At 62.7% G+C, this 48744-nt stretch carries 41 protein-coding genes, 4 tRNA genes and 3 pseudogenes (1 of these 48 cut by a window edge); 18 read left to right on the top strand and 30 right to left on the bottom strand.

The features are described 5' to 3' along the window. Nucleotides 1-280, top strand: partial view of a patatin-like phospholipase family protein gene (locus ACNFBR_RS25310; protein ID WP_416737267.1) — the end only. Its footprint begins 761 nt before the window's first position; only the last 280 of its 1041 coding nucleotides appear in the window; the start codon falls outside the window, past its left edge; its stop codon occupies nucleotides 278-280. A gap of 171 nt (nucleotides 281-451) precedes the next feature. Here ACNFBR_RS25310 and ACNFBR_RS25315 read toward each other — a convergent pair whose 3' ends face one another. The 11 genes from ACNFBR_RS25315 to ACNFBR_RS25365 all read right to left on the bottom strand — a co-directional run bounded on the left by ACNFBR_RS25315 (nucleotide 452) and on the right by ACNFBR_RS25365 (nucleotide 10386). After that, a complete protein-coding gene (locus ACNFBR_RS25315) occupies nucleotides 452-2323 on the bottom strand; it encodes a SurA N-terminal domain-containing protein (RefSeq protein WP_416737268.1) in 1872 nt (623 codons plus the stop codon). Between the two features lie 181 nt (nucleotides 2324-2504). Continuing rightward, nucleotides 2505-2777 (bottom strand): nucleoid-associated protein HU-beta, encoded by a 273-nt coding sequence (gene hupB, locus ACNFBR_RS25320; RefSeq protein WP_003250246.1) that lies wholly within the window; start codon nucleotides 2775-2777, stop codon nucleotides 2505-2507. A 152-nt stretch (nucleotides 2778-2929) separates the two neighbouring features. Then, nucleotides 2930-5326, bottom strand: coding sequence for an endopeptidase La (gene lon / locus ACNFBR_RS25325; RefSeq protein WP_416737269.1), 2397 nt, complete (start codon nucleotides 5324-5326; stop codon nucleotides 2930-2932). A gap of 164 nt (nucleotides 5327-5490) precedes the next feature. Further along, a complete protein-coding gene (clpX, locus tag ACNFBR_RS25330) occupies nucleotides 5491-6774 on the bottom strand; it encodes an ATP-dependent Clp protease ATP-binding subunit ClpX (RefSeq protein ID WP_012271563.1) in 1284 nt (427 codons plus the stop codon). A gap of 108 nt (nucleotides 6775-6882) precedes the next feature. Continuing rightward, nucleotides 6883-7524: an ATP-dependent Clp endopeptidase proteolytic subunit ClpP gene (clpP, locus tag ACNFBR_RS25335; RefSeq protein ID WP_003259400.1), complete on the bottom strand. Its 642-nt coding sequence runs from the start codon at nucleotides 7522-7524 to the stop codon at nucleotides 6883-6885. 91 nt (nucleotides 7525-7615) lie between these two features. Next, nucleotides 7616-8929 (bottom strand): trigger factor, encoded by a 1314-nt coding sequence (gene tig / locus ACNFBR_RS25340; protein WP_416737270.1) that lies wholly within the window; start codon nucleotides 8927-8929, stop codon nucleotides 7616-7618. Nucleotides 8930-9177: 248 nt separating this feature from the next. Then, nucleotides 9178-9477 (bottom strand): DUF6388 family protein, encoded by a 300-nt coding sequence (locus ACNFBR_RS25345; RefSeq protein ID WP_416737271.1) that lies wholly within the window; start codon nucleotides 9475-9477, stop codon nucleotides 9178-9180. A gap of 466 nt (nucleotides 9478-9943) precedes the next feature. After that, nucleotides 9944-10019 (bottom strand) — tRNA-His (locus ACNFBR_RS25350). A 36-nt stretch (nucleotides 10020-10055) separates the two neighbouring features. Next, nucleotides 10056-10140: transfer RNA gene (locus ACNFBR_RS25355), tRNA-Leu, on the bottom strand. A 52-nt stretch (nucleotides 10141-10192) separates the two neighbouring features. After that, a tRNA-His gene (locus ACNFBR_RS25360) sits at nucleotides 10193-10268 on the bottom strand. Between the two features lie 41 nt (nucleotides 10269-10309). Beyond that, a tRNA-Arg gene (locus ACNFBR_RS25365) sits at nucleotides 10310-10386 on the bottom strand. A gap of 270 nt (nucleotides 10387-10656) precedes the next feature. Here ACNFBR_RS25365 and folD point away from each other — a divergent pair. Beyond that, nucleotides 10657-11511 carry a bifunctional methylenetetrahydrofolate dehydrogenase/methenyltetrahydrofolate cyclohydrolase FolD gene (gene folD, locus ACNFBR_RS25370; protein ID WP_416737272.1) on the top strand — a complete coding sequence of 285 codons (855 nt, stop codon included), beginning with the start codon at nucleotides 10657-10659 and terminating at the stop codon, nucleotides 11509-11511. 186 nt (nucleotides 11512-11697) lie between these two features. Here folD and ACNFBR_RS25375 read toward each other — a convergent pair whose 3' ends face one another. The 6 genes from ACNFBR_RS25375 to ACNFBR_RS25400 are packed head-to-tail and all read right to left on the bottom strand — an operon-like array spanning nucleotide 11698 to nucleotide 17617. Further along, the gene (locus ACNFBR_RS25375; protein ID WP_416737273.1) at nucleotides 11698-13437 is read right to left on the bottom strand and encodes a carbohydrate ABC transporter substrate-binding protein; all 1740 of its coding nucleotides are present in this window, start codon (nucleotides 13435-13437) and stop codon (nucleotides 11698-11700) included. 39 nt (nucleotides 13438-13476) lie between these two features. Beyond that, nucleotides 13477-13749 (bottom strand): DUF2160 domain-containing protein, encoded by a 273-nt coding sequence (locus tag ACNFBR_RS25380; protein ID WP_416737274.1) that lies wholly within the window; start codon nucleotides 13747-13749, stop codon nucleotides 13477-13479. A gap of 12 nt (nucleotides 13750-13761) precedes the next feature. Continuing rightward, a complete protein-coding gene (locus tag ACNFBR_RS25385) occupies nucleotides 13762-14562 on the bottom strand; it encodes a carbohydrate ABC transporter permease (RefSeq protein ID WP_416737275.1) in 801 nt (266 codons plus the stop codon). Between the two features lie 3 nt (nucleotides 14563-14565). After that, complete coding sequence (locus ACNFBR_RS25390; protein ID WP_016714776.1) at nucleotides 14566-15429, bottom strand: carbohydrate ABC transporter permease; 864 nt, start codon at nucleotides 15427-15429, stop codon at nucleotides 14566-14568. Then, nucleotides 15426-16523: an ABC transporter ATP-binding protein gene (locus tag ACNFBR_RS25395; RefSeq protein ID WP_416737276.1), complete on the bottom strand. Its 1098-nt coding sequence runs from the start codon at nucleotides 16521-16523 to the stop codon at nucleotides 15426-15428. The genes ACNFBR_RS25390 and ACNFBR_RS25395 overlap by 4 nt, the downstream gene beginning before the upstream one ends. After that, nucleotides 16523-17617: an ABC transporter ATP-binding protein gene (locus ACNFBR_RS25400; RefSeq protein ID WP_416737277.1), complete on the bottom strand. Its 1095-nt coding sequence runs from the start codon at nucleotides 17615-17617 to the stop codon at nucleotides 16523-16525. Before ACNFBR_RS25400 ends, ACNFBR_RS25395 begins: the two co-directional genes overlap by 1 nt. A gap of 223 nt (nucleotides 17618-17840) precedes the next feature. Here ACNFBR_RS25400 and ACNFBR_RS25405 point away from each other — a divergent pair, with 223 nt between their 5' ends. The 3 genes from ACNFBR_RS25405 to ACNFBR_RS25415 all read left to right on the top strand — a co-directional run bounded on the left by ACNFBR_RS25405 (nucleotide 17841) and on the right by ACNFBR_RS25415 (nucleotide 21497). Beyond that, the gene (locus ACNFBR_RS25405) at nucleotides 17841-19589 is read left to right on the top strand and encodes a sigma-54-dependent Fis family transcriptional regulator (RefSeq protein ID WP_416737278.1); all 1749 of its coding nucleotides are present in this window, start codon (nucleotides 17841-17843) and stop codon (nucleotides 19587-19589) included. Between the two features lie 296 nt (nucleotides 19590-19885). Then, entirely contained in the window at nucleotides 19886-20950 is a 1065-nt protein-coding gene (locus tag ACNFBR_RS25410; RefSeq protein WP_416737279.1) for an ornithine cyclodeaminase, read from the top strand. A gap of 76 nt (nucleotides 20951-21026) precedes the next feature. Then, on the top strand, nucleotides 21027-21497 hold the full coding sequence (locus tag ACNFBR_RS25415; RefSeq protein ID WP_416737280.1) for an Lrp/AsnC family transcriptional regulator: 471 nt from the start codon (nucleotides 21027-21029) through the stop codon (nucleotides 21495-21497). Nucleotides 21498-21504: 7 nt separating this feature from the next. Here ACNFBR_RS25415 and ACNFBR_RS25420 read toward each other — a convergent pair whose 3' ends face one another. The 3 genes and pseudogenes from ACNFBR_RS25420 to ACNFBR_RS25430 all read right to left on the bottom strand — a co-directional run. Beyond that, nucleotides 21505-23193 (bottom strand): putative bifunctional diguanylate cyclase/phosphodiesterase, encoded by a 1689-nt coding sequence (locus ACNFBR_RS25420; RefSeq protein ID WP_416737281.1) that lies wholly within the window; start codon nucleotides 23191-23193, stop codon nucleotides 21505-21507. A 13-nt stretch (nucleotides 23194-23206) separates the two neighbouring features. Then, on the bottom strand, nucleotides 23207-24082 hold the full coding sequence (locus ACNFBR_RS25425) for a methyl-accepting chemotaxis protein (RefSeq protein ID WP_370739333.1): 876 nt from the start codon (nucleotides 24080-24082) through the stop codon (nucleotides 23207-23209). A gap of 408 nt (nucleotides 24083-24490) precedes the next feature. Continuing rightward, nucleotides 24491-24772 (bottom strand): annotated as a pseudogene (locus ACNFBR_RS25430) (PAS domain-containing protein); the annotation flags it as partial. 266 nt (nucleotides 24773-25038) lie between these two features. Between ACNFBR_RS25430 and ACNFBR_RS25435 the strand changes: the two are divergent. The 5 genes from ACNFBR_RS25435 to ACNFBR_RS25455 all read left to right on the top strand — a co-directional run bounded on the left by ACNFBR_RS25435 (nucleotide 25039) and on the right by ACNFBR_RS25455 (nucleotide 29475). After that, nucleotides 25039-25353 carry a helix-turn-helix domain-containing protein gene (locus tag ACNFBR_RS25435; protein ID WP_416737282.1) on the top strand — a complete coding sequence of 105 codons (315 nt, stop codon included), beginning with the start codon at nucleotides 25039-25041 and terminating at the stop codon, nucleotides 25351-25353. A 226-nt stretch (nucleotides 25354-25579) separates the two neighbouring features. Beyond that, on the top strand, nucleotides 25580-26890 hold the full coding sequence (locus tag ACNFBR_RS25440) for a C4-dicarboxylate transporter DctA (RefSeq protein WP_416737283.1): 1311 nt from the start codon (nucleotides 25580-25582) through the stop codon (nucleotides 26888-26890). A gap of 44 nt (nucleotides 26891-26934) precedes the next feature. Then, on the top strand, nucleotides 26935-27633 hold the full coding sequence (locus ACNFBR_RS25445) for a FadR/GntR family transcriptional regulator (protein ID WP_416737284.1): 699 nt from the start codon (nucleotides 26935-26937) through the stop codon (nucleotides 27631-27633). 16 nt (nucleotides 27634-27649) lie between these two features. Then, on the top strand, nucleotides 27650-28318 hold the full coding sequence (locus ACNFBR_RS25450) for a GntR family transcriptional regulator (RefSeq protein ID WP_416737285.1): 669 nt from the start codon (nucleotides 27650-27652) through the stop codon (nucleotides 28316-28318). 95 nt (nucleotides 28319-28413) lie between these two features. After that, nucleotides 28414-29475: a hypothetical protein gene (locus ACNFBR_RS25455; protein WP_416737286.1), complete on the top strand. Its 1062-nt coding sequence runs from the start codon at nucleotides 28414-28416 to the stop codon at nucleotides 29473-29475. Between the two features lie 113 nt (nucleotides 29476-29588). Here ACNFBR_RS25455 and ACNFBR_RS25460 read toward each other — a convergent pair whose 3' ends face one another. After that, the gene (locus ACNFBR_RS25460; protein ID WP_416737287.1) at nucleotides 29589-30017 is read right to left on the bottom strand and encodes a PACE efflux transporter; all 429 of its coding nucleotides are present in this window, start codon (nucleotides 30015-30017) and stop codon (nucleotides 29589-29591) included. A gap of 100 nt (nucleotides 30018-30117) precedes the next feature. Here ACNFBR_RS25460 and ACNFBR_RS25465 point away from each other — a divergent pair, with 100 nt between their 5' ends. From ACNFBR_RS25465 to mcpA (ACNFBR_RS25475), 3 genes and pseudogenes are all read left to right on the top strand, one after another. Then, complete coding sequence (locus ACNFBR_RS25465; protein WP_416737288.1) at nucleotides 30118-30996, top strand: LysR family transcriptional regulator; 879 nt, start codon at nucleotides 30118-30120, stop codon at nucleotides 30994-30996. A gap of 142 nt (nucleotides 30997-31138) precedes the next feature. Then, nucleotides 31139-32170, top strand: a pseudogene (gene mcpA / locus ACNFBR_RS25470) (methyl-accepting chemotaxis protein McpA); the annotation flags it as partial. 258 nt (nucleotides 32171-32428) lie between these two features. Beyond that, nucleotides 32429-33025 (top strand): annotated as a pseudogene (gene mcpA / locus ACNFBR_RS25475) (methyl-accepting chemotaxis protein McpA); the annotation flags it as partial. A gap of 28 nt (nucleotides 33026-33053) precedes the next feature. Here the strand turns inward: mcpA (ACNFBR_RS25475) and ACNFBR_RS25480 are convergent. The 3 genes from ACNFBR_RS25480 to ACNFBR_RS25490 all read right to left on the bottom strand — a co-directional run bounded on the left by ACNFBR_RS25480 (nucleotide 33054) and on the right by ACNFBR_RS25490 (nucleotide 35842). Beyond that, on the bottom strand, nucleotides 33054-34118 hold the full coding sequence (locus tag ACNFBR_RS25480; protein ID WP_416737289.1) for a hypothetical protein: 1065 nt from the start codon (nucleotides 34116-34118) through the stop codon (nucleotides 33054-33056). Between the two features lie 197 nt (nucleotides 34119-34315). Further along, a complete protein-coding gene (locus tag ACNFBR_RS25485; RefSeq protein ID WP_416737290.1) occupies nucleotides 34316-34693 on the bottom strand; it encodes a RidA family protein in 378 nt (125 codons plus the stop codon). Nucleotides 34694-34705: 12 nt separating this feature from the next. Further along, entirely contained in the window at nucleotides 34706-35842 is a 1137-nt protein-coding gene (locus tag ACNFBR_RS25490; RefSeq protein ID WP_416737291.1) for an NAD(P)/FAD-dependent oxidoreductase, read from the bottom strand. Nucleotides 35843-35957: 115 nt separating this feature from the next. Between ACNFBR_RS25490 and ACNFBR_RS25495 the strand changes: the two genes are divergently transcribed. Continuing rightward, nucleotides 35958-36551, top strand: coding sequence for a helix-turn-helix domain-containing protein (locus tag ACNFBR_RS25495; RefSeq protein ID WP_416737292.1), 594 nt, complete (start codon nucleotides 35958-35960; stop codon nucleotides 36549-36551). A gap of 125 nt (nucleotides 36552-36676) precedes the next feature. Next, nucleotides 36677-37462 carry a sulfite exporter TauE/SafE family protein gene (locus ACNFBR_RS25500; RefSeq protein WP_012271535.1) on the top strand — a complete coding sequence of 262 codons (786 nt, stop codon included), beginning with the start codon at nucleotides 36677-36679 and terminating at the stop codon, nucleotides 37460-37462. A 3-nt stretch (nucleotides 37463-37465) separates the two neighbouring features. Here ACNFBR_RS25500 and ACNFBR_RS25505 read toward each other — a convergent pair whose 3' ends face one another. Beyond that, the gene (locus ACNFBR_RS25505) at nucleotides 37466-38005 is read right to left on the bottom strand and encodes a histidine phosphatase family protein (protein WP_416737293.1); all 540 of its coding nucleotides are present in this window, start codon (nucleotides 38003-38005) and stop codon (nucleotides 37466-37468) included. A gap of 163 nt (nucleotides 38006-38168) precedes the next feature. Here ACNFBR_RS25505 and ACNFBR_RS25510 point away from each other — a divergent pair, with 163 nt between their 5' ends. Continuing rightward, entirely contained in the window at nucleotides 38169-39260 is a 1092-nt protein-coding gene (locus ACNFBR_RS25510; RefSeq protein ID WP_416737294.1) for a pyridoxal phosphate-dependent aminotransferase, read from the top strand. 19 nt (nucleotides 39261-39279) lie between these two features. Here ACNFBR_RS25510 and ACNFBR_RS25515 read toward each other — a convergent pair whose 3' ends face one another. From ACNFBR_RS25515 to ACNFBR_RS25530, 4 genes are read right to left on the bottom strand one after another with little or no spacing between them, the layout of a single operon-like run. Beyond that, nucleotides 39280-39612 (bottom strand): DUF3325 domain-containing protein, encoded by a 333-nt coding sequence (locus ACNFBR_RS25515; RefSeq protein WP_416737295.1) that lies wholly within the window; start codon nucleotides 39610-39612, stop codon nucleotides 39280-39282. Next, on the bottom strand, nucleotides 39609-41129 hold the full coding sequence (locus ACNFBR_RS25520) for a PepSY-associated TM helix domain-containing protein (protein WP_416737296.1): 1521 nt from the start codon (nucleotides 41127-41129) through the stop codon (nucleotides 39609-39611). The genes ACNFBR_RS25515 and ACNFBR_RS25520 overlap by 4 nt, the downstream gene beginning before the upstream one ends. Further along, entirely contained in the window at nucleotides 41126-41413 is a 288-nt protein-coding gene (locus tag ACNFBR_RS25525) for an iron transporter (RefSeq protein WP_416737297.1), read from the bottom strand. The genes ACNFBR_RS25520 and ACNFBR_RS25525 overlap by 4 nt, the downstream gene beginning before the upstream one ends. Before the next feature lie 49 nt (nucleotides 41414-41462). Next, complete coding sequence (locus tag ACNFBR_RS25530) at nucleotides 41463-43697, bottom strand: TonB-dependent siderophore receptor (protein ID WP_416737298.1); 2235 nt, start codon at nucleotides 43695-43697, stop codon at nucleotides 41463-41465. A gap of 287 nt (nucleotides 43698-43984) precedes the next feature. On the opposite strand from ACNFBR_RS25530, the gene ACNFBR_RS25535 reads away from it, so the two are divergent. Next, complete coding sequence (locus tag ACNFBR_RS25535) at nucleotides 43985-45277, top strand: arsenic transporter (protein ID WP_416737300.1); 1293 nt, start codon at nucleotides 43985-43987, stop codon at nucleotides 45275-45277. Nucleotides 45278-45458: 181 nt separating this feature from the next. Then, complete coding sequence (locus ACNFBR_RS25540) at nucleotides 45459-46670, top strand: MFS transporter (protein WP_416737301.1); 1212 nt, start codon at nucleotides 45459-45461, stop codon at nucleotides 46668-46670. A gap of 37 nt (nucleotides 46671-46707) precedes the next feature. On the opposite strand, the gene ACNFBR_RS25545 is transcribed toward ACNFBR_RS25540, so the two are convergent. Further along, on the bottom strand, nucleotides 46708-48516 hold the full coding sequence (locus tag ACNFBR_RS25545) for an ABC transporter ATP-binding protein/permease (protein ID WP_416737302.1): 1809 nt from the start codon (nucleotides 48514-48516) through the stop codon (nucleotides 46708-46710). Nucleotides 48517-48744 lie beyond the last annotated feature (228 nt).

Below are 48744 nucleotides of genomic sequence, written 5' to 3' on the forward strand. Positions count from 1 at the left end.
AGCACCAGAGCGCGAGGGCGCACCGAAATCCGCGACTGGCTCGTTCATCATCGACAACGTGGGGCCCGCTTCGCTGCTGGACCTGATCAACCAAAGCTTCGAGGTCATGCAGACTTCGCTGGCGCAATACAAGATCGCCGGCTACCCGCCGGATGTGCTGATCAACGTGCCCAAGCGAGTATGCCGGTTTTTCGAGTTCTACAAGGCGCCGGAACTGATCGCCCTGGGGCGGGAGATTGCACGGGATACGCTGGATAACTATGAAGGGGTGAAGCGCTAGGCCCAGTGCTACCTGCACTGGCCTCTTCGCGGGCAAGCCCGCTCCCACAGATACGGCACTGGCTTCAAGACCGGTGCTGTACCTGTGGGAGCGGGCTTGCCCGCGAAGAGGCCGGGCGACAGAAATGAAACAGGCCGCGCAAGGCGGCCTGTTTGTCATGCAACGTTCAGCTTAGTAACGGGTGATGTCCGCGTTGGCTTCCAGTTGCTTGCGGTAAGCGGCAAAGTCCTGCTGGCCAGCGCGCGACGCAAGGTAGCGGCGAATTTGCTGCTTCTCTTCGTCGGTGGCGGTGGCGCCTTCGTTGACGCCTTTGAGCTGCAGCACCACCAGGCTACCGTCACGCAGCACTACGCTGCCATACACCGGCTTGTCCTTGGCTTGCGGCTTGCCCAGGCGGAACAGCGCCTGCAGTTCGGCCGGATCGATGCCGTCCTCACCACGGGTGACTGCTTCGTAGGCTTTCCAGCCTTGGCCTTCGTGCACGCTGCCTGCTGCGATGGAACCGTCACGCAGGCCGGCAATCAGCTTGTCCGCCTTGGCCTTGAGTTCGGCAGTCGCCTTCTCTTTGGCCAGGTGCTCGCTGATGTTCTTGGCCACGGCGTCCAGCGGCAGTTGCTCTGGCTTGCGATGCTCCTTGACGCGCAGCACCACAGTGGTTTCCGGGTCGAGCTCGATGGCGGTGCTGTTGGCACCTTCATCCAGCACTTCTTCGGAGAACGCAGCCTGAACCACCGAACGGTTGGCAGTGATGCCTTCACCACCCTCGCGGCCGAAGGCGGCGGAGGTGTGCACCTTGAGGTTCAGGTCCTGGGCCGGCTGGGCCAGGTCGGAAGCCTCGTAGGCCGCATCCTGCAGCTGCTTGCTGGCGTCCACATAACGCTGCTCGACCAACGGAATCTTCAGGTCGCGGGTCAGCTTGTCCTTCAGGCTGGCAAAGCTCGGCACTTCTGGCGCCTGCACGCCCAGCAGCTTGATCAGGTGGTAGCCAAACTCGCTACGCACCGGGGCCGATACCTGGCCATCCTGCAGCTTGTACAGCGCCTCTTCGAAGGCCGGGTCGTATACCCCTGGGCCGGCAAAGCCAAGGTCACCACCATTGCTGGCAGAGCCAGGGTCCTGGGAGAACTCCTTGGCCAGTGCGGCAAAGTCTTCGCCCTTGGCCAGGCGTTGCTCGATCTCCTCGGCGCGGGCCTTGGCCTGTGCGTCGGTGGTTTTGTCGTTGACCTCGATGAGGATGTGCGCGGCATGGCGCTGCTCGGCGAGGTTGGCGATTTCCTTCTCGTACTGGGCCTTGAGCTCTTCGTCGGTCACGTTGACCTGGTCGAAGAACGCCGACTTTTTCAGCTCGATGTAGTCGATCACCACCTGGTCAGGCGACATGAATTCCTTGGCGTGCTGCTCGTAGTGCGCCTTGACCTCTTCGTCGCTGACCTTGACCGCGGCCGGGTCGGCCTTGAAGGTCAGGGAGGCGAAGTCGCGGGTCTGCTTCTCGAGGCGGGCAAAGGCATCAACCTGCTGGTCGGTGACGAAGCTGCTGCCGGCCAGGCCGGTGCGCAGCTGGCCGATGAGCATTTCCTCGGCGAGCATGTCGCGGAACTGCATGCGGCCGTAGCCCATCTGGCGGATGACCTGGTCGAAACGGTCGGCACTGAACTTGCCGTCCACCTGGAACTCTGGCGTTTGCAGGATTACCTGATCAAGCGCGGCCTCGGAGAAGGCGAACTTGGCATCCTCGGCGCCTTGCAGCAGCAGCTTGCGGCTGATCAAGCCCTTGAGGGCCTCTTCACGCAGCAGTTTGTCATCCAGCAGCGCCGGGTCGAAATCCTTGCCCAACTGTTGCATCAGCTGACGGCGCTGCATGTCGGCCGCCTGGCTCAGCTCGTTCTGGCTGATGGTCTGGCCGTTCACCTTGGCGGCGTCCTGGCTATGAGTGGCGGCCTGGAAAATGGCTTCAAAGCCGGTCAACGCCATCAACACGACGATAAGGCCGATGATGGTCTTGGCAATCCAACCTTGTGAATTGTCCCTGATATTTTGCAGCATGCGTCCCCCAGAAACGGCTGTACCACTGCGTCGACAACCGCGGAGCGTGGGTAGAATCCTGATAAAAGAAAGGCGCATCCGAGGATGCGCCTTTTCTTAGCAAACGTGTCAGGCGGGAACGTTTGCGCCCCGCCATCACCGTGCTCGGACCAGGCCAGGCCGGGTCCGGCTGAAAGACGACTTAGTTGACGGCGTCTTTCAGGCCTTTGCCTGCCTTGAAACCTGGAACCTTGGCGGCTTCGATCTTGATCGCCTTGCCGGTTTGCGGGTTGCGGCCGGTGCGCTCGGCGCGCTCCTTGACCGAGAAGGTACCGAAGCCAACCAGTACCACATCGTCACCTTGCTTCAGGGCGCCGGTGACGGATTCGATGACTGCGTCCAGCGCACGGCCGGCTACAGCTTTCGGGATGTCAGCAGATGCGGCGATAGCGTCAATCAGTTCCGACTTGTTCACTCTAAGTCCCCTTATTTCTCTATTGAGTTTGTTTCTAAGTATGTAATGAAAAGCTTATGAAACGTGCGCTGGGTGGCCTGTTGACAATAGCGTGCCGCTTTATAGCAAGGCCCCGAAAAAACTGTCAAGGAAAGCCCCCCAGCCAAAAACTACTAATGCGTGCTGATTCTTTCCTTAGCATCGCCGTCGCGCTTTTCATCTTTCGCGACAATCTCCGGAGCCACATCTGGCAAGGGCTCCGGGGCGTATTGCAGCGCAATTTGCAGGACTTCGTCAATCCATTTGACCGGTTTGATCTGAAGATCCTGTTTGATATTTTCCGGAATCTCCTTCAGATCGCGAACATTCTCCTCGGGAATGATCACCGTCTTGATCCCGCCACGGTGTGCCGCCAGCAGTTTTTCCTTCAGCCCGCCAATGGCCAGCACCTGGCCACGCAGGGTGATTTCGCCGGTCATGGCCACATCGGCACGCACCGGAATCTGCGTCAGCGCCGACACCAGCGCGGTGCACATGCCGATACCGGCACTTGGGCCGTCCTTCGGCGTGGCCCCTTCAGGCATGTGGATGTGCACGTCATGCTTCTCGTGGAAATCGGCGGCAATCCCCAGGCTGCGGGCGCGGCTGCGCACCACGGTCTGCGCGGCGGTGATCGACTCGACCATGACGTCGCCCAGCGAGCCGGTCTTGATCAGCTGGCCCTTGCCAGGGATGACCACAGCCTCGATGGTCAGCAGTTCGCCGCCCACCTGCGTCCAGGCCAGGCCGGTCACCTGGCCGATCTGGTCCTGCTGCTCGGCCAGGCCGTAGCGGAACTTGCGCACGCCCAGCAAATGCTCCAGCTGCTCGCTGGCCACCTTGACCTTGACCTGCTTCTGCCCGGTATGTTCCTTGACCACCTTGCGGCAGACCTTGGCAATTTGCCGCTCCAGGCCCCGGACACCGGCTTCGCGGGTGTAGTAGCGGATGATGTCGCGAATCGCCGACACATCGACTTCCAGCTCTTCCTTCTTCAAGCCGTTGGCCTTGACCTGCTTGGGCACCAGGTACTTGACCGCGATGTTGATTTTCTCGTCCTCGGTGTAGCCCGGCAGGCGGATGACTTCCATCCGGTCCAGCAGCGCCGGCGGGATGTTCATCGAGTTCGAGGTGCACAGGAACATCACGTCCGAGAGGTCGTAGTCAACCTCCAGGTAGTGGTCGTTGAAGTTATGGTTCTGCTCCGGGTCGAGCACTTCAAGCAGCGCCGAAGCCGGGTCGCCGCGCATGTCGCTGCCCATCTTGTCGATTTCGTCGAGCAGGAACAGCGGGTTGCGCACGCCCACCTTGGTCATCTTCTGGATCAGACGGCCCGGCATGGAGCCGATATAAGTACGGCGGTGGCCACGAATCTCGGCCTCGTCGCGCACACCACCCAAGGCCATGCGCACGAACTTGCGGTTGGTGGCGGCAGCGATCGACTCGGCCAGCGAGGTCTTGCCGACACCGGGTGGGCCGACCAGGCACAGCACCGGGCCGCGGATTTTCTTGACGCGCTTCTGTACGGCGAGGTACTCGAGGATGCGTTCCTTGACCTCTTCCAGGCCATAGTGGTCGGCATCGAGGATTTCCTCGGCCTTGGTCAGGTCCAGGCGCACCTTGCTCTGAGCTTTCCACGGCACCTGCACCAGCCAGTCGAGGTACGAACGCACCACGGTGGCCTCGGCCGACATCGGCGACATCTGCTTGAGCTTGTTCAGCTCCGCCTGGGCCTTGGTCAGGGCATCTTTGGGCAGGCCAGCGGCTTCGATACGCTTTTTCAGCTCTTCGACTTCGTTGTGGCCTTCGTCGCCATCGCCAAGCTCTTTCTGAATGGCCTTCATCTGCTCATTCAGGTAGTACTCGCGCTGGCTGCGCTCCATCTGCTTCTTGACCCGGCCACGAATGCGCTTTTCGACCTGCAGCAGGTCGATTTCGGCATCCAGCAACGCCAGGACGTGCTCGACACGGGTGGTCAGGTCGACGATTTCGAGAATTTCTTGTTTCTGCTCGATCTTCAGGGCCATGTGCGCGGCCATGGTGTCGACCAGGCGCCCGGGCTCTTCGATGCTGTTCAGCGAAGACAGCACTTCGGCAGGGACTTTCTTGCCCAGCTGAACGTACTGCTCGAACTGCGACAGCAGCGTGCGCACGAACACTTCCGACTCGCGCTCGGCGGCATCGGTTTCGTCGATCAGGGAAACTTCGGCACGGATGTGCCCTTCTACTTCGGTGAAGCGCTCTACGGCGCCGCGCTGCTCGCCCTCGACCAGCACCTTCACGGTGCCGTCAGGCAGCTTCAGCAGTTGCAGCACGGTGGCAACGGTGCCGACGCGGTACAGGGCGTCTTCACCCGGGTCGTCGTCGGCTGGATTCTTCTGGGCCAGCAGGAGGATCTGCTTTTCGCCCGTCATCGCGGCCTCGAGGGCTTCGATGGACTTTTCGCGCCCCACGAACAGCGGGATAACCATGTGCGGGTAAACAACGACATCGCGCAATGGCAAAAGAGGCAAGTCGAGGGTGGTCTTCATGATTTCGCCTCTACAGCGGCCTTATGGCCGGAAACCGGTGGAAATGATGCTTGGACCTAATGTGGGGGCACGCCTGGGAAAATACAAGCGCTTGCGCAGTAAAAGCAGAAAGGGGCCCGTAGGCCCCCTTCTCGCTTGCAACCGTGAACCGGCCATTGCCTGAATCAGGCGTCTGGCGCGGCCTTGGCTTGCGGCTCGCTGTTTTCGTAGATCATCAGCGGCTGCGAGGTGCCTTCGATGACGCTCTCGTCGATCACCACCTTGCTGACCTCCTTCTTCGAAGGAATCTCATACATGGTGTCGAGCAGCACGCCTTCGAGGATGGAACGCAGGCCACGGGCGCCGGTTTTGCGCTCCAAAGCTTTGCGCGCTACGGCCTTGAGCGCATCGCTGCGGAACTCGAGGTCGACGCTTTCCATCTCGAACAGCTTGGCATACTGCTTGGTCAGGGCATTCTTCGGCTCGGTGAGGATCTGCATCAACGCCGCCTCGTCCAGCTCATCGAGGGTCGCCAGAACCGGCAGACGGCCGACGAACTCCGGAATCAGGCCAAATTTGACCAGATCGTCCGGCTCGACCTCACGCAGGGACTCGCCAACCTTCTTGCCCTCTTCCTTGCTGCGCACTTCGGCGCCAAAACCGATGCCACCCTTGGTGGAGCGATTCTGGATGACCTTTTCCAGGCCCGAGAACGCGCCACCGCAAATGAACAGGATATTGCGGGTATCGACCTGCAGGAATTCCTGTTGCGGGTGCTTACGGCCACCTTGCGGCGGAACCGAAGCCACGGTGCCTTCGATCAGCTTCAGCAGTGCCTGCTGCACGCCCTCGCCCGAAACGTCACGGGTGATGGACGGGTTGTCCGACTTGCGCGAGATCTTGTCGATTTCGTCGATGTAGACAATGCCCATCTGGGCCTTTTCCACGTCGTAGTCGCACTTCTGCAACAGCTTCTGGATGATGTTCTCGACGTCCTCACCCACATAACCGGCTTCGGTCAGGGTGGTGGCGTCAGCAATGGTGAACGGTACGTTCAGCAGGCGTGCCAAGGTTTCGGCGAGCAGGGTCTTGCCCGAGCCGGTCGGCCCGATGAGCAGGATGTTGCTCTTGCCCAGCTCGACTTCGTCACCCTTCTTGTCACGCTGGTTCAGGCGCTTGTAGTGGTTGTATACCGCTACGGCCAGTACCTTCTTCGCGCGCTCCTGACCAATGACATACTGGTCCAGGATGCCGCTGATTTCTTTCGGCGAAGGCAATTTGTGCGCGCTGCTTTCGGCCTGGGCTTCCTGCACCTCCTCACGGATGATGTCATTGCACAGGTCGACGCACTCGTCGCAGATAAATACCGAGGGCCCGGCAATCAATTTGCGCACTTCGTGCTGGCTTTTGCCGCAGAAGGAGCAATAGAGCAATTTGCCGCTGTCCTCGCCGTTACGGGTGTCAGTCATTCGATCGATCCAATCCGGTAGGCTTGCAACACAAGATGAAGGCAATTGCGGGCTTTTTCAAGTCCGCAGGTAGGCGCTTTCCGCGCCTACCTGCTCTGGCACCCCGGTTCAGGAGGCCAGTTGCCGCTTGTCGTAGACCGAGTCGATCAGGCCGTACTCGGCAGCGCGCGAGGCGCTCATGAAGTTGTCACGCTCGGTGTCACGCTTGATGGTCTCGAGGTCCTGGCCGGTGTGGTAGGCCAGCAGCTCGTTCAGACGGGCCTTGATATTGAGGATTTCCTGGGCGTGGATCTCGATATCGGTGGCCTGACCCTGGAAGCCGCCCAGCGGCTGGTGAATCATCACGCGCGAGTTCGGCAGACAGTGACGCTTGCCCTTGGCACCTGCCGCCAGCAGGAAGGCGCCCATGCTGCAGGCTTGGCCAATGCAGATGGTCGAGACGTCCGGCTTGATGAACTGCATGGTGTCGTAGATGGACATGCCAGCAGTAACGGAACCGCCCGGCGAGTTGATGTACAGATGGATATCCTTGTCCGGGTTTTCCGCTTCAAGGAACAGCAGTTGCGCAACGACGAGGTTGGCCATGTAGTCCTCTACCGGGCCAACCAGGAAGATCACTCGCTCCTTCAACAGGCGCGAGTAGATGTCGTAAGCGCGTTCGCCACGGGCGGACTGCTCGATAACCATCGGGACCAGACCGCCTGCGGCCTGGATGTCAGAGCTCTGCTGAATATAAGAATTGCGGGACATGTCCTGCGCTCACTCCCAAATAGTCATGGCTTGATAACGCACAAGCCAGCTCGAAGGCTGGCTTGTGGGGGTTTCCTACGAGTGAATCCCGTTACTCAGCAGCGGCAGGAGCCTCAGCTGGCTTAACGGCATCTTCGTACGAGACCGACTTGTCGGTCACAGTCGCTTTCTGCAGAACAGTATCTACAACTTGCTCTTCCAGCACAACCGAACGCACTTCGTTCAGTTGCTGGTCGTTCTTGTAGTACCAGGCGATGACCTGCTCAGGCTCTTGGTAAGCCGAAGCCATTTCTTCGATCATTTCGCGAACCTTGGCGTCGTCCGGCTTCAGTTCGAACTGCTTGACCACTTCGGCCACGATCAGGCCCAGCACTACGCGGCGCTTGGCTTGCTCTTCGAACAGCTCGACCGGCAGTTGCTCAGGCTTGATGTTGCCACCGAACTGCTGAACAGCCTGCACGCGCAGACGGTTGACTTCGTTTTCCAGCAGGGCTTTCGGCACTTCGATCGGGTTGGCGGCCAGCAGACCGTCCATGACCTGGTTCTTCACCTTGGTCTTGATCGCCTGACGCAGCTCACGCTCCATGTTCTTGCGAACTTCGGCGCGGAAACCTTCCAGGGTCGATTCCTTGATGCCGAACTGGGCGAAGAATTCTTCGTTCAGCTCTGGCAGCACAGGTGCCGACACGCTGTTGACGGTGATGGTGAACTCGGCAGCTTTGCCCGCCAGGTCCAGGTTCTGGTAGTCCTCTGGGAAGGTCACGTTGACAACGCGCTCTTCACCCGCCTTGGCGCCAACCAGACCGTCTTCGAAGCCAGGGATCATGCGGCCGGAACCCAGTACCAGCTGGGTGCCTTTGGCCGAACCACCGGCAAACACTTCACCGTCGACCTTGCCGACGAAATCGATGTTGACCTGGTCGTCGTTCTGCGCAGCGCGCTCGACGGCCTCGAAGCGGGTGTTCTGCTTGCGCAGTACTTCCAGCATCTTGTCCAGGTCGCTGTCAGCCACTTCGGCGCTCAGGCGCTCGACGTTGATCGACTCGAGGCCGGCAACGGTGAACTCTGGGAACACTTCGAAGATGGCGACGAATTCCAGGTCCTTGCCCTTTTCGAAGGACTTTGGCTCTACGGCAGGAGCACCCGCCGGGTTCAGCTTTTGCTCGACGATGGCTTCGTAGAAGGAAGCCTGGACCAGGTCACCGAAAGCTTCTTGACGGGCATCAGCTTCAAAACGCTGACGGATCACGTTCATCGGCACTTTGCCAGGACGGAAGCCCGCGATCTTGGCGCGCTTGGCAGTCTGCTGCAGACGCTTGTTGACTTCGTTCTCGACGCGCTCGGCCGGAACGGCGATGGTCATGCGGCGCTCGAGAGCGGAAGTGTTTTCAACAGAAACTTGCATGGATATTCCTCGTTGCACAGACGTTAGCCGGCGTTAGCCCGACTCCAGAATCAAGGGCAAACATTCTAGTGAGTCACGCAGCAGAAGTCACCCCACACGGGACGACGGGAAACAACGCCGGTCGATTAACTTTCAAGGCCCGCACGGCACACCGCCGAGCCCGCTTCAATAAGGGCCGCACGACGCCCGAGGCGCCCTGCAGCCGAAATAACTTGTCAAACAACTGCCAGCGGCGAATTCGCTTCCTTTTATTCAGGATCGATTTCGTTGAACTGACAGTACTCCTCCCACTCCAGCCCCAGCGCCTCGGCTACCTCACGGTGCGTTTCCAGGCGCATGGCCTGCAACTGCTCCGGGCTTTCGGCGATCAACTGCAGCGCCAGCTCCCAGGGCTGAATACCCTGCTCGTCGGCTGCATCCTCGAACGCCCACTCGATCTGCTGGGCCTGCTCACGCGCATCCAGCTCGCGAATCTCCTCGAGCAACTGCGGATTGGCTTCGGCAAAGCGCTGCAGTGCCAGGGCCTGGCGGGCTTCTTTTGCAATCATCGTGGTGTTCCTCTGCCGGCCAAACGGGCCGGTGTTTCAACCGGCTGAAATCTAACAGCTTTTATTGGGGCGCCACCAGAGGATTGCAAGGGGGAGAATGCGATTTGGCTGGAAGGGGCTTGCCAGGGCATTTTCGGCGCCTGTGAGATCGAGCGCCGCCCGCGCGGCGCATCGCGAGCGAAGCTCGCTCCTACATTTGTTTCGGGCCAATTATGCCTGTGGCAAGGGCGCGCGTCCCCTTGGTGCCCGCCTCGATATCGCGGCGTACGAACAAGGCGGTCGCGCGCGACTGCCACAGGCGATACTGGCCCGAAACAAATGTAGGAGCGAGCTTCGCTCGCGATGCGCCGCGCGGGCGGCGCTCGATCTCACAGGCACCGAAGCCCCCAAGGCATACAACCACAGCCACGCAGAACCCAAAACAAAAAGGCGCCCGATCTCACGATCAAGGCGCCTTTCAAGAATATGGGGTGGACGATGGGAATCGAACCCACGACAACTGGAATCACAATCCAGCGCTCTACCAACTGAGCTACGCCCACCATATTGCGGTGTTGCGGTACAACCTTACAGAAGCATGGTGCGGACGAAGAGACTCGAACTCTTACAGCTTGCGCCGCTGGAACCTAAATCCAGTGTGTCTACCAATTTCACCACGTCCGCGTAACGCTTAAAACAAAGGCGCCAGATGCTATCGAGGCGCCTTTGAAGAATATGGGGTGGACGATGGGAATCGAACCCACGACAACCGGAATCACAATCCGGCGCTCTACCAACTGAGCTACGCCCACCATATTGCATTACAGCCTACTTGCTTGCCAAAGCTGCCTAATGGCGCACCCGGCAGGACTCGAACCTGCGACCATCCGCTTAGAAGGCGGATGCTCTATCCAGCTGAGCTACGGGCGCTTAAGCTTGAAGCCTAACCGAACGAGACGTTAACAGGTAACTGCTAAACCACTCATTCTGCCCGACTTAGCCAACCAGTGCTAGGCTGTGCCCGACAAGTGCGGCGAATCTTATAGGCGACCCCGAAAGTCGTCAACACCTTTTTCAAAAAAATTTAAATTATTTAAGGGCTTAGGGGATTTGCCCGACCACCCGCCTTTGCCCTTGGCCCATGTCGTGCGAGAATGCGCGCTCTTTAATGTTTCCTTCTCGATGGTTAATCACGCGTCTATGACTGCACACCTAATCGATGGCAAGGCGATCGCCGCCAGCCTGCGCCAGCAGATCGCTCAACGTGTCGTGGAGCGTCGCCAGCAAGGCCTGCGTACGCCGGGCCTGGCGGTGATCCTGGTCGGCACCGACCCCGCCTCCCAAGTCTATGTCTCGCACAAGCGCAAGGACTGCGAAGAGGTCGGTTTCATTTCGCAGGCATTCGACCTGCCCAGCGAGACCACGCAACACGCCCTGACCGAGCTGATCGACCGCCTCAATGACGACCCAGCCGTCGACGGCATCCTGCTGCAGCTGCCGCTGCCGGCGCACCTGGACGCCTCGCTGTTGCTCGAGCGCATTCGCCCGGACAAGGACGTGGACGGCTTCCACCCCTACAACATCGGCCGCCTGGCCCAGCGTATTCCGCTGCTGCGCCCCTGCACGCCGAAAGGCATCATGACCCTGCTGGAAAGCACCGGTCAGGACCTGTACGGCATGAACGCAGTGATCGTCGGCGCGTCCAACATCGTTGGCCGCCCGATGGCCATGGAGCTGCTGCTGGCCGGCTGCACCGTGACCGTCTGCCACCGTTTCACCAAGGACCTGGCCGGCCATGTCGGGCGTGCCGACCTGGTGGTCGTGGCCGCCGGCAAGCCGGGCTTGGTCAAGGGTGAGTGGGTCAAGGAAGGCGCCATCGTCATCGACGTGGGTATCAACCGTCAGGACGACGGCAAGCTGGTTGGCGACGTGGTCTACGAGACCGCCCTGCCGCGCGCTGGCTGGATCACGCCGGTGCCGGGTGGCGTCGGGCCGATGACCCGGGCGTGCCTGCTGGAGAACACGCTGTATGCAGCGGAAGAGCTGCATAAGTAACACAGCGTAAAATGAGAACGGCACCTCTGGCAGGTGCCGTTTTTTTGCCTGTGGTTAATGCAATGGCGTTACCGGCCTCTTCGCGGGCTTGCCCGCTCCCACAGAAATCCCACCCCCCCTTGAGGGCGGCGCAGTACCTGTGGGAGCGGGCAAGCCCGCGAAGAGCGCACCACGCTTTTCAGCCGATCACTTCCTCGCCGCCTCCCATGACTTCAGCAGTTCGTTGTAGCTGACCGTCTCGCCTTTGGGCTTTTCGTTGGCCAGCTTGGGTTTTGGCGCACCCGGTTGGTCGAACCAGTACTGGGCATCCTTCTCAGGGTTCAGTTTCGGAGCACAGGTCGCCTGGGCATTGGAACGCTGCAACCGTTCCATCATTCGATCCTGGTCGCGGGCCAGGCCATCCAGCGCTTGCTGCGGCGTCTTCTCGCCACTGGCCACTTCGGCAATATGGCTCCACCACAACTGCGCCAAGCGCGGATAGTCCGGCACGTTGGTGCCGGTCGGCGTCCACTGCACCCGCGCCGGGCTGCGATAAAACTCCACCAACCCACCAAGTTTGGGCGCCAACTCGGTCATGGCCTGGGAGTTGATATCCGACTCACGAATCGGCGTCAGGCCGACGATGGTCTTTTTCAGCGACACGGTCTTGGAGGTGACGAACTGGGCATACAGCCACGCCGCCAGGCGCTGCTTCTCGGGGGTGGACTTGAAGAACGTCCACGAGCCAGTGTCCTGGTAGCCCAGTTTCATCCCCTCCTCCCAGTACGGCCCCTTCGGCGAGGGCGCCATGCGCCATTTCGGCGTGCCGTCGGCATTCACCACCGGCAAACCCGGCTTGGTCATGTCGGCGGTGAACGCGGTGTACCAGAAGATCTGCTGGGCGATGTTGCCCTGCGCCGGCACCGGGCCGGCCTCGGAGAAGGTCATGCCCTGGGCTTCCTTGGGCGCGTAGGCACGCATCCAATCCACATACTTCTGCGTGGCATAGACAGCGGCCGGCCCGTTGGTGTCGCCCCCACGCGTCACGCTGGACCCCACCGGATGGCAATCCTCCACGCGAATGCCCCATTCATCCACCGGCAAACCGTTGGGCAACCCCTTGTCGCCGCCGCCGGCCATGGAGAACCAGGCATCGGTGAAGCGCCAGCCCAGCGATGGGTCTTTCTTGCCGTAGTCCATATGCCCGTAAACACGCTTGCCGTCGATCTCCTTGACGTCTTCGGTGAAGAACTTGGCAATGTCCTCGTAGGCCGACCAATTCACTGGCACACCCAGCTCGTAGCCGTACTTCTCCTTGAACTTGGCTTTCAGCTCAGGCCGTTCGAACCAGTCGGCGCGGAACCAGTACAGGTTGGCGAACTGCTGGTCGGGCAGCTGGTAAACCTTGCCATCAGGGGCGGTGGTGAAGGAAATGCCGATGAAATCCTTCAGGTCGAGGGTTGGCGAGGTGTAGTCCTTGCCCTCGTTGGCCATCAGGTCGGTGATCGATTCCACCTTGCCGTAGCGAAAGTGCGTACCGATCAGATCGGAGTCGTTGACCCAGCCGTCGTAGATGTTTTTGTCCGATTGCATCTGGGTCTGCAGCTTTTCCACCACGTCGCCTTCCTGCAGCAGGTCATGGGTCAGCTGGATGCCGGTAATTTCGCTGAAAGCCTTGGCCAGCACCTTGGACTCGTATTCATGGGTGGTGATGGTTTCCGACACCACATTGATCTTCATCCCACGAAACGGCTCGGCGGCCTTGATGAACCATTGCAATTCGGCCAACTGCTGTTCAGGGGTAAGGGTCGAAGGCTTGAACTCGCTGCCAATCCATTTCTTTGCTGCCTCTTCGTACTGGTCGGCCCAGGCCGTGCCTTGCACGCTGGCCAGTACCAGCAACGCGGCCAGGGTCAAATGTCGCCTGTTGTGTTTATTGTCGAACATTGTGATCTCCCGTTTCAGTTATCCCACAGGGCCGCTCGCTCAGCCCCAGCGCAGCACCACCACCAGCCACGCCAGTGACAACAGCGAGGCTACCCACAATGGCCAGTCGCTGACGCCGACCACCAGCAAGTGCAGGTAGGCGCTGGCCAGCAGGCCGATGAACAAGTGGTCACCACGGCTGGTGACCAGCGGCAGGAAGCCCCGACGCTCCACGCAGGGGCGGCGCAGCTCAAGCAGGGTCATGCACAGCAGCAGCACGCCCACCGCGGCGAAGAACAGCGCTGTCGGCAGGGTCCAGGCCATCCACTCCATGCATTGCCCTCCTTACACCCGGCCCAGGGCAAAGCCTTTGGCCACATGATTGCGCACGAACCAGATCACCAGCATGCCCGGTAAAATGGTCAATACCCCCGCCGCCGCCAGCACGCCCCAGTCGATGCCAGATGCCGACACCGTGCGGGTCATCACCGCGGCAATCGGTTTGGCATTCACCGAGGTCAAGGTGCGCGCCAGCAGCAGTTCGACCCATGAGAACATGAAGCAGAAAAACGCCGTGACACCGATGCCAGAGCCAATCAGCGGAATGAAGATCTTCACGAAGAAGCGCGGGAAGCTGTAGCCGTCGATGTAGGCCGTTTCGTCGATTTCTTTTGGCACGCCCGACATGAATCCTTCCAGGATCCACACCGCCAGCGGCACGTTGAACAGGCAGTGGGCCAGGGCCACGGCGATATGGGTATCGAACAGGCCGATCGACGAGTACAACTGGAAAAACGGCAGCAGGAACACCGCCGGTGGCGCCATGCGGTTGGTCAGCAACCAGAAGAACAGGTGGCGGTCGCCGAGAAAGCGGTAGCGCGAGAAGGCATAGGCCGCCGGCAACGCCACCAGCAACGAAATCAGCGTGTTCAGGCACACGTAGTACAGCGAGTTAATGTAGCCGCTGTACCAGCTGGCATCGGTGAAGATCACCCGGTAGTTGTCGAGGGTGAACGCCTGCGGCCACAGCGTCAGGCCGCCAAGGATCTCGGTGTTGCTCTTGAACGACATGTTCAGCAACCAGTAGATCGGCACCAGCAGGAAAAAGAAGTACAGCAGCAGGGCCAGCGATTTGCGCGCGCTCATGGGCTAGTCCTTGTCGGCATGGGTCATGGCTGTGTAGAACAACCACGACACCAGCAAGATGATCAGGAAATACACCAACGAAAACGCCGCCGCCGGGCCCAGGTCGAACTGCCCCACGGCCATGCGCGTGAGGGTCTGGCTGAGGAACGTGGTAGCGTTGCCAGGCCCACCGCCGGTCAGCACGAATGGCTCGGTGTAAATCATGAAACTGTCCATGAAGCGCAGCATCACCGCGATCAGCAGCACGTTCTTCAGCTTGGGCAGCTGGATATGGCGGAACACCGCCCAGCCCGAGGCTCGGTCGATGCGTGCGGCCTGGTAGTACACGTCGGGGATGGCCCGCAGCCCTGAATAGCACAGCAATGCCACCAGCGAGGTCCAGTGCCACACATCCATCACCAATACCGTGAGCCAGGCGTCGAACGGGTCGCCGGCGTAGTTGTAGCTGACGCCGAGCTTGGCCAAGGTGGCACCAAGCAGGCCGATATCGGCACGGCCGAAAATCTGCCAGATGGTACCGACCACGTTCCACGGGATCAGCAACGGGATAGCCATGACGATCAAGCACACCGAGGCCATTCGCCCTTTGGTCGGCATGGTCAGGGCAATGCCGATGCCCAGCGGGATCTCGATCAGCAGCACGCAGGCCGAATAGATGAACTGGCGCAGCAGCGCATCGTGTAGTGCCGGGTCACGCAGCACCTGGCGGTACCAGTCGGCGCCGACGAAGTAGCGGTTGGACTGGTCGAAGATGTCCTGCACCGAATAGTTGACCACCGTCATCATCGGCACCACCGCACTGAACGCCACCAGCAGGAACACCGGTAGCACCAGCCACCAGGCCTTGTTGTTCGGTACCTTGTTCATGGCCCCGCCTCCAGCAGCACATCGTCGACGTACAGCATCAGCCACTGCGCCGGCAGGCTGACCCAAGCCTGGTCCACCGGTAACGGACGGTCTTCGCCCAACCGCGCCTTGAGCGCGACGCCCCCAAGCGCCAGGGTGACGATGCGGTAGGTGCCCAGGTCTTCGACATCCAGCACACGTGCTGGGTAGGCGTCATCGAACGGGCTGTCCCACAGCTGCACGAACTCCGGGCGGATGCCCACCTGCAGTCGCCCACCCGAGGTCGCAGCAAGGCGCTCGCGCAGGCCATCGGGCAACGCCAGGTGGATATCGCCGAACACCACCCCGTCCGCCTCGGCGCGCACGTCGATCAGGTTCATCCCCGGGCTGCCAATGAAGTAGCCGACGAACGTATGCCGCGGCCGCTCGAAGAGCTCACGCGGGGTGCCGAACTGGACGATGCGCCCGCCGTGCATCACGGCGATCTTGTCGGCGAAGGTGGAGGCCTCCAGCTGGTCGTGGGTGACGTAGATCATGGTGATATTGAACTGCTCATGGATCTGCTTGAGCTTGCGCCGCAGCTTCCACTTCAGGTGCGGATCGATCACCGTCAGCGGCTCGTCGAACAGGATCGCCGACACGTCATCGCGCACCAGGCCGCGCCCCATGGAGACTTTCTGCTTTTCGTCGGCACTGAGGTTGCGCGCTTTCTTGCGCAACACGCCCGCCAGGTCGAGCACCTCGGCAATTTCTTCCACCCGGGCACGCACCCGGGCTTCATCCAGCCCCTGATTGCGAAGGGGGAAGGCCAAGTTGTCGAACACCGTCATGGTGTCGTACACCACCGGGAACTGGAACACCTGGGCAATGTTGCGCGCTTGCGGCGACAACAGGTTGACCGGTTTGCCGTCGAACAGGACTTCGCCATGGGAGGGCGTCAACAGCCCGGAAATGATGTTCAGCAAGGTTGACTTGCCGCAACCCGACGGCCCAAGCAAAGCATAGGCACCGCCCTGCTCCCACACATGCTCCAGTGCGTGCAGGGCATAGTCCGCCTCGCTGGCGGGCTGGCGGCTGTAGCTGTGCGCCAGTTGGCGCAGGCGGATTTCGGCCATCACCCTCTCCTTGCCTGGCGCAGCCCCGGGGCCTGCACCAACAGCCCGGCGCTGTCGAAGACGAACAGCTTGTGCGTGGGGATGAACACGCGGATCGGCGTGTCCACTTGGTATTCATGCACCCCTGGCAGGTGCAGGACCATGCGCCAGTATTCGTTGCGCACGTGCAGAAAGGTTTCTGAACCACTGATCTCGGCCAGCTCTACCAGCACCGCCAGCTCCAGGTCATCGTCATGGGCCGGCACCAGGGTGAGATGACTGGGACGCACGCCAAAGCGGTAGTCGCCTTCGGCCAGCGGCAGCAGGTCAGCATTGCGGGCAAAGTGCACGGCCTGAGCCAGGCTCACCTCGTTGCCATGGATACGGCCGGGCACAAGGTTGATCGGTGGCTCGGAAAACAGCTCGGCAGCCAGCACACTGCCTGGACGCTGATACACCTCGGCGGTGGGCCCGCTCTGCACGATTCGGCCTTCGTGCACCAAGGTGGTGGTGCCACCCAATGCCAGCGCCTCGTTGGGCTCGGTGGTGGCGTATACCGCAATGCATTGGCGCGCCGCGAACAGTTCGCGCAGCTCTTGGCGCAGGCCTTCGCGCAACTTGTAGTCGAGGTTGACCAAGGGTTCGTCGAACAGAATCAACGAGGCATCCTTGACCAACGCCCTGGCCATCGCCGTGCGTTGCTGCTGGCCACCGGACAGCTCCAGCGGCAGGCGCTGCAGGTAGCTTTCAATGCGCAGCATCTCGGCGGTTTCCTGCACCCGGCGGCGGATCTGGTCCTCGGCCATGCGCGCCTGGCGCAGCGGCGAGGCGATATTTTCGTACACGCTCAAGGTTGGGTAATTGATGAATTGCTGATACACCATCGACACATTGCGCTGACGTACCGGCACACCGGTGACGTCCTGGCCGTCCATCAGCACCCGCCCTCGGTCCGGGCGGTCGAGCCCGGCCATCAAGCGCATCAGGCTGGTCTTGCCGGCCAGCGTGCGGCCCAGCAGCACGTTGAACGAACCGGGCTCGAAACGCAGTGAGGCATCGACGATCCAGGGCTGATTGTCGACGCTACGGCTGACCTGCTCCAGCACCAGAGACATGGCGTGGCCTTGTTGTGATGATTGTCTGCCGGGCACAGCCAGTTCCGTGCCAATCATTCTCCGAGGCTCTGGTTCGCGGCCTGGGTGCCAGCACGGGTCCATTGTGGGTTCACAAGTGAACACAATCACTGAACAACTGAACAGTTGCCGGTTTGACAATGAACACCCGTGAACAACACTGAACTGCGGTCGACCCATAACAACAACCACACAGGACATGGCCATGGCCACATCCGCTTCGGCCCACACCCAACTGATTCAGGCTTCCTGGGCCCGCTGCCGCGACCACGGCCTGCAGCCGCAACATGCGCCGGACTTCGACTGCCTGACCCGCGCCGAGCTCAACACCCTGCTGGAGCGGCGCCAGGCCCTTTTGCGCCTGACCCGCGAGGAAGTGCTGCCGCAATACGCGCACCTGCTGGGCAACGCCAGCTATCTGGTGATGCTGGCCGATGCCAGCGGCTGCCTGCTCGATAGCTGGGGCTCTCGACGTTTCGTCGAACCGGCCCAGCAGCATGGTTTCAGCGCTGGCGCCCATTGGCACGAGCGTGGCGTGGGCACCAACGCCCTGGGCACCGCACTGTTTTGCGCCGAGGCGGTTCACGTCGGCCAGGAGGAGCACTTCCTGCGCCAGAACCGCTACATGTCCAGCGCCGCCGCCCCCTTGTTCGACGCCGCGCGGCAACTGGTCGGGGTGCTCGACGTCGCGAGCGACGGCTACCTCCCGGCCAGCCAGACGCTTGGCCTGGTACGCATGATGGGCCAGAGCCTGGAAAACCGGCTGATCCTCGCCGAACATGCCAACTTGCACGGGCAACTGATCTTCAACAGCGCCTCCGACAACCTCGACAGCCCTTGGGCCGGCCTGCTGGTGTTCGACGAGCGCGGGCAGGTGCTGGCGGCCAACCACCGGGCAGACAGCCTGCTCGGTGGCAGCCCGCTGCGGCAGAACATCGAGCAGCTGTTCCAGCTACCCCTGCAACAACTGCTCAGCCATCCCCAGCAACAGCCATTCGCCCTGCAGGCCACAGGACGCAACCGCTTCCATTGCCAGTGGCAGCCCCCACGCGAAACCACCCGCCGCTCCGCAGCCAGCAGTGGCGAGCCACGCCTGGACAAAGCGCTGCAACAGGCCAGCCTGTTGCTGGAAAAAGACATCCCGGTGTTGGTGCAGGGTGAAACCGGCGTAGGCAAGGAAGTGTTCGTCGACACCTTGCACCGGGCCAGCAGCCGCGCCAACCAGCCGCTGGTTGCCGTCAATTGCGCGGCAATCCCGGCCGAGCTGGTCGAGTCGGAGCTGTTCGGCTACGACAAAGGCGCGTTTACTGGCGCCCACCACAAGGGCAACCCGGGGCTGATCCGCAAGGCCGACCACGGCATCCTGTTTCTCGACGAGATAGGCGACATGCCATTGCCCACCCAGGCCCGCCTGCTACGCGTGCTGCAATCGCGCAGTATCCAGCCGTTGGGCAGCGGCGAACCGGTGGCGGTGGATGTCCGCGTGGTATCGGCAAGCAACCGCGACCTGGCCGAAGAAGTGCGCGCCGGGCGCTTTCGCCAAGACTTGTATTACCGCATCGCCGGCCTGGCCGTGGTATTGCCAGCGTTACGCGAGCGCGGTGACCGGCGCCAGTTGATCGAGCAGGTGCACGCCCGCTACCGCGAACCCGGGCAACCTGCGCGGCTGCCTTCAGCCATTATCGACCTGCTCGATCAACATCCTTGGCCTGGAAACCTGCGTGAACTGGTGAGCGTACTGCAGGTGGCGCTGGCCCTGTCCGGCAATGGCCCGGTCGGCATCGAACACTTGCCTGCGGGTTTTCTGGCCGAATCGCAGGTGCCGGTGCCGGTGGCGGCCGAAGAGGCTGACCTGCTGATGCTGGTTGAGCAGGCCAATGGCAACCTGTCGGCCGTCGCACGCCGGCTGGGGATCAGCCGCACCACGCTGTACAAGCGGTTGCGTGAGCGATGACGGGCGCCCACAGGTACAGCACAAGCCGTCAAGGCATGCGCGGAATCTGTAGGAGCAGCCTTGTGCTGCGAAGAGGCCATTGCAGCCGAAGATGATCTTTAGCCCTGCCGGCCTCTTCGCAGCACAAGGCTGCTCCTACAAGTTGGCGCCGATCAGAAAGCCGATTCGGCTGTCATGCTAGCCAAATCAACCGGAGCGGCTGCCGTCATGGCCCATTACAGCCAGCATTCCCTCCCTGCCCAGCGCACACTGAACCCAGCACCCACTCTGGAAGCGTCGCCGCAGGGAGACCCCTCATGACCCGCTATATCGATGTGCAAGACCTGGCCCGCCTGGTCAACCGCAAAGGCCTGCCTACCTGCCTGCTGGAAATGGCCGAGTACATCCGCCAGGACTATCTGCGCTGGCCCGCCTTCGACAAATGCGCCCGGGTCGCCAACCATTCTGCGGACGGGGTGATCGAACTGATGCCGGTCGCCGATGCCAGCCGCTACGCCTTCAAATACGTCAACGGCCACCCGAAGAACACCCGCCATGGCCTGCCCACGGTGATGGCCTTCGGCGCCTTGGCCAGCGTCGATACCGGCGCACCGTTGCTGCTCAGCGAAATGACCCTGACCACGGCCATCCGCACGGCAGCCACTTCGGCCCTGGCCGCCCGCTACCTGGCGCGAGAAGACAGCCGCAGCATGGCGCTGATCGGCAATGGGTCGCAAAGCGAGTTCCAGGCCATCGCCTTCAACGCCCTGCTGGGTATCGATGAAATCCGCCTGTACGACATCGACCCCGCCGCCTCGGCCAAGCTGGTCGCCAACCTGGCCAACCGCCCCGGCCTCAAGCTGACCATTGCGAGCTCCGTGGCCAATGCGGTGCGGGGTGCCGATATCGTCACCACCGTAACCGCCGACAAGGCCTACGCCACCATCCTCACCCCGGAGATGATCGAGCCGGGCATGCACCTGAACGCCGTGGGCGGTGACTGCCCGGGCAAGACCGAGCTGCACCGGGCGATTGTCGAGCGGGCCCGGGTAATCGTCGAGTACGAACCGCAAAGCCGGGTTGAAGGCGAGATCCAGCAAATGCCGGCAGATTCACCGGTGACCGAGTTCTGGCAGGTGGTCGCTGGTGAAGCCATTGGGCGTGAAAGCGCCGAACAGGTGACACTGTTCGACTCGGTGGGGTTTGCCTTGGAGGACTACTCGGCGCTGCGCTATGTGCTGGATGCCGCGCAGGCGCTGGGTATCGGCAAGGACATCGGGCTGGTACCGGTGCTGGAGGATCCGAAGGATCTGTATGCGCTGTTGCAACCCCGGGTGGTGGAGTTGCGTGCGGTGCCCAAGGCCGATTCCGTTTGCGCCTGATCGATCCAGGGGCCGCGCAGCGGCCCCCTTTAACGCCTAACCTGTCCATGCCCACTTCTGAAAGAAGCCCACGCGCATGGACACCAACAGCCTCCCCCTGGACCGCATCGACGAAGCGATCATCGACATTCTGCGCCACGACGGCCGCATCACCTTCGAAAAACTTTCTACCCTCGTCCACCTCACCCCGCGCCCTTGCCTGGAGCGCGTGCGTAAACTGGAGCGCCGTGGCGTGATCCGTGGCTACGGGGCAATCATCGACCAGCAGAAGGTAGCGCCCGGGGTGTCTCTGCTGGTGCTGGCGGCCCTGTCCAACCAGAGCGGGCGCGCCGCGCAGAAGGCCTTCGAAGCCACCTTGCGCAGCTGTGCGGAGGTACATGAATGCCAGCTGATCAGTGGCCACTTCGACTACAGCCTGCGCCTGCGCTGCCGCGACATGGAGCACTACCGCCTGCTCAGCGAAAGCTGGATGAACGACGACGCCTTGCATATCGACAAGCTGGTAGCGCACCCGGTGCTGGCCGAGGTCAAGACCATGGTCCGCTGATGGCCACTCAAGGGCTACGCCATTCCAATGGCTGCCGGTAGGCCTGCGCCCAGGCTTGTACCTCATCCGCCGGCATCGGCCGGGCAATGCAATAACCCTGCGCCAGCTCACAGCCCAGGCCCATCAGCACTCGACCGTGCTCCACACTCTCCAGCCCCTCGGCAATCACTTCGCGGCCAAACGCCCGGGCCAGGCCGATCACCGCCGCCGTCAGCGCCAGGTCGTCCTGGTCGTGGAGGATGTCACGCACGAACGACTGGTCGATCTTGATCGTCTGGGTCGACAAGCGCTTCAAGTAACTCAACGATGAATACCCGGTGCCGAAATCGTCCAGCGAGAAGCGCACGCCCAGCGCACGGCAGGCGTCCAGACAGCGGCTGACATGCTGCAGGTTGTCGATGGCAACCGACTCGACGATTTCCAGATCCAGCCGCGCCGGGTCCACCTCCGGGTAAGCTGCCAACAACTGCTGCAGGCGCTCGGCAAAGTCGCTGCGCTGCAAGTGCCGCGCAGCGATATTCACGCTCAACGACCAAGGCCGCCCCTGGCGCTGCCAGGCCTGCAACTGGCTCAGCGCCTGACCGATCACCCACTCACCAATTTCGACGATCAGGTCGGTCTGCTCTACCCAGGGCAGGAATTCACCGGGCGGTACCACGCCACGGCCTGGCCGTTGCCAACGCAGCAAACCCTCGAAGCCCAGCACCTGACCGCTGCGCAGATTGACCTTGGGCTGGTAGTAAAGGCACAGCTCGTCGTTCTGCAACGCCCTGCGCACGCGCGCCACCGTCTGATGGGTGGCCTTGAGTTCCTGCTCCTGCGACACGTCGAACAGGTGGTAGCGGTTGCGCCCGCGCTGCTTGGCCACATACATGGCCTGATCGGCGTGGCGCACCAACGTGTCGGCATCTTCGTCATCCTGCGGGTACAGGGTCACGCCGATACTGGCGCTGAGCGACAACCGGTGCTCACGCACCACATAGGGCGCCGCCAATGCCCGCAGCACCCGCCGCAGGGCTGCATGCAGCTGGTCCTCGTCATCGACATCGCGCAGGATCAGCACGAATTCGTCGCCCGAAAGCCGGGCCACGGCATCACCACCGCGCAGGATGTTCTTCAAGCGCTGCGCCACTTCTACCAGCAGCAGGTCACCCACGGCATGCCCATAGCCGTCGTTGACCGCCTTGAATCCATCCAGGTCGAGCATGCACACCGCCAGCGGAATATCTTCGCGGCGCGAGTAGGCCAGGGCCTGGTTCAGCAGGTCGGACAGGTAGGCGCGGTTGGGCAGGCCAGTGAGCACATCGTGGCCCACCCGCCACTGCAAGGTATGCAGCAGCTGGCGTTTTTCGGTGACGTCGAAGCGGATCGACACATACTTGCGTACCTGTCCGGTCAGCGGGTCGACCAATGGCACCATGGTGCTGTCGACCCAATACAGCGAACCGTCCTTGGCCCGGTTGCAAATCTCGCCCTTCCACACCCGCCCGGCGGCCAAGGCGCGCCACATGCCGACGAAGAACGCCGGCTCGTGCAGGCCAGCGTTGAGGATGCGGTGGTTGGCGCCCAGCAGCTCCTCCCGGCTGTAACCCGAGATACTGCAGAACTGCTGGTTGACGTAGGTGATGTTCCCACGCAAGTCGGTTTCGGAAAAGATCGCGGCCGCGTCCACGGCCGCGCGATAGATATCATCCATAAAGCATCCTGCCTTAGCGGTTGAAGCGCTCCACCAGGGCGCGCAATCCGGCGCACACCTGTTCCAGTTCGGCGCCGCGCGAGGCGGCGGCGTTGGCGCTGTGGGCGCTGTGCTGGGCAATACCGGCCACGCCGTTGATCTGCCGCGAAACGTCTTCGGCCACCGCCGACTGCTGCTGCGAGGCGGTCGCCATCTGCTGGCTCATGTCGCTGATGCGCTGCACCGCGTCACGAATGCCATGCAGCGCCTGCCGAGCTTCCTGCACCTGGGCAACGCCCTGCTCGGCACCGTCGATGCCCTGGCTGGCAATTGCCACGGCTTCCTCGGCACCACTGCGCAGCGCGTCGATGATGGCCTGGATGTGCAGGGTCGACTGGCGGGTCTTGTCGGCCAGTGCCCGCACCTCATCGGCGACCACGGCAAAGCCGCGGCCTTGCTCGCCTGCACGCGCCGCCTCGATGGCGGCGTTGAGGGCCAGCAGGTTGGTCTGTTCGGCGATACCGCGGATCATCCCGGCAGCTTCGGCGATGGCTCCGGTCTGACCAGCCAGGTGGCTGACAGCCTGGTTGATCTGCGTCACGGTGCTGGCCAGGGTACGAATGGCCGCGCCGCTGGCATCGGCCACCTGGCTCCCCTGCTCGGCCAGCAGGTGCGCGGTGTGTGCCTCGGCGGCGGTCAACTGGACATGGTTGGCCACTTCGCCGATGGAGGCGGCCATCTGGTTCATCGCCGTGGCGCTCAGGTCGGTTTCGGCACGCTGCTTCAGCAATGCCGCCTCGGTACTGCGCGACAACTGCCCGGCATCGTGGGCGGCCACAGCCATTTGCCCGGCCAGGTCGCTGAGACGCGTCAATGCGGTTTTCAGGCGCGCCTCTTCGCTGATCAGCATCAGTTGCAACTGCCCGGCAGCACCCGGCAGGTCGCTGTAGGTCAAGGCTGCGATCGGGTCGGCGAAGGCGCCTTCGGCGCCCTGCACGACCTGCTGCAGCTGCCGCCCGAGCGCGTTGCGCGCCCACCAGCCATAGGCCAGGAACAGCCCCACGGTCAGCCCCTGGCCAGCCAAGCCAGGCCACAGCTGATTGGCGCCAAGTGCCAGCAGCCCACCGGCCAGCGGCAAGGCCAGGGCCTGCGCCAGCAAGCTCAGCCGGCGCGGCACCGGCAATGCCGCCTGACCGCTGCGCAGCCGCGCGTACAGGGCTTCGGCACGGGCCACCTGCTCCCGCGTGGGGCACACCCGCACCGACTCGTAGCCAACCACCCGCCCGCCTTCGAGGATGGGCGTGACGTACGCGTTGACCCAGTAGTAGTCGCCGTTGCGGCAGCGGTTCTTGACGATACCCATCCAGCTCTTGCCGGCTTTGAGGTAGCGCCACATCAACGCGTACACCGCCGGCGGCATGTCCGGGTGGCGCACCAGGTTGTGCGGGCTGCCGATCAGTTCGGCCTCGCTGTAGCCACTGATGGCGGCGAATTCAGGGTTGCAGTAGGTGATCAGGCTGGCGGTATCGGTAGCGGAAATCAGCCGCTGATCTGGGGGGAAACGTTGCTCGACCGGGGTTACCGGCAAGTTGAGGCGCACGATGAGACTCCATTCACTGACGAACCGGTACCCAGCTCATCGACAGCCACCGGAACCGATCCATGGCGATCCGCTCCAATTGGCAAATGCGCTTCCAGCCGTTGGGGCACGAGGCCGAACGAAGCAAGGAAGTTGACGATGACTGGCCAGTCAAGCCGTGAATTCTACGAAATTCATCACATAAATAAAACAAAGGTGATCAATCATGGCGTTGCGCCATGCTGATAGATATCGTTAAGTTCTTGATTCTAAATGGGAATTAAGTGATGACGAGATCAGCTTTGGGTTTCGCCCTGCGCCGCTACCGCAAGCTGGCAGGCCTGACCCAGGCACAGCTGGCCGAACGGACCGGCTTCGACCCCAAAACCATCAGCCGTTTCGAAACCAGTACCTACACCCCCAGCATCGATGCCCTGATGGTGTTTGCCCAGGTGCTGGGCGTCAAACCCAAGGACTTCTTCGCCGAACCGGACGACGAAGAGGAGCAGCGCGCCTACCTGTTCGGTGTCATCCACAACGCCCCGCCCAAAGATCTTGGCAAGCTGATTGCAGCAGTGGACCAGGCACTGGCCAAGCCCTGACCTGTTCACGCGCTCCCCTTCACGGTACGCACCGAACTAGAGCCTGGCAGGTTGGATTGCCCCATAACTGGTCAGACCGGTAAGGCCAAAAAACCTTGCAATCAGGGATTTTTCGCGCTTTTATGGCTTCGCGCTGAACAAACCGGTAAGACCACAATAATTAAGTCCTGCGCTCTTTCGCCCCGTGCGGCTACCGAAGCAAGGACACCGATCAGAGACTCCTCCCATGCTCAAATGGTGCTCGCGTTCGATTTTCCTGCAAGTCGTACTCGGCCTTGCCCTCGGCATCGCCTGCGGTCTGAGCTTCCCCGACCTTTCCCTACAACTCAAACCACTCGGCGACGGCTTCATCAAGCTGATCAAGATGCTCATCGGCCTGATCGTATTCTGCGTGGTGGTCAGTGGCATCTCGGGTGCCGGCGACCTGAAAAAGGTTGGGCGCATCGGCCTGAAGTCGGTGATCTACTTCGAAGTGCTAACCACCCTGGCGCTGGTGATCGGCCTGGTGTTCGCCTTCAGCAGTGGCATAGGTAGCGGTGCCAACATTCACCTGGACCAACTGTCCACCGCCGATGCCAACGGCTTGGCCGAGCGCGGCCAGCACATTCACGGCGCCACGGCGTTCTTCATGGACCTGATCCCCACCTCGGTGATCGGTGCCTTCGCCGACAACAACATTCTGCAGGTGCTGCTGTTCTCAGTGCTGTTCGGCAGCGCGCTGAACCTGGTAGGTGACTCGGCCGCCGGCATTTCGCGGCTGATCAACGAACTGAGCCATGTGATCTTCCGCATCATGGGCATGATCGTGCGCCTGGCGCCAATCGGCGTGTTCGGCGCCATCGCCTTCACCACCAGCAAGTACGGCCTGGAGTCGCTGCAGCACCTGGGCGGCCTGGTCGCGCTGTTCTACCTGACCTGCGCCGGCTTCGTACTGGTCGTGCTGGGCACTGTCATGCGCCTGTCGGGCCTGAAGCTGCTGCCGTTGATCAAATACCTGCGTGAAGAGCTGACCATCGTCCTGGGCACCGCCTCTTCCGACGCCGTACTGCCACAGATCATGCGCAAACTGGAGCACCTGGGCATTGGCAGTTCCACGGTCGGCCTGGTGATCCCGACGGGCTACTCGTTCAACCTCGATGGGTTCTCCATCTACCTGACCCTGGCCATCGTGTTCATCGCCAACGCCACCGGCACGCCACTGGAAATGACCGACCTGCTGACCATCCTGCTGGTGTCGCTGGTGACTTCCAAAGGGGCTCATGGCATCCCAGGCTCGGCATTGGTGATCCTCGCCGCCACCCTGACCGCCGTACCGGCGATTCCGGTGGTCGGCCTGGTACTGGTACTGGCGGTGGACTGGTTCATGGGCATCGGCCGGGCGTTGACCAACCTGATTGGCAACTGCGTGGCCACCGTGGCCATCGCTCGCTGGGAAAAGGACATAGACCTTGAGCGTGCGCAGAACGTGCTCGACGGCAAGCCTGGCTTTGCCCCCACGCCACGCAAGCAACCCAACGCCCATCAACAGGAATTCTGAGCGAACGTGGCCGGCATTGACGCCGGCCCTTCCAGGAGCGAAACGTGATCAGCTCATCGACCGTCGTCAACTCAGTGGTGGAAAAACTCCGCCAGGCCCTGGCCCGTGGCCAATGGCGTACCGGCGACATGCTGCCGGGCCAGCGCGAGCTGGCCGAACAACTGGGCATCAGCCGCCCCAGCCTGCGTGAAGCGGTGACCGTGCTGGAAACCCTGGGCCTGGTGCGCTCGTTGCCGGGCAAGGGCGTGCTGGTACTGGACGCCGATGCCCAGGAGCCGGGCCTGGAAACCAGCGCCGCAGCCAGCCTGGCCGACGTGCTGGAGCTGCGCTACACCCTCGAACCTTTCATCGTGGGCCTGGTGGCGCAATCGGCCAACAGCCAGGACATTGGCCAACTGCGCCTGACCCTGATGGACATGCGCGAAGCGCTGGAGGCCGAAGACAGCGAAGCCGGGGTCAAGGCCTACATCGCCTTCCATGAGGCGCTGTTCGCGCTGACCACCAACCCGATCTTCCAGAGCGTGGTGCAGCAGACCGGCAATGCCCTGAAGCAAAGTGCCGACATGTTGCGCAAGTCGCCAGAGCACCTGGCCGCGCGGCTGAAGGAAAACGAAGCGGTGGTACGCGCCATTCGCGAACGCAGCAGCGCCCAGGCCAGTGCCCAGATGCGTCAGCACATCGTGGCCGAAGGGCTGCGCATGGGCATCCCGCTGAACATCCCGGACGAACATCCGCATCCATGACCTCAGGAGAGCGACCATGAACGCCGCCCCTCACTTGCCTGCCCTGCTCGCGGCCGGCGAAACCCGCCTGTCGGCCGAGCAGATCTACCCGCGGCTGTTCGACGCCATTCTCGAACAGCGCCTGCCACCGGGTAGCCTGTTGCCCGAGCAGGCGCTGGGCCATGCCTTTGGCGTCAGCCGCACGGTGATCCGCCGCGTGCTCGGGCGCCTGTCCGACCAGCAGGTGGTGGTGCAGCGCCCCAGCCACACCGCGCACCTGGCCGCGCCCGACCCAGGCCAGGCACGCCAGGTGCTCAGCGCCCGGCGCCTGGCCGAAACCACGCTGATCACCCTGGCCGCGCAACGCGCCCGGCCGGCCCAGGTACGCCAGCTGCGGCAACTGGTGGAGCGCGAGCGCCAGCACCATGAAAGTGGCGAGCGCTGCGCGGCGATCCGCCTGGGCGGCGAGTTCCACCTGAAACTGGCACAGGTGGCGGCCAATGCACCACTGGCGCGGTTTCTCAATGGGCTGGTGCCGATGACCTCGCTGATCATTGCCCGCTATGAATCGCCATGCTGCGACCATTGCGCGTGGGAAGAGCATGCGGCGATCATCGATGCCGTGGAGCAAGGTGATGCCGAGGCGGCCTTGACACTGATGCACAAGCACCTCGACCGCCTGGAAGAAAAGCTCGACCTGGATTGAACGGGGCCGCAGCCGGCGATGGGCTGCACAGCAGCCCCAATAACCCCACCCTATACTGCGAGAACCACCCCAGCCTCTACCAGGGAGGCGGTCGCGTGAGTTCTCGCATCCTTCTGTTGCTGTGCCTTCTGCTGGCCCTCGGCGGTTGTGCCAGCAAGCGCCCTCCTGCCCCGCCGCCGCCCGCAGTCCTCACCCCCGCTGCCTGGCAGCGCATCGACCAAGAGCTGATCGATGCCTCGGTCGGCGCCGCCGGCTCGGCCAATGACTATGCCCGGCGCTCCATGCGGGTGTGGAAGGAGCAGGTACAACAACGTACCGAAAGCGATTTCATTCCCTGGTTCACTGGCTACTGGACCCAGCAGTGGCTGACCCTCAAGGTCGCCTGGTACAAGCTCGACAGCGGTGAAGGCCGGGAGCCGGCAGAAAAGCGCCTGGCCTTGTACCTGCAAGAGCAGTACCACGCGCGGGTGATCGAGCCGGTGGCCGAACAGATCAACCCCGAAGGCATCCGCGATCGGGCCTGCGAGCTGTACCTGCAACTGCTCGGCCAGCAACTGCCAGCCATCATCAGCCGTTACAACGCCCCACCCGAGCAGTTCAGCCAGCGCCTCAACCGCATCCCCGCCATTGCCCTGGGGCCGCCGGAGGCGCGCAATGCCAGCCTGTATCAGCTACTGCGGGCCAAGTCGCTGGACCAGCAACCAGCCTGGCAAGCCATGCGCCAGCACCTGCATCAGCAAGCCAGCAAAGGCCCCGGCAGGACCGATGTCGGGCTTAACTCGGTGGCCACCCAAGCTAGCGAGAAGCTCGGTGCCACCCTGGCCCCACGTGGTATCGCCAGTGCCGTGGCGTCGGCAGTGGGCAAAGTGGCGGGGGCAATGATTTCGATTGCAGCGGCCGGCTACGGGATGATGACCCATGACCGTGACCACCCACAGATGGTCGAGCAGTTACGGGTAATCCTCAACGTGGCGTTGAACCAGGAATGGCAGGAGTTGATGGAAAACCGCCAGAGCGGGGCCATGGCAGGGGTGTATTACCTGTCGGGGCAAGTTGAGGACAGCTTGCTGGCCAGTGCGCCGCGGCCGGTGGAGCAACCGGTGGAGCAGCAAGTGAAACAGCAGCAGGAGCCTTTGATCATTCGCCTGCCACCTTGATGGCTCGCTGTACCGGCCTCTTCGCAGCACAAGGCTGCTCCTACAGGCTGAACCACACTGCTCGGTCCCTGTAGGAGCAGCCTTGTGCTGCGAAGAGGCCGGTACAGGCTACATCAAGCTGTGGCCATGGCCGAGCTGGGCAACCCAAACACCCGATCAAACGCCCAGTTGTAGGCAAAGGTGTAGCAAGGCACCAGGATGATGAACGCCATGTCCACCAGCAATGCCTCCAGCAACGTCATGTCCAGCCACCAGGCAATCAGCGGGATCAAATACACCACCAAGGTCAGCTGGAAGCCGATGGCATGCGCCACACGCCGCGCCAGGCTGCGCCCACGCTTGGCCTGGCGGCTCTCCCAGTACTCGAACAGGCTGTTGTAGATCAGGTTCCAAAGCATGGCGATGGTGGTGATCATCACCGCCAGCGGCCCGGTATGCGACGCCTGCGTATCTGACAGGTAGGCCAGCCCGAGGGTCGACATGCACAGCCCGATCAGTTCATAGAAAGTCACGTAGACCAGTTTGCGTTTCAGTCCCTGCACGCGGGATACCTCCAATGACAAAAGCGATGGGCGCGATAATGATTCACCACACTTGACAGCAAAAGTCAGCAGCTATCAGATTTACTGACAGGAGGCTGCCATGAACTTTTCCAGCGACAACATCCAGCTGTTTCTTGCCGTGCTCGACCGAGGTTCGTTTTCTACCGCTGCGCGCACCCTCAAGCGCGTGCCTTCAGCCGTGAGCATGGCCATCGGCAACCTTGAAGCGGAACTTGGTTACAGCCTGTTCGAGCGCGGCACGCGTGAAGTTCGCCCAACCGTTCAGGCGTTGGCTCTGGAGCCACACGCCAGGCTGATAGCCGAGCAACTGGGGCTGCTGCAGGTACATGCCCTGGAGCTGTCCCAAGGGCTGGAGAGCAGCCTGACCCTGGCCGTGGTACCCGACATCGACCACCGCCCGCTGCTGGCGGCCATCGCCAACCTCGCCGAGCGCCACCCGTTGCTGGACATCGCCCTGCTCAGCGCCCCACAGGAAGAAGCCCTGCACTTGCTGGACAGCGGCCGTGCCGACCTCTGCGTGGCTTTTGCCGGCCTGCAGGTCGATGCCCGCCGTGGCTTCCAGCACATCGGCATGGAGGCGCTGGTGGCCACCCTGTCACCGAGCCACCCAGCCTTGCGGGAGGGGCGTATCCACTACCTTGAAGACTTGACCCAGGTGCGTCAGATTCTGGTGCGCAGCCGCGACCTGCCACTGGTCGACCCTCGCCCGCTGATCGGCGCCACGCACTGGTTCACCGACAGCTTCGACCTGGCTTTGCAGATGGTGGAAACCGGCCTGGGCTGGGGCGACCTGCCGCTGTCGCGGGTCGCGCCGCTACTGGCCAGCGGGCGCCTGGTCCGCCTGGATTTTCGCAATACACGCAACGAGTTGCAGTTGCCGGTGCACATCTTGTGGCGCAAACAACAGCCGCTGCAGCAGGCCGCACGGCTGTTGATCGAGCACCTGGCTGAGCAGTGATTGCCGTCTGTCGAATCGGCCGTAAGAATTTTCTGTAAGCGCTTCAATCTTTTACCCCTTGAGCCGATATCTCGGTCGACAGGCTCCGCATCGCGTCATAAGCGCGCTGCGCCCTCCCCTCATTGGCTCAAGGTCTCGAAACATGAACCTGAAATTTCGCCACAAGATCCTGCTCAGCGCCTGCGGCGTCGTGGTCCTGGCATTTGCCCTGTTCACGCTTTACAACGACTACCTGCAACGCAACACCATCCGCCAGAACATCGAAGCCTCGGTACAGCAGTCCGGTGCACTGACCGCCAGCAGCGTGCAGAACTGGATGAGCGGGCGCATCCTGGTACTGGAGAACCTGGCCCAGGACATCGGCCAGCAAGGCGCCGGCGACACCCTGGCCGGGCTGATCGAGCAGCCGTCCTACACGCGTAATTTCCTGTTCACCTACCTGGGCCAGGCCAACGGCGTATTCACCCAGCGCCCGGATACGCAGATGCCCGCCGGTTACGACCCGCGTCAGCGCCCCTGGTATGGCGCCGCCGCCAGCGCCGGGCAAACCGTGCTGACCGCCCCGTACCAAGGTGCGGTCGGCGGCCTGATGGTGACCATCGCCACCCCGGTGAAGAGCAAGAGCAATGGCGAGCTGATCGGTGTGGTCGGCGGTGACGTGACCCTCGACACCCTGGTCGAGATCATCAACTCGGTCGACTTCGGCGGCATCGGTCACGCCTTCCTGGCCGACGCCAACGGCCAGGTAATCGTCAGCCCCAACAAAGACCAGGTGATGAAGAACCTCAAGGACATCTACCCAGGCAGCAACCTGCAGGTTGCCGCCGGCATGCAGGATGTCACCCTCGATGGCCAGGACCGCATCATCTCGTTCGCCCCGGTGAACGGCCTGCCGTCGGCGCAGTGGTACATCGGCCTGTCGATCGACAAGGACAAGGCCTACGCCGCGCTCAGCCAGTTCCGCACCTCGGCGATCATTGCCATGCTGATTGCCGTGGCCGCCATCGCCGGCCTGCTCGGCCTGCTGATCCCGGTGCTGATGAGCCCGCTGACCACCATGGGCCGCGCCATGCGCGACATCGCCGAGGGCGAAGGCGACCTTACCCGCCGCCTGGCCGTGCAGAACAAGGACGAGTTCGGCGAACTGGCCACCTCGTTCAACCGCTTCGTCGAGCGTATCCATGCCTCGATCAGCGAAGTGTCCTCGGCCACCCGCCTGGTGCATGACCTGTCGGAGAAAGTGGTCAGCGCGTCCAATGCATCCATCAGCGGTTCCGAAGAACAGAGCATGCGCACCAACAGTGTGGCGGCGGCCATCAACGAACTGGGCGCCGCCACCCAGGAAATCGCCCGCAACGCCGCCGATGCTTCGCAACATGCCAGCGGTGCCAGCGAACAGGCGCACGGTGGCCGAGAAGTGGTTGAAGAAGCCATCAGCGCCATGACCGCCCTGTCGCAGCGCATCAGCGAGTCGTGCGCGCAGATCGAAACGCTCAACGCCAGCACCGACGAAATCGGCAAGATCCTCGACGTGATCAAGGGCATCTCGCAGCAGACCAACCTGCTGGCGCTGAACGCCGCCATCGAGGCGGCCCGTGCCGGTGAAGCCGGCCGTGGCTTTGCCGTGGTGGCCGACGAGGTGCGCAACCTGGCGCACCGTACCCAGGAATCGGCGGAAGAAATCCACCGCATGATCACCAGCTTGCAGGTGGGCTCGCGAGAAGCCGTGCACACCATGAACACCAGCCAGGTTTCCAGCGAGCAGACCGTGCAGGTCGCCAACCAGGCCGGCGAACGCCTGGCCAGCGTGACCCAGCGCATTGGCGAAATCGACGGCATGAACCAGTCCGTGGCCACGGCAACCGAAGAGCAGACCGCCGTGGTCGAGAGCCTCAACCTGGACATCACCCAGATCAACGCCCTGAACCAGCAAGGGGTGGAGAACCTCAACGAAACCCTGCGCCATTGCGACCAGCTGGCCCAGCAGGCTGGCCGCCTGAAGCAGTTGGTGGGCAGCTTCAGGATCTAAGTGCCTCGGGGGGCTGCTGCGCAGCCCCTCATGCCACCGCTGCTTTAACGCCCCTGCCCCGCCGCACCCAGGCCAGCAACACCGCCGCCATCAGCACAAAGCCCAGGTAGCCGAACAATGGGTACACCTCGCCCACCAGGCTGATGAACCCCACCAGGCTGCAGCCGAACGCCACCACACCGGTCACCACCGAGCCCCAGCGGAACTTCGCCGTGCCTGCCGGCAACAGCCGCGAGAGGAACGAAAACAGCGTACCCACCGCAGTGTTGACGATCATGCCGAAGATGATCAGGCACATCACCAGCCCCAGCAACGGTGACACTTCGTTGGCAATCGACAGCATGGGCATCGGCAGGTCGGCCACGCTGTCCAGGCGCGACAGCAGCCCGGCACTCATCACCAGCATCAGGCCGCCCAGTGCCGCACCACCGAGCAGGCCACCCCACACCGCGGTTTTCTCGCCCTTGGCCGAACCGCCCAAAATGGCCAGGATCGGCGCGCCAGCGACGATGTTGTACGACACATACAGGAACGCCCCCAGTAACCAATGGCGGGTACCGGCCTGTTGCTGGCTGGCCAACTGGTCGAGCGCGGCAAAACTCTGTTCGCGGGTGAATACGGCATACAGCGCAATCGCCGACGCCACCAGGATCAGCAAGGGCGTGATGGCGCCAATGGCCAGAATCACCCTGCGCACGTCCAGGCACACGATGCCGACCACCACCAGCGTCACCAGTACACTGCCGGTCAGCGCCGGTATGCCGAACTGCTGCTCCAGCAACGCACCACCGCCGGCCAGCATGACCACGGTGACGGCAAACATGAAAAAGGTGATCAGCCAGTCGACGAACAGGCCCAGGTGGCGACCGCAGATAGCCTGGATCACGTCCTTGTGGGAGGTGGCTTGCTGGCGGTTGCCCAAGCCCGCCAAGGCCATGCCGAGGAAGGTGAACAAGGCGGCGCTGACCAACGCGCCAACCAATCCCCATACACCGAAATCGACAAAGAACAACAACAGTTCCCGCCCCGAGGCGAACCCCGCCCCCACGATCACGCCGACAAATGCGCCGGCAATCTTCAGTTGCTCTTGCATGTGAACCTCTGGATTTATTGTTGTATTTCTAAGGGCCCGTTCGCGGGCCGGTCCTGTGGGAGCGGGCGTGCCCGCGAAGCAGGCGATGCGGTGGATGGCACGGGCTTCGCCCGTGTTCGCGGGCAAGCCCGCTCCCACAGTGATACAAGGCAGTTGCTCCCATAGTGACCGGCAATCATGCACAGCCCTCTGCCCGGTCAGGCGTCGCCGACGAACGCCTGCACTTCGATCTCCACATCCACCCCCAGCGCCAACGCCGAGGCCACGGTCGAACGCACCGGCAGCGCCGCGCCGAAGAATTCCTTGTACACCTCGTTGAAACCGGCGAAATGGCTCATGTCAGACAGCCAAACCGTGGCCTTGACCACCTGGTCGAAGCGCGCGTCGCAGGCGGCCAGGCTTTCGCCGATGCGCTCGCAGGCCGCACGGGTCTGGGCCTGGATATCACCGCGAACCACTTCGCCGCTGGCGCTCATCGGCACTTGGCCAGAAAGGAACAGAAAACCACCGGCCTTTACCGCGCGGGAGAACGGGAACGGCAGGCTGCTGGGGAAACGCTTGATGTCATTGCTCATGGGGTACTCCTCTCAGGATTGCTGGAAACGGGCCGGGGACAGGCGCTCGGGCGCCACCCCCTGGGTGACAAGGCTAGGACACATGGGCTGGCCAAGCAGCAGGTCGGCGGCCAGGCGCGAGGCGCCCGCTGCCGACTGAATGCCATAGCCTCCCTGAGCCGCCAGCCAGAAGAACGCTGGCGCGTGCGCATCGAAACCGATCACCAGGTCGCCGTCGGCGACGAACGAGCGCAGCCCGGCCCAGGTGTGACTGGGGCGGCGGATCGCCAAGGTGGTCATGGCTTCGATGTTGTAGATACCCAGGGCCACGTCGAGCTCCTCGGGTGCGGCGTCCTGCGGTTCGACCGGGTCGGCATTGGCTGGCGACCCCAGCAGCTGGCCGGCATCGGGTTTGAAGTAGAAGCTTTCGTCGACGCCGATCACGGCTGGCCAACGGGAAAAATCCTGATCCGCTGGGCCAGGGAAGGTGAAGGCGCTGCGTCGGCACGGTTGCAGGCCGATGCGACCTACACCGCATTGCTCGGCCACACGGTCGGCCCAGGCCCCCGCGGCATTGACCAGTTGGTGTGCCTGCACGCGGCTGCCATCAGCCAACTCCACCTGCCACAGGTCGTCCAGGTACCAGGCCTGGATCAGCTCGGCGTTGCAGCGCAGCTCACCACCGGCAGCGCGATAGCCGCGCAAGAAGCCTTGGTGCAGGGCATGCACATCCAGGTCCATCGCACCCGGCTCTAGCACCGCGCCGGCCAGGATTTCGCCACGCAGGCTGGGCACCAGGGCCAGGGCGGCGTCACGGTCAAGCAGACTGACGTCGGTGCCATTGGCCAGGTTCTGCGCGTGGGTCTGCTCAAGCAGCTCGCGCTGCTCCAGGCTGGCCACATACAGGCAGCCACGCGGCTCCAGCAGCGGGTGCTCGCTGAAGCCTGGCGGCGGTGCTTCGTAGAAGGCGCGGCTGGCGCGGGTCAGTGCCTGAATCTGTGGGGTGCCGTAGGCCTCCATGAACATGGCTGCCGAACGCCCGGTGGAATGGTAGCCAGGCTGCGATTCGCGTTCGAGCAACAGCACGCGCTGCTGGCCGGCCAGGCGATAGCCCAGCGACGCGCCGGCAATGCCGGCACCGATGATCAGAGTGTCGTAGGTCGGGGTCATGCATGCTCCTGCCAGGCAAATTATCATTTATGAGAATTCTAATATATGAGAATTTAGAAATGCGCAAGGGTCCAAGGTAAGATGCCCGACCAATGCCGTATGCCGAGAACCCTGAATGCCCGCTGCCCTACCCCTGCTTGACCGCGCCGTAGTCGGCCAGCGCCTGCGCCAGGTGCGCAAGGCGCGCCAGATGACCCTCAAGCAATTGTCCGAAGCCAGTGGCGTACCGCTGTCCACTTTGTCGAAGATGGAGCTGGCGCAGGTGTCGGTCAGCTATGAAAAACTCGCCGCCGCCGCGCGGGCGTTGAACGTCGACATCGCCCAGCTGTTTCGCGCCAGCGGCACGGTCAATGCCCCGGTGCCGGTGACCGTGGTGGTCGATTCATTGCCGGCGGCGGCAGGCTATTCGACCGGCACCTATGACTATCACCCGATTGCCGGCGATTTCCCCGAACGGCGCATGACACCCGCCTATGCCCGCATCATTGCCCGCGAACGCGGCCAGTTCGACGATTTTATCCGCCACCCTGGGCAAGAGTTCGCCCTGGTGCTGAGCGGGCGCGTGCGCATCGAGTTCGAAACCGGTGAAGCGGTGAGCATCGGGCCGCAGGAAACTGCGTATTTCGACAGCCAGGTGGGGCACATCTACCTCTCCGAAAGCGATGACGGCGGCGATGCGCATGTGATGGTGGTGATGACTGATCGTTGATTGAGTGGGGACTGCCTGGGCGCACCCAGTTATAACCTAATAACGAACAAGTCTATTTGGCTATAAAAAAATCTATATGCTGGCTGGCATCCGATAACGGGCAAAGTTGGGCAGTCGAGTAGCGTATGGATGTAGGTTCTTTCGGTTTCACCATTGCTGGCCTGGTCGTGGGTTTCATCGTCGGTATGACCGGCGTCGGTGGCGGCTCGCTGATGACCCCGATCCTGTTGTGGTTTGGCATCAACCCGGCGACTGCCGTCGGTACCGACCTACTCTATGCAGCCATCACCAAGGCCAGTGGCGTCTGGGTGCATGCGCGGCAAAAGAACATCGACTGGAAAATCACCGGCCTGCTCAGCCTGGGCAGCGTGCCTGCCGCGGCATTGACCTTGTGGTTCCTGAGCACCCTGCACACCGACACCTCGGCGCTGAACGCCATCATCAAGCAAGGCCTGGCGGTGGTGCTGATCCTGACCGCGCTGGCCATCCTGTTCAAATCGCGTCTGCAGGCCTTCGCCAGCCGCCATGCCGGTGACCACTATCACCTCAGCGACCGCAGCCTCAATATCCTGACGGTCCTCACCGGCGTGGTACTGGGGGTGATGGTTACCCTTACCTCCATCGGTGCTGGCGCCCTGGGTACCGTGGCGCTGTTCCTGCTGTACCCGTTCCTGGTTACCCGCCGCCTGGTCGGTACTGAAATTGCCCACGCCGTGCCACTGACCCTGGTCGCGGGCCTGGGCCACGCGGGCATGGGCAACATGGACTGGTCGCTGCTGGGCTACCTGCTGCTAGGCTCGCTGCCGGGCATCTACCTGGGCAGCCACCTCACCGGGCGCATCTCCGACCGCGTGCTGCGCCCCTGCCTGGCCGCCATGCTGCTGCTGATCGGTTACAAGCTGGCGTTCTAATCCTCAATCCAGACGCAGGCGCCACTGCCCGGTGAAGCTCAACGCCAGGCGTGACAGTGGCAGCACGTCGATACGTTGGCCGGCAGTCAGTGGGCCCCCGAGGACCTGCACCAGCACAGCGCGCATGACCATCGGATGAGTCACCGCCAGCCACTCACCCGGTTTGTCGAAGGCCGCCAGCCAGGCGGCCAGGCGTTGGTACAGCGCGGCGAACGACTCCCCACCATGCACCGCACTGGCCGGGTCTTGCAGCCATTGGGCCAATGCCTGCGGTTGTTCGGTTTGCAGCTGCTTCAACGACAAACCCTGCCAACGCCCCAGGTCGCAATCTGCCAATGCCGGCTCGATCTGCACCGGCCCCGTCAACAACGCTGACGTTTCGCGGGCACGTCGCTCTGGCGCACTCAGCAGTTGCACCCCTGGCAGATTGGCAGCGGGCGGTTGCGCCAACGCCAGGATGCCATCGTCCTCACGGTGTAGGCGCCCGGTCCTCTGAGCTTGAGTCAGGGCGTGGCAGATCAGGGTCAGGCGGATGGCTTTCACCAGGCATCACTCGCGGCAGGCTGGGGCGCATGGTTTAGCATGCTGCGGGGCTTTTGGCTGCAACAATATCGAAGCAGGCCGCCTTTACAGCAATTTGCCACCATTAATTCCAGCAACTGCGCTTCGTCCCTGATGTGACCAATGACAACAGGGACGTCGACACATGACCGATATGACACGTCGCTCACTGGTGGGTCTGGGCATGGCTTTGCCGCTGCTCGGGCAGATCAACTGGGCCAACGCTACGCTCCCCTCCCCGGCCGCCGAAACCGGTCCTGCGCGCATAAACTACAACGAAAGCCCCTGGGGGCCGAGCTCGGCCGCACGCGAGGCGATGCGCGAAGGCATCGGTCTGTGCGGGCGCTACCCCTACGACGCGCAGTATCGGCTGATCGATACTTTCGCTGCCGAGCATGGCCTGGCGGCGGACCAGGTGCAGGTGTTCTGTGGCTCGAAACTGGCGTTGCAGCACGCGGTGATGGCCTTCACCGGGGCACGCAGCCTGGTGGTACCGGAACCGTCCTACGAGGCGCCTGCCGAGGCCGCCGCCGGGCGTGGCACCCAGGTGCACAGCGTCGCCCTGAATGCGCACCACGCCCATGATGTCGACGCCATGCTGGCGGCGGACCGCACAGCCGGGCTGATCTATCTATGCAACCCCAACAACCCTACCGGCACCGTTACCCCGCGCCAGGACATAGAACGACTGCTGGCACGCAAGCCGGCCGGCAGCGTGGTGCTGGTGGATGAGGCCTATATCCACTTCAGCGATGCACAGAGCTGTATCGGCCTGGTCAAGGAGCACCCCGAGCTGCTGGTGCTGCAGACCTTTTCCAAGCTCTACGGGATGGCGGGCGCGCGCCTGGGCCTTGCCATTGGCCAGGCACCGCTGTTGCAGCGGCTGGAAGCCTACGACGGCCAGAACGTCGCCCCTGCGCCGACCCTGCTCGCCGGCCTGGCCAGCTTGCAGGACCGTCGGCTGGTGCCGCAGCGCAAGGCCGATAACGCCCGTTTGCGCGACCAGACCATCGCCTGGCTGACCGAGCGCGGCTGGCGCTGCACCGCATCGCAGGCCAACTGCTTCATGATCGACCTGCGCAGCCCCGGCCAGCCGGTGGTCGAGCGCCTGGCCGAGGAAGGCGTGCTGGTGGGGCGAATCTGGCCGAGCTGGCCGAACTGGGTACGGGTGAGTGTGGGCGATGAGCGTGACATGCAGCGCTTTCGCGAGGCGTTTGCCAAAGTGGCAGGCCGATAGCCGCAGCTTCTGCCCGGGCTCAGATAACCAACTGAACCATTCCCCATACCGGCAGCGCTAGCACCAACCCCACCGCCAGCCGTGGCCAGTACGCCAGCAACATCACCAGCAGCATCCCTGCCAGCGACAGTGCGGCGAACCAGGCCACCGGCCCCATGGCCCAACCCCAGGCCGTGCTACACAGCACCAGGCTGATCAGCAATGCCAGCCAGCCGGCACCACGCAAGCCAAGCCGCAGTATCCGTGGGCAGGGCCGGTTCCATACCTGCTTGTAATGCCGCTCCAGCCCTTGGCAAAGCCCAAGCATGCCGGCATAGGCGAACAGCACACCGCCCGTGATCCACATCATCATGCCTCGGCCTCCATGCGCCGCCCGGCCCTGACCTTCTGTGGCGACGGTTGCGCTTGCCGCACCCGCCAGGCCACCAGCCCAAGTATTGCCCCCAATGCCAGCCCGCAAGCCGCAACCCCCAGGCGCATGGTGTCGGCAAGGCCGCCAAACGCACCCAGGCCGATACACAGCAATGCCACCAGCAGCAGTTGCTCGACCCAGGCTCGACGCGCCGGCTTGACGCTGGCATGCAACAGCGCCAACACCCATATGCCAAAGAACGCGCGCACCTCCCAGCTTTCCCGCTGCATCAATTCCACCGGGAGCAAGCGGCTGGCCCACAACAGCCCCACGCACGCCAGCAACAGGCCGCTAGTGAAGCCCACGTTGCACACCTCGGCCAACCGGTACCCGCGTCGCGCCGAAGCATCGGCCGTGGCGCTGGCGTACTTGCGCCCGCGCTTCACGCAGAACAGCACCAGGCCGCTGGCGATCATCAGGCAACTGACCAACCCGCAGACGAAGTACAACCAACGCATCGGGTAGCCACCGAACTGGGCGAAGTGCAGGCCAACCATGACCCGCTGGGTCAGCGGCACCGCGCGCCACTCTGGCACGTCGCTGAGCAATTGCCCGCTGACGCCATCGAAGACCATGGCCTGCCCCTTGGCCAAGGCGATGCGGTTGCCCAGCTCGGGACGGACTTCGATACGCGCCGCCGCAGTGTTGGGGTTGCGAATGTTCAAGCCACCAATGGGCCCCAAACGCGCTTCGGCCTGGGCCAGCAACGGCGCCACATCGACCAGCTCGGCGGGCTGCCTGGCCAAACCACGGGGCTGTTCCAGGCGCGCATTGCCCTGGGCCTGGAAGTAGGCGCGCGTGTCGCCGGCGAACAACGCATCGACCCCGGCAGGGATGTAGATGAGCATGAAAATCACCAGGCCGGTGTAGGTGATCATCAAGTGGAACGGGAGCAACAGCACGGCGCTGGCATTGTGGAAGTCCAGCCACGAGCGCTGGCCCTTGTTCGGCCGGAAGGTGAAGAACTCCTTGAAGATTTTTTTGTGGATGACAATACCGGTGACCAATGCCGCAAGCATCACCAGCGCCAGCGCACCGACCACGAAAATGCCCCAGTTGCGTGGCAGGTCGAGGGTGAAGTGGAAGCGGAAGAAAAAATTGCCGCCGACACTGTCGCGCACTTCGATGGCCTCGCCAGTGCGCGGGTCGAGCTGCACGCCACCGCCATGGCGCCGTTCGCCGGTGGATACGCGCAACCCAGGTGATCGCTCGCTCGGCAGGCTGATGCCCCAATTGCCCGCCTGCGGCTCATGGGCCTGCAGGTAGGCGATGGCGCGCTGGGCGGCATCGGCCTGAGACACCTGGGTGGCCGGGATTTCCGGCTGCATCCAGTGGTTGAGCTCCTTGTCGAACACCGCCAGGGTGCCGGTGACGAAGATGGCGAACAGCAGCCAGCCGAAGATAAGCCCGGCCCAGGTGTGCAGCCAGGCCATCGACTGGGTGAAGGTGTTCTTCATGCCAGCCACCCCAGCACTTGCGGCCAGAAGCCGATTAGCGTGAAAGGCGCTGCCAGCGCCAGCGGCGCCCAGGCGCGCAGGGCATTACGGCTGGCAAACGCCCAGAGGATAGCCGCGGTATAGAAAATGAAGGCCGGCAGTGTTGCAACGATGACCGCGTCGGAGGCGGAAAGCGGCAGGACACGGGCCAGGCACGCGCTGGCGGCGTAGCTGAGGGCATAGCCGCCGAGCAGCGCGGCGGTACTGCGGGAGAGGATCTGTAGCCAGACGGGGGCCTTGATCATCGGAGAATTCCTTGAGACCAGCGAAGGGGCCGCTATGCGGCCCCATGGATCAGAAGTTGATGTTCAGCGCAGCGAACACCGCCCTGCCCGGCTGGTTGTAAGTGTTTGCCCCCGAGCTACTGGCATTGCCGCCACGCAGGATCTGCTTGTCGAACAGGTTGTTCACCCCCACGCGCACATCGTAGTTGGCGTTGAACTTGTACCCGGCACTCACGTCCACCAGGCCATACGCCTCGACGTCCTGCTGGGCGGTCTTGTCGTAGTCTTGCTGGGTGCGGTAGTTGTAGGTCGGCGATTTCTGCTTGCCGAAGTAGGTGCCCGCCACCTGGAACGACAGTTGCTCGGTGGCGCGCCAGTCGAGGGTGGTGTTGACGGTGTACTCCGGGATCACCGACAACGGCTCGCCCGTCTCGCGGTTGTCGTTGTCGAGCATCCAGGTCAGGTTGGTGTTCCAGTCCAGGGTCGGCGTCAGCTCGATGAAGAAGTTGCCTTCGACACCCTCCACCCGTGCCTTGCCGGCGTTGTCCCACTGGGTCACGCGGCTGCCGGTACCGATGGTGTAAAGCACATCGGTATCACCGATGATCTTGTTCTTGTAGTCGTTGCGGAAGTAAGTGGCACTGGTGCGCCAGGTGCCACGGTCGTACTGCAGGCCGATTTCCTTGTTGACGCTGATCTCGGGCTTGAGGTCGGCGTTGCCTTGCAGGTAGCAGCCACCGTTGTTGGTCTGCAGCACGCTGCAGCCGTTACCGCGGCTGTACAGCAGGTAGTTGGGGTTGGACTGGTACAGGTTCGGGACCTTGTAGGCGCGGGCGATACCGCCTTTTACCGACAGCGCTTCGGTCAGCTTGTGCGACAGGTTCAGGCTGGGGCTGAAGTTGTCTCCGAAGGTTTCGTGGTGGTCGAAACGCAAGCCCGGGGTAATGGTGGTGTCGCCAACAATGATGTTGTCTTCGACGAACAGCGCGTAGCTGCGAGCGGTCATCTTCGAGCTGCTGCGGTCGAAACCAACGAGCCCGCCATTGCTGGAGGGGTCGGAGCTTTGCGGGCGCAGCGACCCCTGGTCATTGAGGGCTTCGTACAGGTACTCGCCGCCCAAGGTAAGCACGTGCTCGGTGCTGCCCAGGGCGAACGGTAGGTTCACTTCACTGCTCAGGCGTGTGTTGCGCAAGCGTGACATGGCCCCGCCTTCGTCGCTTGGGGCACCCTCGGTGCGACCTGCCAGCCCCTCATTGAGGCGCCAGTTGCGTACGTACTCGTAGGCCAGTGTGGTCTTGCTGGTACCCCAAGTGAAATCACCGAGGTGGGTCAGGTCGTAGGTGCTGCGCTGCATCACGTTGGTTTCGTGGCCATACAGGCTGGAGACGAAATCGACGTCACCACCCCCGTTGCTGTTCATGGTGTCGCCGGCAAAAATGTTGCCCTGGCGGCTGTAACCGGCACTGGCTTCGAGGCGGTGCTCGTCGTTCAGTTTCCAGCTCAACAGGCCATTGATGTCCTTGTTGCGTACCCCTTCTCGCCCCGCCACCAAGGCACTGGTGGCATGCCCGGCATTGATGTCCAGGTCGTCGGCGTCAGTCTTGGCCAGGCCACCGTACAAACGGAAGCCGAGGTTATCGGTCAGGCCACCGCCGAGGTTGAAGTTGGCCCGGCGGCTGGCGCCTTCGGCGCTGTCTTCGGGCAGCTGCGTGTACAGGCTGACGCTGCCTTTGAGTTCGTCAGAGGGGCGCTTGGTGATGATGTTGACCACCCCGCCCATGGCACCGGAGCCATAGCGTGCGGCGGCCGGGCCACGCAGGATCTCGATGCGCTCGACCGCTTCGGCCGGCACCCAGTTGGTTTCGCCACGGGTATCGCGGTCACCGTTCCAGCCATAGCGCACGGCGTTGCGCGCACTGGACGGCTTGCCGTCGATGAGGATCAGGGTGTTTTCCGGGCCCATGCCACGCAGGTCGATCTGCCGGTTGTTGCCGCGTGCGCCACTGGCACTGTTGCCGGTCAGGTTGACTCCCGGCTCGCGGCGGATGATGTCGGACAGGTCATTGGCCGGTGGGTGGCGCTTGATGTCCTCGGCGGTGATGATCGACGTGCCCAGGGCCTGTCGCGCCTCGCGCTCGGCGGTGACTAGGGTGTCCTGGATCACCAGCGCATTGTCGGCGGCCGGCACTTCCAGCACCTCACCCACACGCCGCTCCTCGGTTTCTGCCGCGGTGGCCATCATGGCCGGCGACGCCAATGCGACGAACGCCAGGGCCAGGCTGTTGGGTGAAGTTCTGCAATGCATGGGTACATCTCCTGCGAGTCATGAGCAAAAAGGCACATCCCTGTCGGAGACCGGGAGCCTTCGCCCACCGGCCCCGCAAACACAGTTTGGCGGCCAACAGGGGTGGTAAATATAGGGACTCGCAAATGCGAGTAAATCTTATTTACGAACTTTACATGTTTGTAACGGAACTTTGCTGAACCTGGAGATAGAGCGCCGCATTCACTGAAATCGCGTGATCCGCAAGTAACGGGTTTCTGGGCTGTCTACAGTGATCACTTGCCCCTTATGCCCTGAGCCAGATCTTCATGTTGCCAGCCGCCCTGATCTTCCTGTTCACCCTGACCCTGGTCATCTGGCAACCCAGAGGCCTCGGCGTTGGCTGGAGCGCCTGCCTCGGTGCGATTTTGGCCCTGCTGTGCGGCGTGGTGTCGCTGCAGGACGTGCCTGCGGTCTGGGCAATCATCTGGAACGCCACCGCCACCTTCATCGCCCTCATCGTCATCAGCCTGCTGCTGGATGAGGCTGGTTTCTTCGCCTGGACGGCGCTGCACGTGGCACGTTGGGCACGTGGCGACGGGCGTCGCCTGTTCGCCTTCATGGTGCTGTTGGGGGCGGCGGTGTCGGCACTGTTTGCCAACGATGGCGCTGCATTGATCATGACCCCCATCGTCATGTCGATGTTGCTGGCGCTGCGTTTTTCCCCCACGGCAACCTTGGCCTTCGTGATGGGCGCCGGGTTCATCGCCGACACTGCCAGCCTGCCGCTGGTGGTGTCGAACCTGGTAAACATTGTGTCAGCGGACTACTTCGGGCTCGGTTTCAACACCTATGCCGCCGTGATGGTGCCGGTGAACCTGGTGGCCGTGGCGGCCACGCTGCTGGTGCTGTGGCTGTACTTTCGCCGCGACATTCCGCTGCGCTACGCGACAGCCGACCTGCAATTGCCAGCGCTAGCGGTTCGCGACCGCGCCACATTCCGTACCGGCTGGGTGGTGTTGGTGGTGTTGCTGGCCGCGCTGTTCGCGCTGGAACCATTGGGCATCCCGGTCAGCGCCGTGGCCTCGGCCTGCGCCGCGGTGCTGTTCGCCGTGGCAGCGCGTGGCCATGTAATCGCCACCCGCCGTGTGCTGCGCGAGGCGCCGTGGCAGATCGTGGTGTTTTCGCTGGGGATGTACCTGGTGGTGTATGGGCTGCGTAATGCTGGCCTGACCGACGCCCTTGCCGGCCTGCTGAACTGGCTTGCCGGGCACGGGCTATGGGCGGCGTCGCTGGGCACCGGGTTGATGGCTGCCTTGCTGTCATCACTGATGAACAACCTGCCCAGCGTGCTGATCGGCGCATTGTCGATCCATGCCAGCGAAGCGCAGGGGGTGGTACGCGAAGCGATGATCTACGCCAATGTCATCGGCTGCGACTTGGGGCCGAAGATCACTCCAATCGGCAGCCTGGCCACGTTGCTTTGGTTGCATGTGCTGGCACGCAAGGGGGTAGTGATCGGCTGGGGCTATTACTTCAAGGTCGGGGTACTGCTGACTGTGCCGGTGTTGCTGGTGACCTTGGCGGCACTGGCATTGCGGTTGAGTGTTTGGCCCCAGTAGCCGCGGGCTTGCCTGGGATGGGTCACTACTTTCATCTACAGCTCCTCCGACTTTCGGCACGATCGGCTGTCAGGACGGTACGAAACCAATTTTGCCTTCGATGGCACTAGCTATCCATCCGATTTGCATCCTACGCGCGGGCTCCTACAGTTTCGAACGTACACCTTTGCCGAGAGCCCAGATGCGCAGCAATGAAGACAGCAGCCCGGCAAGTACCGCCAGCAACCTGCCAAAGATCCCTCGCAGCGTTTGGGCGCTGGGCTTCGTGTCGATGTTCATGGACATCTCTTCGGAGATGATCCACGCCCTGTTGCCCTTGTACATGGTCAGCGTGCTCGGCGCTTCGGTGGTTGCAGTAGGCTTTATCGAAGGCATCGCCGAGGCGACCGCATCGATCACCAAGGTATTTTCCGGCGCCCTCAGCGACCGGCTGGGTAAACGCAAGTTGCTGACGGTGCTCGGCTATGGCCTAGGTGCGCTGACCAAACCGGTATTTCCCATGGCCTCGGGCCTTGAGTGGCTGACGGCGGCACGTTTCGTCGACAGGGTCGGCAAAGGCATTCGTGGGGCGCCGCGCGATGCGCTGGTGGCCGATGTTACGCCCGCCGAGTTGCGCGGCGCGGCGTTCGGCCTGCGCCAGACCCTTGACACCGTGGGCGCCTTTCTCGGGCCGTTGTTGGCGATCGTGTTGATGTGGCTGACCGCGAGCCATTTCCAGACCGTGTTCTGGGTGGCGGTGATCCCGGCCTTTGTGGCGGTGTACATCCTCATCGCTTTCGTTCGCGAGCCTGAAACCCCACCTGCGGGGCGGCCGGTACGCTCACCGTTGGCACTGCACGAACTAGGACGCCTCGGGCCGGCCTATTGGCGCCTGATCGGCCTGGCCACGTTGTTCACCCTTGCCCGCTTCAGCGAGGCGTTCCTGCTGCTGCGTGCTCAGGATATGGGCCTGGCGCCGCTGTGGGCGCCGGCGGTGCTGGTATTGATGGCACTGGCCTACTCACTGTCGGCCTACCCTGCCGGAGTGCTGTCGGACCGGGCGGGACGCCGTGGCGTGCTGATGGCCGGGCTGGGCCTGCTGATCACTGCCGACTTGCTGTTGGCCCTGCTACCGGGCTGGGTCGGGCTGGCCCTTGGCGTTACAGCCTGGGGCCTGCACCTAGGCTTCAGCCAGGGTATCTTCGCTGCAATGATCGCCGACAGCGCCCCGGCTAACCTGCGTGGTACCGCCTTCGGCCTGTTCAACCTGCTGACCGGCGTGGCGCTGCTGGTAGCCAGCGTAGTAGCCGGGTTGTTGTGGGATGGTGCGGGGTTTCAGGCAACCTTCCTGGTCGGCGCGGGGTTTTCAGGTGCCACCCTGGCGGGACTGACGCTAATGAAGGGACCGAGCTGATAGCGATGCTGGATGGCGATCGGCCCCTCAAACCGGACTAGGCCATCGCTGCTTGCTGCTCCAACAACGTCCAGCCGCCCTGCCCGTCTACCTCCAGCCGGTGGGTATGGAACCCTGCCAGCGTGCTGCGGTGGCCGACACTGACCAGCAGTGCACCCGGCATTTCCGAGCGCAACAGCGCATACAAGGCATGCTCGAGCCCCTCATCCATCGCCGAGGTGGACTCGTCGAGGAATACCACCTGCGGCCGGTTGAACAGCACCCTGGCAAACGCCAGGCGCTGCTGCTCACCCACCGAGAGGATATGTGACCAGTCGCTGCTGACGTCCAGGCGCTCAGCCAGGTGGGCCAGGTTGACCTGGCGCAAAGCCTGCTGCATTCGCGCCTCATCCTCTGGCTTGCCGGCTGCCGGGTAGGCAATGACGGTGTGCAAGTCACCCAGCGGCAAGTACGGGCGCTGCGACAGGAACAGAGCCTGATGGCCCGTCGGCCGCCTGACCTCACCCTCGGCATACGGCCACAGCCCTGCCAGGGCGCGCAGCAGCGTGGTCTTGCCACTGCCCGATGGCCCTTTGATCAACAGCGCCTGGCCGGCATGCAGGCTCAAGTCCAGGTCAGCGATAAGTGCGTGCCCGTCCGGGCGTAGCACCTGCAGACCGGCGATCTGCAGCGCATGCGCCTGGTCTTCGGTAGCGACGCGCGGCAACGCACTTGCCTGCTCGTTGGCATCGAGAAAGCCGGTCAGACGGTCGAGGGTAGCGCGATACTGGGCGAATGCATCGTACGACTCACGGAAGAAAGACAAAGAATCCTGCACCTGGCCAAAGGCCTGGGACGTTTGCATGACGTCGCCCAGCTTGATCGCACCACTGAAGAAGCGCGGCGCCTGGAGAATGAACGGAAACACCACGGCAACCTGACTGACACCCAAGTTGAAGCCACTGAACTTCAGGTTCCGGAACACCAGTGCCCAGGCATTGACTATCAAGGCAGCAAAGCGGCCCAGCAACGTGCCCCGCTCCACTTGCGCACCTTGGTAGAAGGCAATGTTCTCGGCGTTCTCGCGTAGGCGCATCAACGCGTAACGGAAGTTGGCCGTGAGTTTTTCGTTGAGGAAGTTCAGGCGGATCAGCGGGCGCCCGAGGCGGAAAGCGACCCAGGTGGCAACGATGACATACAGGTACACGGCAAATACCATTGCCCGAGGGATCTCCACCCCAGCCACTGTCAACGGTGCTGACAGCCCCCAGAGGATACCGGTGAACGCCACCAACGAAACCAGCGCACTGACCGCACCCAGGGCAAGGGTGACCGAGTTGGTGACGAAGGCGTTGACGTCCAGCTCGATACGCTGGTCGGGGTTGTCCACCGGCTCGGCGAGGAACTGGCCACGGTAGTAGGCATCGCCTTGCATCCAGTCGTGGGTCAGGCGTTCGGTCAGCCACACCCGCCACTTGATGCTGAAGGCCTGGCTCACATAGAAAGTGAACAGCGAGCGCAGCACGTGGATGGTGGCCAACACCGCGAAGACCCCGAGCAGGTACCAGAAAGCGGCTTGGTCTAGACCCTGCAGGGCGCTGTAGAAGCCGTTGTACCAGAATGAGAACAGCACGTTAAGACGAACCGAAAACAGCGTCAGGACCAATAGCAGGGCAAACACCAGCAACGGCCGCCAACTGCGCCGGAAGCTGAAATAGGGCCCGGCAAGCTGCCAGAACTGGCTACCCCAGCGTGTACAACGCACGGCCAGTGCCGCGGCTGCGGTGAAGCAGACAAGGGTGATGAACGAGGCGATTGCCAGCCAGCTCAGGCTCTCTTGCAAGGCCTGGTGCCAGTTCATTTCCATGGTAGTTATCCGTGCTGAGTATTTCCGCGAGCGTAGCATTACCTCACGATTCGTCAGGCATAGATGACGTACATTTCATGATTACTTTTGAGTGTTTGCAGAAGCAGGCGCGGTCACTGTAGGAGCAGCCTTGTGCTGCGAAGAGGCCCGTACGGCTGACAGTGATGTGTCGGCTATACGGGCCTCTTCGCAGCACAAGGCTGCTCCTACAGGGATCGCGTGGTGCTT

Origin of the sequence: Pseudomonas sp. NY11955 (assembly GCF_048068035.1) — a bacterium.
In the GTDB taxonomy this organism is placed as follows: Bacteria; Pseudomonadota; Gammaproteobacteria; order Pseudomonadales; family Pseudomonadaceae; genus Aquipseudomonas.

What these genes read in the sequence shown, in the direction of transcription:
- ACNFBR_RS25315 (WP_416737268.1), bottom strand. Translation starts at nt 2,323, where the DNA reads ATGCTGCAAAATATCAGGGACAATTCACAAGGTTGGATTGCCAAGACC.
- lon (WP_416737269.1), bottom strand. Translation starts at nt 5,326, where the DNA reads ATGAAGACCACCCTCGACTTGCCTCTTTTGCCATTGCGCGATGTCGTT.
- clpX (WP_012271563.1), bottom strand. Translation starts at nt 6,774, where the DNA reads ATGACTGACACCCGTAACGGCGAGGACAGCGGCAAATTGCTCTATTGC.
- clpP (WP_003259400.1), bottom strand. Translation starts at nt 7,524, where the DNA reads ATGTCCCGCAATTCTTATATTCAGCAGAGCTCTGACATCCAGGCCGCA.
- tig (WP_416737270.1), bottom strand. Translation starts at nt 8,929, where the DNA reads ATGCAAGTTTCTGTTGAAAACACTTCCGCTCTCGAGCGCCGCATGACC.
- ACNFBR_RS25345 (WP_416737271.1), bottom strand. Translation starts at nt 9,477, where the DNA reads ATGATTGCAAAAGAAGCCCGCCAGGCCCTGGCACTGCAGCGCTTTGCC.
- folD (WP_416737272.1), top strand. Translation starts at nt 10,657, where the DNA reads ATGACTGCACACCTAATCGATGGCAAGGCGATCGCCGCCAGCCTGCGC.
- ACNFBR_RS25375 (WP_416737273.1), bottom strand. Translation starts at nt 13,437, where the DNA reads ATGTTCGACAATAAACACAACAGGCGACATTTGACCCTGGCCGCGTTG.
- ACNFBR_RS25380 (WP_416737274.1), bottom strand. Translation starts at nt 13,749, where the DNA reads ATGGAGTGGATGGCCTGGACCCTGCCGACAGCGCTGTTCTTCGCCGCG.
- ACNFBR_RS25385 (WP_416737275.1), bottom strand. Translation starts at nt 14,562, where the DNA reads ATGAGCGCGCGCAAATCGCTGGCCCTGCTGCTGTACTTCTTTTTCCTG.
- ACNFBR_RS25390 (WP_016714776.1), bottom strand. Translation starts at nt 15,429, where the DNA reads ATGAACAAGGTACCGAACAACAAGGCCTGGTGGCTGGTGCTACCGGTG.
- ACNFBR_RS25395 (WP_416737276.1), bottom strand. Translation starts at nt 16,523, where the DNA reads ATGGCCGAAATCCGCCTGCGCCAACTGGCGCACAGCTACAGCCGCCAG.
- ACNFBR_RS25400 (WP_416737277.1), bottom strand. Translation starts at nt 17,617, where the DNA reads ATGTCTCTGGTGCTGGAGCAGGTCAGCCGTAGCGTCGACAATCAGCCC.
- ACNFBR_RS25405 (WP_416737278.1), top strand. Translation starts at nt 17,841, where the DNA reads ATGGCCACATCCGCTTCGGCCCACACCCAACTGATTCAGGCTTCCTGG.
- ACNFBR_RS25410 (WP_416737279.1), top strand. Translation starts at nt 19,886, where the DNA reads ATGACCCGCTATATCGATGTGCAAGACCTGGCCCGCCTGGTCAACCGC.
- ACNFBR_RS25415 (WP_416737280.1), top strand. Translation starts at nt 21,027, where the DNA reads ATGGACACCAACAGCCTCCCCCTGGACCGCATCGACGAAGCGATCATC.
- ACNFBR_RS25420 (WP_416737281.1), bottom strand. Translation starts at nt 23,193, where the DNA reads ATGGATGATATCTATCGCGCGGCCGTGGACGCGGCCGCGATCTTTTCC.
- ACNFBR_RS25425 (WP_370739333.1), bottom strand. Translation starts at nt 24,082, where the DNA reads ATGCTGATCAGCGAAGAGGCGCGCCTGAAAACCGCATTGACGCGTCTC.
- ACNFBR_RS25435 (WP_416737282.1), top strand. Translation starts at nt 25,039, where the DNA reads ATGACGAGATCAGCTTTGGGTTTCGCCCTGCGCCGCTACCGCAAGCTG.
- ACNFBR_RS25440 (WP_416737283.1), top strand. Translation starts at nt 25,580, where the DNA reads ATGCTCAAATGGTGCTCGCGTTCGATTTTCCTGCAAGTCGTACTCGGC.
- ACNFBR_RS25450 (WP_416737285.1), top strand. Translation starts at nt 27,650, where the DNA reads ATGAACGCCGCCCCTCACTTGCCTGCCCTGCTCGCGGCCGGCGAAACC.
- ACNFBR_RS25465 (WP_416737288.1), top strand. Translation starts at nt 30,118, where the DNA reads ATGAACTTTTCCAGCGACAACATCCAGCTGTTTCTTGCCGTGCTCGAC.
- ACNFBR_RS25480 (WP_416737289.1), bottom strand. Translation starts at nt 34,118, where the DNA reads ATGCAAGAGCAACTGAAGATTGCCGGCGCATTTGTCGGCGTGATCGTG.
- ACNFBR_RS25485 (WP_416737290.1), bottom strand. Translation starts at nt 34,693, where the DNA reads ATGAGCAATGACATCAAGCGTTTCCCCAGCAGCCTGCCGTTCCCGTTC.
- ACNFBR_RS25490 (WP_416737291.1), bottom strand. Translation starts at nt 35,842, where the DNA reads ATGACCCCGACCTACGACACTCTGATCATCGGTGCCGGCATTGCCGGC.
- ACNFBR_RS25495 (WP_416737292.1), top strand. Translation starts at nt 35,958, where the DNA reads ATGCCCGCTGCCCTACCCCTGCTTGACCGCGCCGTAGTCGGCCAGCGC.
- ACNFBR_RS25500 (WP_012271535.1), top strand. Translation starts at nt 36,677, where the DNA reads ATGGATGTAGGTTCTTTCGGTTTCACCATTGCTGGCCTGGTCGTGGGT.
- ACNFBR_RS25510 (WP_416737294.1), top strand. Translation starts at nt 38,169, where the DNA reads ATGACCGATATGACACGTCGCTCACTGGTGGGTCTGGGCATGGCTTTG.
- ACNFBR_RS25515 (WP_416737295.1), bottom strand. Translation starts at nt 39,612, where the DNA reads ATGATGATGTGGATCACGGGCGGTGTGCTGTTCGCCTATGCCGGCATG.
- ACNFBR_RS25520 (WP_416737296.1), bottom strand. Translation starts at nt 41,129, where the DNA reads ATGAAGAACACCTTCACCCAGTCGATGGCCTGGCTGCACACCTGGGCC.
- ACNFBR_RS25525 (WP_416737297.1), bottom strand. Translation starts at nt 41,413, where the DNA reads ATGATCAAGGCCCCCGTCTGGCTACAGATCCTCTCCCGCAGTACCGCC.
- ACNFBR_RS25530 (WP_416737298.1), bottom strand. Translation starts at nt 43,697, where the DNA reads ATGCATTGCAGAACTTCACCCAACAGCCTGGCCCTGGCGTTCGTCGCA.
- ACNFBR_RS25535 (WP_416737300.1), top strand. Translation starts at nt 43,985, where the DNA reads ATGTTGCCAGCCGCCCTGATCTTCCTGTTCACCCTGACCCTGGTCATC.
- ACNFBR_RS25540 (WP_416737301.1), top strand. Translation starts at nt 45,459, where the DNA reads ATGCGCAGCAATGAAGACAGCAGCCCGGCAAGTACCGCCAGCAACCTG.
- ACNFBR_RS25545 (WP_416737302.1), bottom strand. Translation starts at nt 48,516, where the DNA reads ATGGAAATGAACTGGCACCAGGCCTTGCAAGAGAGCCTGAGCTGGCTG.